Source organism: Nostoc mirabile CHAB5784 (assembly GCF_020829645.1).
GTDB lineage: Bacteria > Cyanobacteriota > Cyanobacteriia > Cyanobacteriales > Nostocaceae > Nostoc > Nostoc mirabile.
In genome coordinates this window covers 1-40,582 of sequence record NZ_JAIVFS010000074.1, presented here as the reverse complement: position 1 = coordinate 40,582, position 40,582 = coordinate 1, and the positions used below count along the sequence as shown (strand labels likewise).

Here is a 40,582-nt window from a genome sequence, read left to right as displayed (position 1 = left end):
TGAATTACCGCCGTTCCCCGTGCGGTCAAAACTTCTCCCTTATCTATTGGATTTTGACTACGCTGCTTTTAATTACAACCTCAAAAAAGATTTTCAGAAAATTAGCGACCAGAATTACTTTCAGTGGTCAAGACCAGGACATCCGGCTTACGAATATTTATTTGGACAACCAAAAGCACCTCAACATGAAGTACTTTTTTTGGGTGCTTTTCCCAACTCACAGCCCGATGACTATCAAGCACTTGCTCTCAAACATTCTCAATCTCATCCTGTTACTGCTGTGATTGGGCCACCGGGGAATGGCAAGACCACACTGTTGTTACATAAAATAGCGCAGCAAGTGGTACGTCGAGCCGTGGACTTGGCAACAACGGGTCAAGATAAAAGTAACCTAACTGTGGTGACAAGCACTAACAAATTTGCTGTAAATAACGTTGAGAAAATCTTAGCCAGCAACCTGACCTCTGACCGTTTCTACTTATCAGGAGGCTCAAGGGATTTAGTTGACACTCAGGTTTTACCTAGCTTGCAAGCTGCACTCGACTGGCTTGCCAAAGAAACGTTTAAATCAGATGAATGGGAGTCAGCTAGGCAACAATTGTTAGCTGGGGTTCAGCAAATAGAATCTCACTCTAAGCAAGACGAGCATGATCTTCAACAAAAAAAAGCTGATGAGCAGTTATTAGAGTCGCTATGCCACGATATACAATTGCTGTCAGTGGCGATAAAAACTTCTGCATTTGAGTCTTCGTCACCATTAGAATCTTCACGCGACTACTCTAGGTTTCCAGTAGAAGCCTATCAGCAGATAAAACAACATCTTGGCAGTGCAAGGCGTTCTTTGCCTAGAGTTGATTACTGGCAGCCTTCTGTTAGAGATAACAAATGGGTTGCCCAGCCTTTGCAGACGATTAAACGATTCTGGCACTGGATAACCAAAACCAGCCCACATCATATTCTCAAACGCTTGCACAAACAGATAGAGATGCCTGTGTTGGCGACGCTGGCCACCCCATTTCAATTTCAAATCCCACTAACAACTGAATCTCTCATCGCCGCCCAACAAAGCGTTGACCAGCTACTGGACGAAGCATTGAATTGGCAGCAACAACAGAATGGTATTGACAGCACACAACAGCAGCTTGAGTCAAGAAAGCAGCAACTCAAAGACCTGATTACTCGCCGTTCTCAAATCGAAAACCGACTCGCTACTTATCCCACCAAAGATTTCTACAGTCGCTTCTACACCGAATTGCACTCGCTGCAAGTAGAGTTATTTGAGTGGTCTTGGGAATTTCAGCAACAAGAAGCTCTGCGACGGAAAGATGAGGTGATAGCTTCCATTAGAACTTACATTGCTGTCATGAATGGCGAATGGGATGCTTACCGTCAGTTAAGTCATAATTGGAGAAACATTTATCAGGATATCAGTCTGTTATTTCCGGTGTTTCTTTGCACTTTGCACTCCATCCGCAATTTGTTACCCTATCCCGATAGTGGCTGTATTGATCAAGTAATTGTAGATGAAGCGGGTCAGATTCCACCGCATCAAGTTTTTCCAGTTTTAGTAAGGTCTAATCAAGCTTTGATTGTAGGCGATCCATTGCAATTGGAGCCGGTTGTTAATTTAAGCGACCAGAAGAAAGAGGAATATCGTAGCAAATCTTTTCTGGAACAGGGGCTTACGGATGCAGATTATGACCGCTACAGCCCTACTGCATCCACAGCTTATCACCGAGCGGCTGGAGCATCGGGACAACCCGGAGACATTGGTAATGGCATTATCCTTAAATATCATTACCGTTGCATTCCAGTGATTGCTGATTTTTGCGATCGCTTGTGCAATTACGGTATGGTCATCAAAACTGAACCGAAAGCTTCTCGGTTGGGTGCTAACCTGATTGGTTGCCACGTTGAAGGAAAACTGGAGAATAACGTAAATTGGGCAGAAGTTGATGCAGTAGAAGCGTTGATTGAGGAGTTGTTAGCGGCAGGTTATTGCTTCAATTATCCTGACTCTGACAATACAATTGGCGTGATTTCACCTTACCGCCGTCAAGTAGATGCGCTGACTCAACGCTTAAAATCTCGTTGGTCAGATTTTTCCCCCAAGAGCATTGGCACAGTTCACACGTTCCAAGGTGGTCAGAAATCAGTGATAATTTTCTCGACTCGCCAATGTCAAGCAACTGATAGTCTCTGGTTTATCAATCGGCGACCTAATTTACTGAATGTTGCTGTCAGCCGAGCGCGAGAACTGTTTATCCTGGTGGGGAATTTGGATCGAATTTGTGAAGGGGGTTATACCAGAGAGCTAGTAGAATATATTAGGGAATTTGGAGAGATGCGAGAATTTAAATCAAGTGCAAATGCCAAAATCTAACACCTTTGAATAAAAATACCCGTATCGGTCATATTTTGGTTTATTCTCATGAATATAACAAGAAATTTGAGCAAAATTAGAAACTTCTTTCTGTTTTGTTCTGGTGGTAACGTAAATATCCTTTTGAGAGATGAGTTTATTAGAGAACGCAGTAAATATGAAGCAATTGGTGCAAATGTTTTTCTAACAGGTATTCTTGCTTCCCTATCAGGAGGATATTTACTTTTCACTGTATTCCCATCAAATATTTTGGCTTCTGGGCTTGGTTTGTTATGGGGATTGACCATTTTTAACTTAAATCGTTTCTTTGTTTTAAATATTAGAGGAAGCAGAAGTATTTATAGCCAACTGCCAAATATAATCTTTAGGATAATTTTGGCAGCGATGATAGGAATAATTATTGCAAAATCTCTCGAATTAAAACTTTTTGAAACAGAAATTAAAACTCATATTGAAAATAGTATGAGTGGAAGTTATGAACAAAAAGAAATTTATTCTAATAGCCTTATCTTGAAGCTTTCCACTCTAGAAAAATTGTCTAAGGAAAATTTATTGATATCAAAAATTCGTTTCTCAATTACTTTACTATTCATTCTAATAGAAATAAATCCTATTTTGATCGTTATTTTATCTTCAAGAGGAGCATATGACGAATTAATCTATCAGTTGGAGAGACGTGCGCTCTCATCAGTTGAGAGTATTTCCAATAAAAGCAATGACAACACTGATCTCGAAGAATCTAGTCTATCAGCAATTGATAAGGTAGAAATAGAGCGTCTTTTGACTGATAATTATCAACAAATTCGACAAGAGATAGAATTGCAATATCGTTTAGAATTAGAAGCTAAAGAAAGAGAATTAGATATACGCAAAAAATATTCAGATGAGCTTCAACAAATATCTGAAAAGCTTGCAAAGCAACCTATTTCTATTAATATAGTTAAACAAAATTTAGAGAAGTAAACTTTCGATTTTCAAGTCATGGAAGATGCAGAAAATTACTTTAAGCTGATTAAAACCTATCAAATTCGTCTAAGACTATTGGAGGAAAGATTAAATTCAGAAATTAAAGTTAGAGACAATGAAATTTTAATACATAAAGATACTATTAAGCTTTTAAAGGAACTTATTGTAAATCTTTCAGAAAGACGAATTATTATTAATAATAACCTTGAGGCAAGAGTAATGTCAGATAATCAATCTAACTTAGATACATTTAGAAATGACTTACGTGGGGCTAATATTGCTAACTTTGCTAATCAAATTCGGGAAAGTGCTTTTCAAAATGCTTCTGACTTTTCACAGAATATTTCTCAGAACGCCGATGAGATTGTTAAGTTATTACAATCCTTAAATAAAAAGGCACAGGATTTTCCAAACTCAGATGAACGTGGAGAAATTCTGCTAATTCTAGGGGACTTGCAAGAGGACATCAGCATACCTGAAAAACAGAAGCTAGAAAGAATCAAGCCACGCCTAAAGCGATTATTAGCAATTGCCACTAGTGCTGCTATTCTTGTTGCAGGAGGGGTAGATTTCAGCAATAATATTCTGGAACTTGGTGAAAAACTGGGAATTCCAAAAACTGAGCTAAATCAATCCTCATCACAACAATTGCCGTTCTCAAATTGACACAGCCTAACAACGCTGTTAGAGGGGACTGAAACTGTGCTTTTACCCATTGCATGACCAAATTGTGAACCATACTGTGACCAAAAGTTGCCAAGAACCGATATGTTGTCCTAGTCGATAGTGAAGTATGTCCTGTCCGTTTGGTCAAAATATAGTTCAAATCACAAGTGTCAGTGTAGCTAAACTAAAATTTAAACTAAATAGTTTAGTTTAATCACTAAGACTGTAAATTAGGCAAGCTCGTCTTTAATAGGTCAAATTTAAACCTTAATCTTACTTTTGATTTTCTCCAACAACTCAATCATTTCATTATCAGTAAATTGCATTCCTTGAGAATACTTCATTAGTTCATTCTCGGTTTGCCTAACAATTTCATCAATAACTCTGTGTTGAACATCAGAAAATTCAGGTTTAGTTATAACGTTATTCAATACTTCTAGAAAGATATCTTTCATCAGAGATTGAAAGCGTACTCGCATTTCTTGATAGCTGTTCAATTGCTGACTTATGTCATGCTTTCGCATAGTTTCTCGTAAATCACGATAATCATCTAACTCTTTTTTCAGCGTTTTTTTATAAACTTCAAGTTCCTGTTGTATTACAAATTTTATCTCTGAAGTTTTACTGTCGTAGCGATAAGCAATGGTTTCTTCTTCATTCTCCAAAATGGCATCATACACACCATATCTTGATAGAATTTTTACTATAACTGGAGAAACCTCTACTAAAACAAATAACAAAGTAAAAAATAGATTGATATAGCGGATTATGGGATCTGACGACGATAATCTCTCCAAGGTCGCAAGTTGGCTCAAGAGGCTTTTAGAATCTTGTTGAGCATTTTTAATGCGTCCAAGCGAATTTTGAGTTTGCTGCTCTAAATTACTAATCTGATTGTTGATATCATTAAGGGATTTGTTTTTGTTATTGATTAAATCTTTCAATCTATTAACTTCGTCTTTGTTTGGAGTAGCTCTAGTAAGCCAGTAAGCTAACTTTCCTTCTGCCTCTTTAATTTGAGTACTGAGTTTATCCCTATCATCCCGAAGCCTTTTAAATTGCAGATTTTGAGATAGCCTTTCAGCAGATAAGCTCCTTGCTTCATTAATTGTATTTTCATTTTGCTTGACAATTTCTGCTTCAATCTCCTTTGAAAAAAGCCTTAATTCAAGTGGTTTTGCAATAACAATAGCAATAAAACCTGCTAAGATTAAACGTGGAAATGAAACTCGAATTTGTTCAAAGAAATTATTTTTACCTTTTTTAATATTTGCAACGATGAATCGGTCAAGATTTAGTATATTTGCTCCCCATAATACTCCAAAAAAAAAGATAAAGCTAAATCTTGAAAAACTATAAAGAAAGCGTAAGCACCCGACAGGGAAGCAAATATTGCAGTGAAAATGATTGTCAAACCAATCATTTCATATTTATTATGTTCCATTTCACAATCCTTTCTGGAAAGGACTGAAAGTTTGGCTCCAGAGCAAAATAGAATAATTCTTCTGAGTATAGGTATTCGTAATTCCGATTCTACTTTGGGGTTCAAATTAGAACTAGATTGTGGCGATGGATTAGTTCTGTTTTTTATATTTATACCAGGAAAGGACGAGTTAGCTGAAGAGAAATGAGTAGACGAAGAAAATTTTTGGTCAAAAGGTTTTTTATCTGGAGTTTGTGAATTTATAGAGTCTAATAAGTCCTTAACACCTCGATTCTTTATCTCATCAGCTATCCGCTCTGCTTCATTCTTATCCTTTGTTTCACGAAGGAGTTTTTCTAAAATCTCTTGAGAATACTGGGAATAATCTATTTCTGACATAATCTATATTATTGCACTTAATTAAAGTCCAAGAAGGCGACGAACTCTGTCAGGTGATAAAGAAACTAACTTCATAGTTTCAAGTCTTGTCACTGCTGTTTTTAATGCCATTAAATTACTTTTCAAAACTCTAACTATAGTTAAAACTTCTAAAACTGCTATCTGATTTTTTGCATCATCTCTGATGAGTTCTAAATTTGGTATCCACTGTTTAATAAAGCCAGTAGATTCATCAGAAATACTTTTAACCTCTCCAAGATACTCATCCCAAGCATTCACCATTACTACAACTGCCTGCTCTCTCTCTGAAATATTAGAGAGTATATTTTGTTTTAACTCAGGGAATATTTCACTCTTATTAGCCTTGTTTTTCAGTTCTTGTATTTCTGTTTGAATCCTTTGAATTTTTCGATCTATCTCACTTTTGACAGAATTAATACCTACAATCCCTTCTATTTTAAAAGCTTGTAAATACTTAATAACAAAGTCGGTTAGCTCATACACTAAAACAGCATTTCCTAGAATTAAACGCGATTCTTCAGTGGTATCTGAACAATTTTCAATCTCTTGCAAAATATATTCATTAAGAGCAGTAAAAAAATCAACAGCTACTTTGAGTGATTGACATGATATATGAAATGTTTTATCAGCGTTAACCAACTGCTGCATAATTACTTTTTGTGCAACTGCAATTTGTTCCTGGCTCTGCCTATCTGAGATCACTTGTTCAAAGGATTCATACTTTTTTTCTTCGATATGAAGAGCAATTGCATTGATAATCTTTCCGAATTTCGTTTGCAACTCAGAAATCTGTTTCCTAACCTCAAGAGGAACGCTCGAAACTCTATTGATGTTGGTACTTAATAAAGCTTCATCACTGCCAACTTGAAACTCTGCCCTAATTCGCATAAAGAGATCTACATGGCTCTTGGCAATCTGAATCCCAGCCTCTTTAGCGGAATCTTTGTTTGCTTTTTCAAGCAATTCTTCACGAGTAAGAACGTCTCCTTGATTTCGTAGGTACTCCTTGTTGACTGAGTTTTGTTCATTTTGAATTTTACTCAAAGAGTCACGTATGGCTTCTACAGTTGGCTCAATTGCTTTCTCAAACAAGTATGTAGCAATACTTTCAGTCAAGCCACTTGCTAATGGTTGCGGGATACCTAATTGAACCGTTAGTACTTTTGATACAATCAGAACAATTTCTTCTTTAGAAATAGCCATTAATTTTATTTAAAGAAATAATTTATTAATTGGCACTGTATAATGAGATTGTAACATATAGTGCAGAGACAACATTTACTAAAGTTCTTATAAAAATAATTTTTAGTAATCACACAGCAAATATCAAGTCTTTATTAACTTATTTTGATGTAGATATAGTGAAAAGCAAATATCTCTAGGACAGAGAAGCAAGAATACTTGTTAGAAAAAAATTGCAATAATTGCTTTATATTTACTGCATTTTAAACAGAAAAATTCTGATTACCGTTAACTTTATAGCGCCTCATTTCCAAGAAAAAAGAACTGTTGCGAATCATGCGGCAACGCGGAGTGGTAGGGGCGGGCTTGCCGGACTTGTCGACCCCACTAGTGATCATTCTGCCCGTCCCTACCACCGCATGAGTCGAGCGAACGCGGCAACGAGTTCGTCGGTTCAACATGAGATTACCGACTAAAACCCCTAGAGCGTTGCTTTTGCTCCAGTTCCTCTTGCTGCTGTTGTTCAATAAGAATCTCATTCCAAGTCCGCCCCGGTGGTGCAATTCTTTGAGCCTGGGGTAGCATTTTCTGAATGACAAGAGATGTTTCATTTCCCTGCGAATCGTTATTAAACGCCACCCCAATCCTGTTGATGTTTCTGAGAAGTTCAAAGGGCAAGTTATTCGGGTCATCCACTGCCATGTACATTGTTCTCACTGGTGGTTGTCTGGAGTGTCCTTTTCTGTCAATCTCTGCCATTGACAACGCATCAATGGGGGAGTCACACAAGAATACTCTCTCGATTTTGTCGTCTGCCTCTCCACCTAATTTCAGGTGAAACCACCCAGGAGAGCGATCGCTGTTTTTGGGGTACTCCGTACAACGATTGTCAATTCGTGCAGTATCCCAAACCAGTGCGCCTGACTTTTCACCGTCTAAATCTCGCTTGATAAACACAACCTGAGCCTGTTGATCTATATAAGCCAACCCCTGGCGTTGTAATGGTTGCACAAGGAAATTGGTTATACCGCGTTGCTGAGTCAGGTAATAGTGTAATACTCGCCGTAGACTCTCATCCTCTTCTGGGAGCGTAAACTGGGGTTGTTCTTGTAAGTGTGCCAGTTGATTCTTAGCGATTAGAACTAATGCTTTAGCTTCATCAGTAGTCCATCCGGCTGGACTGGCAAAGATAATTTCTTCAACCTCCTCAGATGGCTTATTATCTAATAGCGCCAAGATAGCAATTTCTTTGTCTCGGTCAGTTACTAATAAGTTTTGCAAGTCGGCACTGTAATAGTTATATAACTCAGCTGAAAGATTATCTTTTAGCTTTGGTTTATCTGTGGTTAGAGGTTGAGCAAAATTTTCAGCGATGGCGTTCCGCCCACCGTAGGTGATCGCATTTATGAGTTGTTGGCTCTCTACTGCTCGTTCGACAGGATTGTTTAATAGATGCTCAATCCGGGCATCATCACGTTGTGGCTGGTAGTCAACTCCTCGATGTTTTTGCAAACCAGGGAAAGTGTAAGCTGCACCTAGTTGTGTGCCACTAAAAGCCTGCCCATCTTTCTCATAAGAAATGCCTTTAGACTTACCGTTCCTAGTGAATCCTGTTCTCACACTAATGCCAGCTTGCTGCAACCGCATAATCAGCATTGGCATTTGGGGATTATCAACTCTAGCCCTATCAATTGTCTGCTGAAGTTCCTCTTTAATAGTGCGTCCTGGTGGCTGCTCAAGTTTACCTAGTTCATATTCTTCTTGCTCTCGCCTTATGCGCCTGATTTGTCCGGTGCTGGGTGTGCGATTCAGTTTCTCTCTACTGCCCTGGACTTGCACTAACTGATAGTCCTGTTCAATTTGTCGCAGGACTTTCTCAGAGCGTAAATAATCCCAGGAATCATGGACTAACAGCCCCGTGTCCATCCTGATTCTACTGGCTGCAATGTGGATGTGGTCGTCGTCGGTGTTATGGTGACGGAAGATGACAAACTGATTGGCATCAAACCCCATTTCCTTCATGTAGCGATCGCCAATCTCGCTCCACTTCTCATCATCTAAAAAATCACCCTTAGCTGCTGACAGTGAGACATGATAAACAACTCTGTCTGCATCAGAATTTAGTTGTCTCGACAGCTTAAATTCCCGCGCCAATTCTCGCGCATTTCTCCCACTCATATTGCCGCCGATTAGTTTGGCATCTTCGCGTGATTCTAAATAATCTAGCAGCTTGCGAAAACCTCTGCCCTTAGTCTGCTTCCCAATCATCGTCTTCTTCCTCGTCTTCCGAGTCATCATCATCAACATCATCCGAGGCAATATCTCGTCTGCACTGATGCAGCAGTTCTAAAAGTTCTCGTAACAGTTCTGGGTTAGTCGGTGGAGTACACCCCATTTTTATCGCTGTGTTGGTGGCTTTGACAAGCTGGTTGAGGTTGTTCCCAATTTGTCCTAATTCCCAATATGTTTGCAAGCTAATTTTACTTAGTCGTTTTGGTAATGGACGCATCAACGCATTGCGTCTCATTAGTTCACTCGCTGACATCCCCGCATCAAGTGATTTTATTCGCAGCAAGTCCAGTTCGATGTCGCTCAATCTCACCGGGAAAATGTGTTTTCTGACGAGGGCTTTTGACTGCTTGCGATTAGCCATAACTTAGGGGGAATGAGAACATCACGCGAGGGGGGTTTTTAGGGGGGTGGAACCCCACTAAACCAGCTTTGCCGTCCGAGCAGAGCGAGGTAAAGCGTAAGCTTTAAGGCATGGGTGGCTTCAAGCCCAAATACGGGGAAGATGAGGTGTCGAGTGCTACGTATGTACGGAGGCACAGCGATAGACTGGGGGCGAGGGGACGACAGCGTAGCTGGGGGGACGGGTTAGGGTGATTCCAGGTGGGATGAAGTCTGATAAGAGCGTAGCTGAAACCTCATAATTATATCAGTGTTTGCTGAATCACTGCGACGGCGTAGCTGGAGTGTCTTGGCTAAAGTCAGCAACAGTCAACATCGGGGGAACATAGCAACAGCGTAGCTAGAACAGGAGAAATATATCAGCATCTAATAAATGATGGTTAGGCGTAGCAGCAACAAAAATTCTAATCAGCGTAGCTGAAACCATCTAAGAATCTGGACTTATACTTTTTTGAAAAATAGTGGAAAATAAGGGAATTATAATCTCAATTTAATTTCATAGCAATGGTTGAGCCAAAAGATTCTGGTCAGATTACTAAAGGCAAGATTGATGAGGCTATCAAAGCACTTAAGGAGCAGAAGCCAAAAGAGCGAGAGGATATATCGGATAGAGAAGCTATTCGGAAAATGAGGAGGTATATCGAGAAACTGACCTCTGATAAGTATGGCTATAGTTATGATGAAGTGTCAGAGATGCTGAAAGGACTGGGCATCAATTTGAGTGGCAGCAGAATCAAATATTTATTGGGCGAGTTGAAGAAAAGCAGCCGTCGCCAGAAAAAAACATCTTCAAGCGACGACAAGAATCGGTCATCAAATCCGGCTACTGAAACTCAGCTAACAGTTGTAAGTACTGCGTCAGATCAAGCTAGTAGTGAACCGGATAAATCAACAGTAAATAGTGCAAAGGGCAAGAGACAAAGTAAAGAGCCTTTCTCGCAGCAGCAACAGCCTGAATCAAACCTGTAATTAGAAAAATCCTATGAATATAGAATTATTAATTGGAACATGGCTGTTAACGGGAAGCATTTCTCTAAACGCCCAAATTAAATTTATCGGTGATGAACCAGATCCGAATGGTGTCGAAAATTGGTTGAATAGTAACAGCAACAATTTAATTGCTCAGGTAGAAGCAACCGATGGACTTACTCTAACTATCTCATCAGATGGTAAATTCTTTGAAGAAAGAACAGGCGAACCAAAAGTTTATTGGTTTGACAGAGAAGGGGTATTGGAGTCTGAAGTTATAACGTTTAACGGTCATCTAAGTTTCTATGACTCTAAAGCCTTCTTATTGGTTGATGATCTGGTATCGTGGGCTATACCTAGCGATGAAGTTAATAAAAAAAAGCTCAGATACGATGATGGTGACACGAAAATAGCTGATAGCGTTGAAGTTCAAGGCGAACAGCTTATACGAACCATCTCAGTAGTAACGGATGAACTTTACTTAGATAGAGTGATTATCGTATACAAAAAGCAAATAAGTGAAGGTATGCGCTAGCCACTTTTCATCGTCGTCTAAATCAGCCAAATTTTTATTACTACCGCTATTAAGACTATCTAATAGCAGGAGTAATAATTTTTTCGCATTGCTGCCAGCCCCCCCACGCTTGGTAAATCGGCTCACGCATTCCTGACAAATATCAGCAAGGGAGGCGGTTACAGTTTGGTTAAGCTTTCGTACTGCTATTCGCATTACAATTCTCAAAGCTTTAGTTTAATTAAACTGATGACGTTCACCTATTCTCTATACCCAGATAATTGGTCAGAAATTGCCACTTCAGTTAAGCAACTTGCCCAGTGGCGTTGTCAAAAATGCGGGTTACACTGCATACCGCCTGGTGAAAAAACATCACATCTAACACGCTCAAAACGCAGAGTGTACACCCTACAGGTTCATCATTGGGACAGAAATCCAGCAAATAACCACAGAGGCAACCTTATAGCTCTTTGCAGTGCTTGTCACCTTTTATACCATAGAGGTGGAAAATCAAATGTTTCACCGGGGCAACTATCTTTGTGGTAAATAAGTATGGATGATGATACTCAAGAACTAATCGCAATTCAGCAAGAACTTTCAGGAATCAGCTCACGCCTGAGAAAGATTTTTCCGTCAACTCATCCCCAATTTGACAGCGTGTTTGAAGACGTGGGTGCAGCTGGATATTACATCCGGGAAGCTGGTTATCGTCTAGAATCAGTTCTTATGACTGTTCAAGGTGATAGCGCAGGTTCTACGAGTGATGCAGAGAGTGGAGAAACTGAAATTGAGTAAACTTCAGTAGGCAAACAACTCATGAAAGTCATCAGTAAGTCAGCCCTAACAGCCGGGCTACATCTGTGTAAAACTCGCCGCATCGCCCTAGTACTAAAAACTTCGGCAACTTCCGCCACACCCTCTAACAGGTGATCTGGTAATGACTCCGATTCAGCAATCAACATCGGGAAGTATGTACGGGCTAGCCACTTTTCATCATCGTCTAAGTCAGCCAAATTTTTATTACTACCGCTATTAAGACTATCTAATAGCAGGAGTAATAATTTTTTAAAGTGCTGCCAGCCCCCCCATCTCTGGGTAAATCGGCTCACCCAGGCTTGGGAGATTTCAGCAATGTTGGCGATCGCCGGTTGAGTAATTTTCTGTTTTGACTGCCAAAGCGACTTTAGGGCATTGACTATAGCGTGACCTGTCTGCTCACTGGCGTTACCAGCTTCGGGACAGAGTTGGAAAGCATCAACGCTTTCTAATTTCACTCCTGGTAATTCACGATCGAGGAAACCCAAATCATAGTCAGCGCAGAAGTAGAATGTTAGCTCCACATTGGAGCGACGATGAGCGCGTAATCGCCCAATCTCTTGGATGATTTCTGCACGGATCAGGTCTGTGAGATACTTTTGGAAAGTGCTGTTTTTATCTTCCAGGTTGACTGGTTCACCAGTCATCACCTGATATTGTGCTGCTAAAACACCGATGTTTTGGTAGGGAATGCCAAAAGAAGCGATCGCATCACACTCACTAAACCTATTAACACCACGCCCATCGACAAAGTGACCGTATTCTGTGCGGCCCTCGGCAAGGGTTGCAATCTGTTTCCAATCGATAATGCCAAGGGTGGGGCAGAGTTTTTTCAAGGTTTCTTTGAGGGCATTAACACGAGCGCTTAGTGGAAGAGAGCGATTTTTGGGCAGCTTACCCAGCCCAGTAACGTTGACCACTTTTAAATTGCCGTAGTCTGGGCGTTGTTGCTCAATTATTAACACAGGCTCATCGATGCCCAGTTTCAATTTCAACTGCTGGGATTTGAAAGTGGCATCAAGGTAAATATTAAATTTGGCAGAGTGGGCCAATTCAGTGTGCTTGGGGTTTCGGCGGTAAATGCTGAGTACACCCCATTGAGATTGGAAACTACCATCACCCTTCCAAGCTTCGAGAAAGTCAGGCAACCAGTAATTAGGCAAGTCAAGGAACTCCCTGCCTGCCGTTCGTGCGCTGTCTTTAACTACCTTTTTGGCAGCATAACGAGCCGCAGCACTTTTTTTGAGTTGTTTATCTCCGGTAATATCAATAGAGTCCAAGTCTTCTAAGAAAGTTAAATCAGGTTCTGAGGCTTGCCGAAAGGCTTCGATATCTAAGCCTGTGGGGAAAGCCGGCAGCAGCGCACGGATGCTGGCATCATCAAACCCGTAGCGGGAATCAGACTTGAGTTGTTGAGTAAACAGTTGGTGTAAAACTAAGAGTGCAGGTTGCATCTGTGATAGAAGATTTGGTTCTAACAGTAGCAGTTTGCCGACAGTAGTTTCAAAATCGCCTCGGTTCACATCAACGCTCCGCACGGGCTTGATGAGCGTACCTGCTTCTTCCCATAACCGCCCAACGGTGAAAGTTTGGTCAGCAGCATTAGTTAAGGTAACTGGTGTAGAGTCTGGGTGCGCTCTGAGTTCAGAGAACTGCTGAATTGCAGTGCGTTTTTGAAAGCGGAAGCCAAAACCGTCACCACTGGAGAAACGGCACTGATTTTTAAGGGAACAACCGCCACAGATGGGGCTGATGCCGCTCTCTTCAAAATCAAGGCTGCTAAAATTCTTGTTACGAAATGCGTTAAATAAGTAAGTTCTGTGACAATTCCCATCAGTGTCGGCAGTCTCACCCGCTTTAGTCCACAGTTTAAAGTCCTCACCAGTAGGAGTTTTGCGGGTGGGGTCTAGTTTAAAGCCGTTGTGACGCACTGGTAAGTCAACAAAATTCGTCTCAATGGGCAGTGTAGATGGGTTTCTGTGGTTGGCATCCTGGTAAATTAGTTTATCAACGCCGAATAGCCCCGCCGTCAGTTGCCCCGCGTTGTAAGACTTACCTAGTCCTGGGTGGGAATTATCTAAAATTTGTGTCCAGCCCTTAGAAACAGCTTCCACCCAAGCAGCAATATGTTCCTCTGGCTGGCAGGAGATAGAGATATTGCCTGTAACTTCAGTTCTTAAAGGAATATTGCCGGGCTTGTAAATAATTACATTGGGCGAAGGCGTGTCAATTTCGGGTAAGGGCTTGCGCGTTGGTGGGGCTTTAAATCCTTTAAATATCGAAGAAAATGGAGCGATCGCTTGCCTTAATAAATTTTGGAAGCTGCTCAAGTCTTTTCTGACTCGCCCAAGCTCCCACTGTTCACGGCTAATTACTCCTTGGTCGCGTTCGTTATATTCATACTGCCGTTTAGGGAACCGAAAACCATACTGTTTGGCAATGTGAAACAGTGTGCCGATTGAGATTCCCCCACGTCTAAAACTGCGAATCTTGGCGTGGATGTTCCAAGTTGAACCCTTGATGCTGGGCGACCACTGTTCGGCTATAATTTCCGCATCTGTTGCCCCATAATGGTTAACCAGTGCCATCAACACTTGACGGCATTCGTCGTAGTTACCGCTTCCTGGGGTACGTGGTGGGATGAATGAAAGCGCGTTCTGGATTAGCTGGTCAATATCCCAGCCTTCAGCGAGGGAAATCTCACGCCACTCTTTACGCCGTGACTCAATTTCTTGGATTCTTAGCTGATACTCCTCCCGTTCATGCAGCGCGATCGCGATCGCTTCACTTATCCATTCTGCTGGTAAAGTGGCTTCAGGGTTGACTAGCGGGAATTCGGCCTCTGTGCTGCCGTAGAATACACGGGAAGCATCCTTACAGGCTGGGTCATGGGGCAACTGTTGCATGAGGAAGCGCGTACAAGCTTCTACAGTATCAGCACCCTGAACATATTCGGGGAGAAGGAAAACCAACCGGAATTTATGCCACTCTGGTTTATGGCTGGCGGTGGTGTAAATTAAAGCACAGTGTTTTTTAATGAAGGGATGGGCTAGGGCTTCTGAGATCGTTAACTGGTGCTTGTAAACTTTGATAGAATTTCCGTTTTCGTCTTTAATCGGCTTGTCATAAGCATCACGGGCGACATCGGAATTATCAATGTCGAGTAGTAGCCATTGAGAACCGATCACATTGGCCTTACTGCGCCATTTCCCGCCTAACAATCCGGCACAGATGGCATGGCCTGCTTTAATATGTTCCTGGACATCGGCTAGAGTGCCGAATACATCAATGAAGTTAGCGGCCAGCTTTTTAAAGTCCCAGTCTTTGTTTGTGCCAGTGGCGTTAAACGCAAACTTGATTATCCGACTCTCAATCAACTCAAGTTTTGTCAAAGCAACAGAAAAAGTTTCTGATTCAGCTGCTGACTGGGCTGATACTGAGTTATGAGATTGTTGTAATGGTGACATGAGAGCTATTCCTCCAGTTTGTGTGTTGGAGGAATTGGAGCTATCCCGAAAGTAATCTTTTAGTACAAACGTTCAAAAATATAATTTGATAAAATTTCTGAAACGCTGTTTACATCTGGTGAGCCAGTGTTACATTGGCTTTACACCGAATCATGTACGATAAAATTACTGTTAGGGATATTAATTAGGCTTGCGACCCGATAACCCCAATTCCGTTTGAAAACCCTGCTGTCCTACCGGGACGCGGGGTTTTCGTTGTTTTGCCTATGAGTACTTGGCTAAAGTCGCCTTGACAAACTCGATTACTTCCTCCTGTTGAATAATAAATGCAGTGCCTTTTCTTCTAAGAGCCAGAATTTTCATACTTCCAACTTCAGAATAAAGGTGTGAATTGTGATCAATAGCCGCCTTGGTGGGAGGCCATAAGACCAAAACTTTTGCTGAGGGCGTTTTTGTAGCTTCACGGGAAGACATTGCAAACAAGTCTCTGTTCTTGCTTAACCACTTCTCGTAATCTGCTAACTCAAGCAGTGGGCAAGGGTTCCACACTTTTAGTCCATGTTTGTCTTTCCTCTTGATCTGCAAAACCTCTCTGGCTTCGTTGTAGACAATCTCCTTATCTCCTATTGAGCGAATGGAGATAAACAGGTGAATTTTTCGCTCAAATCTCACAAACAAGTCGATAGGGTTCTTATCTTCTATCTTCAGCACTGGAAAGACTTGTATTCCCTCACTTTTAAACTCATCCAAAAGTAGGGCTGTTAATTTTTCCAACCGCGCAAGTTTTTGAGTTACCACCAACGGCTTGTAAGCCAATCCAAAAAGTAACCAGCCAAATGGATGAACTATGCCTCCTGTAGCCAGCGCAGCACCACCAGCCGCTAGAGCTTGAGTGGAAGCATAGTCTTTCGCCTCCCTAATCATCTCTAATGCCGCTTCGTTGTGCGGCGGGAGTTGAAAATCGCTTGGTGGGTCTTTCAGGGTCAACATTATACGCGATCGCCTTTTGTTTGCTCTGAGTCGATAATTTTATTTGTTCTCTTTTTTTTGTTCTTTATATTGAGCTATCCAATCCGCAAGTGCGATGCTAGCAAGATTGGAAACTGATCGTTGTTGCTCATCGGCAATTGCTTGTAGGTCGTCTAATAATTCCTGTGATGCCATATAAATTGTTAATCGTGGTTTTTTTGTAGCCATTACGCATAGAAAGTATGCTTTATGGAGATATTAAATACCACTTCTAAGCTATTTGCAATTATTGTAAGAGAAGTGTTGACACTTTGCTTAACTTCACTTACTATATTAGTGTCAAGGTTATCGATACGTCAATAACTTAAGGCAGACGCAAGTAATACCCAAGCGCAAAACGCGCTTGGCGATTTCCTTTCGAGGGTTGTAAGGCTTGCAAGCGCTGTTTTGAGAGTATTCAACTATTCACAGCAATATCTGCATTGCGTCCGTTCATTTTCAACGGTCGCGGTAATTGTGCGTGTCTGCATTAGGACAGAGGATTCATGCATATCAATTTACGCAACTTAGAAGCAATCAACGAACTACCTCTTGAGAGAACAATGCTTAATCAAAATCAATTACGAAGGTTAGAAGCAATAGATCGCTGGCTTAGAGAAATTAGAGATTCAGAAGAATTCAGACAACTAGAATACTCCCCAGATGTGATGCTAGGAGATGCAATTCAAGCAGTAGGCGAACTACTTGATTTTCACGTTCCTTATGATTCCAAGCCCTTGAATTTTACTAATGAAGAGTGGCATTCATATCTAGAACAAAAGCCAGTAATGCACATTCGCCGTGTGAAAACTTGGCGTGAAAAGATTAACTCATTCATACTTAATGGAGCGTCATCAGTAGCAATTGTGAGCTTGGTAACTACTAGTTTTATGGTAGTTGGTTCTATCTTTTGTCACGGCTTTGACCGGATTGAGGAAAGTAGAGGTGAGCAATATCAACCTACATGGATTTACAACGCCAAAATTTTTGAAGGAAGTGCTATTGCCTCTATAGCGGTCTTCTTGGGTGCAAGCTTAACGGGCGCGTGTGTCGCTCTCGACAAGAAAGATGCATAACTTAATTCCTGTCTACGAACCTTCTACCCTGTCACAGCGCAAAGTGTATCAAATAAAGGGTACGCTGTATCGCTTTACGGGTAAATGCCCTTGGGCAAGGATTGACCATCCACAGTGGATATTCGAGCCACTAGACGGACAGAGAAAGACAGCCACTCTCAAGCTAAATCAGAACAAGGTCAGACATGGGATTTATGAAGTCCCTGGTATGGTGGCCAACCGTCAATCTGAAGTAATAGGACAGGGGATACAGCAAAGCTTGTTCTAACGTGTTTGATTTGCGACCGCGTTGAATGCCCTCGTTGAGCGGCGTGATCGCAAAACTAGGCTCAAAAGGGCGTATACGCGGGGGTAAACGAGAAAGTGTCAGTATGTCATCAAAGCTGACAAACCTTGTTATTACGTGGTTATAGCCGATAAAACCAAGGCTAAAACATTTGTCTAAAGTCCAAGATCCAAGGTTATTGATAGTGCCTAGCTAATTTGGCGTATCAGGATAACTGTTTCTAGCTAATTTAGCCTATCAAATAACTGGAATTTACGGATAGTCGGTCAATTTTATACACACTCAAGTAATAAAACAGAGTTAATGTGGCAACAAAAAAATATGTAGCTAAGTATCGCTTGCTCAAAGAAACTTACGAGGGCATCACGGGAAAAGGCATTTCAGATATCACTTGGTATCGCACAGTCGCATCCTTGAAGCAATATTTCTCGCTCTCCATTGAATCTGAAAAAGCCATAAGCATTGTTGAAACCTATGCAGGCATGAAGCGTAAGTGTCCAGCCTTTTCTTTTAGAACCTCTGATTTTAACTCTCGATGGCAAGCCTTTAAACACTTCTATGATGCCCAAGAAGTTCAATACACAGGTCAACAATTCCTAGTAGCGCTGGCAGACTATCTAAAAATCAACCTTGACGACGTACCCCGCAGCACTCGTTATTACTGGTTTAGCCAGGCAACTCTAAGTTATAACGCCCTTCATACTTACCACAGCAAAGATTTAGCCCTTGTTGCGTTTGTTGCTGCTAAATGGGCAATCAACAGACGAACGCAGCCCATGAAATCCGCAACCATCGAAGTTTTAACACTAGCCCTTTAAGGAGCAATCATCATGTCTGACAAATTTACTAACAATGTCCGCGCTCGTTTGTACAAACAGGGTTATCAAGGATTTACTAAAGATGATTACACAACAGCAGCGCTTGCTGTCGAGTGCGATGACCTTGACAATCCCACCAAAGATCAATTGAGCCAAGCCGTTGATTATCTCAAAGTCAAATCGACAAGCCAATTATCTGTAGTTGATGAACTCGTTGAAGAAACCTTTCTAGTAGGCCCAGAAGATGCACAGCCTGACCCTGAGACTGATAACAGTCAGCTTACAATCGCCTCACCAGAGATTAACAGCATCACTGTAACTAGCGATGACAAACGTCAGATTGTAACAGCCCAATCATCGGCGCTGGGGTTTGAATTAACCGAACAAGAAACATTAAGTATCGCTCTTAACGTTGACGACACCTTTACCGACTACAGCCAATTCATCAGTACTGTAACGGCTGCAATCAAGAACTACGTTGATCAGAAATTTGATGTCATTGAGCAATCATTTGAAACTAACGCTCAAGACTTGCGAGAACACGTAAGCAACAGGGCTTCTAGATTAAACCAAAAGGTTAACAACTTCTCAGGAGACATGAAAGCGGATATGGGAGTCATCCGCCAAAACATTAAAAGCACCCAATTCTCAATCCTTGCAAGGCTCAAAGCGGCTCAATAGCAATGACTTGACGCTGCTTGAGTGCTTGGGTATTCGGTGGGTGAGAATGAGCTACTTCTCAAGAATTGCTGTTAGTTTAACTGCACTCGCTGCTGTGATTTTACCCTTGTATAGCTGCTTATATCTGCCAATGCTAGAGCAATCAAGCTATCAGCAATATCTCAAACGAAAGTCAGCTATTGAGCAATATGTAAGACGAATGGAGTATCACTGCAATCAAATATTTACCCCAGAGAAGGAATATCGCTGTGAAAAGTTCAATTCAGCTAAAGAATCTGGTAACTTCCAAATCACGCCACCTAGAGCGCCAATTAAAAACTAAATTTAACGCATCTACCAACTTAGTAGTCAGAGCGCTAACAGGTGATAAATCAGCCCTGAAGCTGATAGGACAAATGGGTAATGACGGGGCAAAGATTAGCGAATTCGCCCCACAGGTTAGAGAGCAGATGCTAGCTGCTATCAAGGGGACTGAGGACTTAAACATAGTCCTTAGCGACATCTACAAACAAGCTGGTGTTAGTGGTGAGAAGATTGAAAGATCAGTGCAATCAGCAATTTTAGCTGACACTCATTTAGCAAATATCCTAGAAGAAATGAAGCTTGATTTCGCTTCATCCCAGGATAAAGAAGCGTTGCGTCATCAACAAGCTTTCATCCACATCAAGCTGAAATCATGGGTAGATAAGCACATGATGCAAGTTGATGGTGAATATAAAATGTTGCAGACCGAATTACAGACCGATATTAGACAACAAACAATTGACCTGCAACATGATAGAGAACTGGGCAAGTATTACTTAGAAATGGGTGATAACGCTCGTGATGACTTTAAACCTAAAAAGCAATATGCAGAGCGCTCAATTGTACAAAAAATCAAGGATGCTCTGCTAGGTTTCTGACAGTTCAATCCCGACAGTTACCACCTGAATAAACTGTCGGGCAAATAAATATCATGACAGTTATATGACATACGACCTTGAAGAGGATCAAGAGGAAGTAGCAAGCGAAATCGCCCCAGATACGCCGTTACCAAGAGACTTAATAGGACATTTGGAGTCACGCAAGCAGCACCGCAAAGATGTTATCCATACAACTGAAAAATTGACGAGATTCTTTGTTGGTTGGTCGCTAAATTCTACGGGATTCTTTATAGCTAAATATCTCTTAATAACTGGCGGTGGCGTTAATCTCTGGCTGGCAATTTCGCTCTCATTTTCTATATGCAGCGTTGGCTCTCTCGCTGGGCTAACGGGCTTGAGAGTTAATTACAACAGTGACGGACTAGAGGTAGATAATATGCAAAATGTTTTAAAAACAGCAGGTGGTTTGGTGTTTGCAGGTATCACAACTTGGTTAGCAGTCAAAGACCATCAATATTTTGAGAATTTGACTAAAGAAACAGTGTCCCAGATTAGCCAAGACATCCAAACCATTGAAAAACAGAATCCGCAATCAGACCCTTGGTTAAGTATTGCAGTCGCGTTGGCTTTATTCATTGGCTCTATTGCAATTATTTTTAAGGGGCGGGAATGAAACAGGGTGTTTTCGAGTTAGCGCTGGCTGGTGTGTGTGGTGTAGCCGCAGTCATCGGGCTAGCAACATCGCAAACACGCCAGCCTTACGACCTAACACAAATTCAGTTCTGCCCAAGGTCAATTAACGACGTAGAGGGTCAAATAGCGCTGGATAAGCGTTTTTGTAACCAGCCGCGTTTTGTCCTGACTGAAGAATGGCAACGCTACGGGCTGTATGGCAGTATCATTCCTTATAAGGGTGATGCAATTCAATGGGTGCGTGACTTGCCCACAGATAACCCTAATCAGTTGTTAGGATATGGGGTTGCAGTTACTGGGCTATGGGGTATTGTGGGTTGCTTAGTCGTGCGTGGGCAACGCCTCAAGCGCACGGATTATGAATTGGGCGAACTTGAAAAGACTGGCGATTATGCAACTTGGCAGCACAATAAGCATAAACGTGAAGTTAAGCAGCATTCGACCCAGCTTTATACTGAACGCCTGAAAGATGGGCTGTCAGGACTGGACACAGAAGAACGCAAAGCGCTGGGATTGACTGATGAGGAAAACGAACGCGCTAAGGCTCGAATTCAGCTTGAGGATTTCATGAAAGCCCGTGCTGTTAATCATTCTGTGATGGATAAAACCATTGCGGAGAATCTGCGGGATAAAGCCAAAGCTGACCAGGAACGCGGCAAGATTGAGGGCAAAACCAAGGGCGCGATCGCAAATGACAATCATCCTTTGACTGACCAGCGCCTCATCAGTGATTTAATCGAAGCACTCAAGAATCATGAGGATGGTTGGCTGTGGAAGGTTATCGACAATCAAAAACCCGTTTGGGTGTTAGGAGAAGCTGGAAGCGGTAAATCAACTCTAGCAGCGTCGATTGTCATGCTCAGAGAATATCTGTTTGATATGCCCTTGTATCAGCTTCTAGATGCACACGCCGGAGAGAACCTTAGAAACGCATGGAAATATCTAAGCCCTCAGTTGATAGCTAAAACAGAAGAAGAGATAGGACAAGCTTTTGATGATGCTCGTGAGCGATGGCTAGACAGGATTAATAATCAATCTGATAAGCGACCGCAACAATTACTAGTTGATGAATTCACTAACTATTCTGAGTCAGACATCACAAAGGAGCCTGCCAAAAAGTTTGTTAAAGCATCTCTTAGTGACCCTAGAAAAGCTGAAGAAAGATTAGTTTGTATTGCCCACTTCTTCACTAATACCGCTACTGGTGGCAGTGATGGAACTGCTAAAGGTAGAAGTAGAGGCACTATTCAAATTGACCGTAAAACAGCAGATGGCAAGACACCTTTAAAAGTGGCAATAATTAACGGTTTAAATAATTCAGAGGGAGACGCAGAAATAGATAAAAAGGTGACAATTCCTAGTTGGTTGACTCCTGAAAGCATTCACAAGCATTTGAACGGACAGCCAGTCGATTTTGATGATTAATCGTTAGATAACCAATTCCTTAACGAGCGCTGGATGGGACAAATCAGCCAAAAGGGATAATAATGTGCTTGGTTAAAAGAGAATTGGAATAATTAAAATGAGCCATAGACAAAAGCACTTTGTGACAAAGGAAGAACTAATGGTAGAGCGTACACCTCAAGAACTTGTAGAGTGGTTTGAGCGCAAAATTCAAGAAATAACTCAACAAGAGGGTGGTAAGAGCGCTATACGAATGAGAGAAGGTTATTGTAAGCAGTTAATGGAAGAGATTTATCCACTCAGTATCTTTGCGTTCTGGCAATTTGGTGACAAAAGTGATGTCACGCTCCAGCCTGTAATTGGAAGTCAAAACTATGATGTGTTAATAATTGACCGTGCATCTGTTCCTCCTTACGAAAGTAAGCTTGAAATTACGCTGGCTTTGGGTGATGAATATCTGAAGCGTTTAATGCTTCAGGAAAAAGGCTGGTCGCCTATATCTGGATACATTGAGAAAACGGGTACGAAAAATAAAGACAGACATCTAACACCTCACTTAGGTGTTAGAGGTTTGGAAGATTACCTAGATAAGCAGATAAATCTGATTGGTCAAGCCTTGGCAGTAAAGCTTCAAAAGGAATACGAGACAAACACATCGCTTCTGATAATGTTTGAGGATGCGATTGCATTTGATGAAACAGATATAAAGGAGACACTTTACTGCTTTATTAAAAATAAGTTAGAGACGGAGCAAACACAATTTTTGCATTTGTACTTGGTAAGTTCGCCTAAGCGTATCTTTATCAAATGGACACCGAATAATACATCTCACTCTCATTAAAGAAATATTTAGCAAGCGCCCCCACTATCAGTCAAACTATATCAAAAACTTAATCAGGTTTTTGATTTTTTAGATTTTGGGTGTACTCGAAAATCTAAAAAACTATGCGTTCTCTTAAAGAATTTTGAGCTTTTTGTAAGTTAGACCAGGATCAAGAACTGGGAGTAGAGCGGGTGGCGACAGCGGAGTGTGGGGGGCGGGCTGCTGAGTCGGGGACTACTCTACGAGAAATTTCTTGCCCGTCCCCCACACCACCCGCTCTAAACGAAGTGTCTCCCAGTTCGCCGACGCATTACGAGGTTACGTGATGGGAGATCGCCTGATGCTCGTTTTACTGTCTTACACAGTCTTATGCTGTTCCCCAATTGTGGAATGAAATATAGCGATTAGGTCAAAAGTAAGAAACGCCTATGGTGTCAAAGTTAGAAATGCTTGTAGTCAAGCATTTTGAGCGCAAAAGCTGACTACTCCTGTTGCCTGGTCGCGGTTTGAAGAAATTCTTGAGTAATAAGTTAGTTAAAATTTTTTAATAACTAAAAATATCCCTGTCTTCATCTCAGTCATCATTACTGTTTGATGTAATTATGCTGAATTAAATCACCAGAGGAGCTATACAAACAGACCAACTCAAGTATGTACCTCGATAAGTTTAATTAGGCCTACCTGTTGATCAAACATTAGAGCAAACTGAGTTATGAAACGAAACATTATTTTTAGTACAGATGCAGAAAAAGTAGAGAAAAACAAAGAACATCATGATGAGCCAGTATCTGGGCTAGGAACACCTCTGCAAACAGACCGTTGGATTTATCGAATCGTAGTGAGTGCATTAGCATTAACTTTAATCTCCTCTATTGGTGGTGCAGTATGGTTGCAAGCCAATGACAAGGATATTCCTGAAATCCTTATTGGTTTGGGAACAGGAGCGTTAGGCGGTCTGGCAGGATTGTTAGCGCCTACTCCATCTAAAGAATAGTTGAGGTACGAGATAACGCTTTAGTGCAGAAAAATGCAATCATAATTCAATCATAGATTTAATGTTCACTCCGCTTCGCCAATCAGTATAAACGGTGCCCAATCTTTGGGATTAGGATGTTCTTTCATCATAGTTAGCATTGCTTGGCGTAAAGCTTGGGCTTTATCCTGATTATGTTTTAACTGGCGATAAAACTCAATCATCAGCTCGGCTGTGGGAGCATCTGGAACCGACCATAAAGACACAATTACACTTGGTACACCAGCAGCAAACAAAGAGCGAGATAGTCCAATCACACCATCACCAGTAATTTGACCTCGACCTGTGTCGCAGGCGCTGAGGACAACTAATTCGGCATTCAACTTTAATTTAAGGATTTCTTCAGCCGTGAGTAGACCGTTGTCATTACCAGAAGGAGCAAGAGCAATTGCACCTGGTATACCTGAAGCAACATTATAATCCTGTAACCCGTGGGTGGCTAGATGAATAATTCGTGCTGTGGGCATTTTCTGAATGATAGCCGCTTTGGTTGCTGCATTACCAATAAAAGTAAAGGCTTTAGCATTCAACAAATGAGCAATTGCAATAGCTTCCTGTTCTGAGCCAGGCAATGGCGATAACTGTATTGGTTTTTCCCCTATTTGAAATGAAAGCTTGGGCATGGTTGGATTACCTACAATCAGCACATCCTTGTATACTGCTCCAGAAACTCGTTTTCGCAACTGATGAGTTAAATTTAGTGCTTGAATGGAGGGGACTGTCAAAATGGTATGTTTTTCAATGAGATATTTATTATTGGCATCTTGTAGAACTGCAAAGGGAACTAAAAACAAGGTGTCTTGAGGAATGAAGATGACACGGGCATTTGGATCAGTGGGTAGAAGATTCGCAATAGGTTTGATTAGCAGTTCATACAGTTTCTTTTGGGTCTGTTTTGTAGTTATTATATGACTAGGTAATACTTCTATTTCTATGCTGGCGCGGGAACGTCCCCGTACACCAATAGATTCACGGCTATTTATCACATGGTCTTTGAGAGAGGTATTTTGTAGCTGCCACAGAGGAGAGAGGTCAACCCGACGGAAAGATACCTCACCAGTTGGCTTGATTACCCAGATAAATAGTTCTGATTCGCGGATTTGTTGTTTGCCTTTTATGTTGAAATCATCATTAATGATAGAATATTCAACGAGAGTTGCATTTTGCTCTTTAGCAATTTGCTTAATTTGGTTAATTTTGGGTGATTTAGAAGTAGCAAATTGCTTTGCTGATTGAGAAGTAAGGTGTTTTGTCAATAACTCCGCAAATATCTGTGCCCTACCCCGCTCAGCAACTTCTAAAGCAGCATCGGTTTGATTGCTGGCTAATAAAGTCTTTTGCAGAAAGCGATAAGTCCGGTCTTGCTCTTGAAAAATGGACACCTTATATGAATCATTGCTGCCTAATTTAGCTCGCAGTGATTCCCAAATCTGAATACTATCAAACAATGTATTTTTTGCTTCTATTAGCTTGCCATTGCGAAGAAGAACACGTCCTAAATCATTTAGAGCTTGTCCCTCTCCTTGGGGGTCTTTAATCTCTCTTGCAATGACTAAATGTCGCTTATAGTAATCAATAGCTTTGCTATAGTCTCTCATAGCAAAGTAAATGTTACCAACATCACCCAGCGCTTGTCCTTCCCTATAAGAGTCTTTAGTGTCCCGTGCCAGGGCCAGACTTTGCTGCTGATATTCCATAGCTTTGGCATAATTTCCTAAAGCTCTGTAAACATTACCCAGATTTCCTAGCGCTTGACCCTCTCCTTGGGGATCTTTAACCTGTTGTGCGAAGATCAAACTTTGGTGTTGGAAGTCCACAGATTTGGGATATTCTCCCAAAAAGTAATAAATAACTCCTATATTCCCTAACAACCGTCCCTGAAATAAGCTGTCTTTAGTTTCCTTTGCGATACTTAGGCTTTGCTGCCAGTATTCTATAGCTTTGGGATAATTTCCTATAACGCGGTAAGCATTGCCCAGATTGCTTAATGCAATCATCTGTCCGGAGAGGTCTTGGATTTGCTTCGCTAGAGCTAGATGCTGTTGATAAAACTCAATCCCCTTAACATAGTATCCTTGGGATAAGTAAACATTGCCCAGATTGGCTAGAGCATTCCCCTCTCCTCGGTGGTCTCTGATTTCTCGCGCAGTTATCAGACTTTGTTGTAAGTACTTAATGGCTTTGCCATAATCTCCTACTAGCGTATAGTAATCGATTCCTGACCTAGCAATTCCCAGCCTTCCTAGAGTAGCCCCAAGAGCTGCCTCTGCTTGGTTAAGTTTATTTTGGGCCTGTTGAGCTTGAAATTCTGCTTGTTGACGCACTTGTTCGGCTTTAGCCGCTTCTTGCTGTGCTTGAGATGCTTGTTCCTTTGCAGATTTTACTTTTTGAATTGCTACTTGAAGCTTCTGTTCAGAATTTTTTAGTTCTACTGTTTTCTGCTGCGCTTGTTGAGTGACATTATATAGTTGTCTTGTTTTTTGCTGTGCCTCTTGATTGAGCGTCTCTAGTTCCGCCTTCGCAACTACTAATCCTTGCTCTGCCTTTTGAGTTTCCTGTTGAGCTACTTTCAATTGTTCATTGGCAGTTTTTGATTTCTCCTGAGCAGACTTAAGCTTTTGCTCAGCAGACTGAACTTTTTGAAGATTGGCTTGAATTATTTTCTCAGATTTTTGATTAACCCTTGCTATTTCTGTATTGGCAGAAGCTACTTTATTGTCTGCCTCTTTGACTTTCTGCTGTGCCAGAATTACTGTAGTTGTTGCGAAGAGCGAGGTCAAAAACAAAATGGCAGATCCAATGCGAACTATTTGCTGGGCTTTCTGTTTAGCTTCAGCTAATATCTGATTAGCTTGCTTTTCTGCCTGTAAAGCCTTTTGGATGTCTTGTTGTTCCAATTCTCGGCTAGCATCTAAGAAACGATAATCTTGCTCACTCAAGCTTTTATCTGTTGCCCATGCCTGAGCATCTCGTAATGCCTGTCCACGCAATAGCCATGATTGCTCTTGACAATTAGAGGCTAACCAGAGTGTGATTGCATCAGCATATAGTCGTAAATTTGCTAAAGCCTTTGTAACCCAATCAAGGTTAAAGACAGAACCATAAATACGATTGTAAATCTTCAACTTTCCTTGCTGCTGGACTACCAATCCTGTTAACCGCAATTCCATTTGTTCTGAAGTGTCATCGGCTGCTATTTCCCCTTGCAGTAAAATTTGCTGATACAATCCCAGCAACCTACCAGCACGCTGCTCATTCCGCAAAATGCGGTCTCTAATCGTCCGCAGATGTTCTGGCTCATCATTGCTTTCCCAACTGTCAATAATTTGCTGTTGCACAACTCTTTTTACCCACTTACCCTCTAAATATTTTGGATTTTCATCAAAATTTTTTGAGTCAAAAAGGAGGAGTTGGCATAGTTTTTGGGTAAGAAAAGGTTGCCCACCAGTCCAACTTAATACCTCTTTTAATACAGCTTGTGAATGATTTACTTTAAACGCCAAACCTTGCATTAAAGGAGTTGCTTCTGGTAACTGAAAACCAGCCAGTTCAATCGCTCGGCCGATATTAAATGGTGTGCGGTTTTTGTCTTGAATCAAATCTGAAGGAGCCGCCACCCCTAATAGTACAAAAGTCAAACGTTTGTATTCTCTTTTTTCTGTACGTTTGTTGTAGCAAGCACGAATAGCAGCGAAAAAATCATCTTTAAATTTTAAGCTAAGTAGACTATCAATTTCATCAATAAAAATTACTATTTTGTTAGTGATTCTTTGTAGAAGTACTTCTTCTAAAAATTCTGCCCAGCATTGTACTGGAGAAAGTAACTCACGCTCTTTCCACCAAGAGCGTAAGTTAAACTCTTGTGATAACTCAAAACTATTAACAATACTTCTAATTAAGCCGCCATACCACTGCTGTGGAGTAACAGCCTGAGTGCCAATAACTGTAATATCAATCGCTGCACAAGCAATTCCCTCTTGTTGCAGCCTTTGCATAGTTTGCACCCGCAAACTGGACTTTCCCATCTGACGGGAGTTCAATACATAACAAAACTCCCCTACCTTCAAAGCATCATAAAGCTCGTTGTCTGCCTTTCGTTTGACATAGGTAGGGTTATCTAAGGATAAGCTGCCTCCAACTTGATAAATTAAACTGGGTTCACTGCTCATCAGCTCACTCCGAAAATATCGCAGAAATACTGATGATATAAATTGCAACTAATTTTTACTTCATTACCCATTAGATGCACTAACCCCATGCTGTGCAACTTATATCCCTGCATTGGTTCAAGACGCACTTTGTCTGTTTCTGTTACCACTTTTTTCAGTGCTTCTGCCAATTCTGAATCTTGCTGAATAATGTTCCAATATCGGCGTACATGATTGCCATAAATTCCCGATTCTGTAGCCGCAGTTTGCAGAATTTGCTTTAAGGTAGTACTGGTATTAACCTTGAGATAAGAAAATGCCTGCCCTACCAAATAGGGATGTCCTCCCACTAAATTCATCAACTCTTGTATCTGCTCATAATCCCAAGAAAGTCCATATTGTTTGGCTAAATTCTTGACCTGTTCTGGCGTAAATTTTGGTAACTCTATTGGCACGCCAACATTAAAAGGTGACTCATTCACCTTCAGCGGTACATAAACTTCTGTAGAGTGGACAACTACTAGCCGCAGTTTTTTCCAAATGTTACGAGTTTTCGCTTGTTCATGCCAAGCTCGTAGCAGTCCCAAAAATTCAGCACCTACTTCACGATAGGGGAAAATCCGCTCAACTTCATCCAAACACAAAACCAAAGGACTGTCAGCTTCTGCCAATAAATACTCTTCAAAATAGGCTGTGCAGTTCATCTTACTAGTAGAAAATTGTTCATCCCAGTAATCTGCCAGTCTGTTCGGCATTCCTAAAATTTGACCAACACTAACACATAACCATTTCAAAAATTTATCCAGGTTAGTAAAATGAGTTATTTCTGCATAATGCAGGTTCAAGGATACTGTACGATAACCTTCACGGGCTAGCTGATGGAGAATCTTAGCTATTAAAGAGGTTTTACCCATTAAACTCGGAGCTTTAATCCTTAGCAGCCCGCCGGATTGGCATAGTATTTGATAACAAATAGATTCAATGGGAGGACGTTCTACATAAATAAAGTCCTCTACCTCTGGCTCTTCTGGAAATACCTCAACACTTACCTCTTGAACTTGCTCATGTTCTGTTACCATCGCATTTTTACTACCGTTATGGTCAGAGGCTGCGATTGCTTTCCAATCCAAATCTAACTTGTCACAAATTTCTTGAAAATTTAGACAGTCTACAGGTTTACCGTTCAGAAAGTTACTTACGGTGGCAAGAGAAAGACCTAATTCTTCAGCCAAATCTTTTTGGCGTGGATAACCCTGACGTTGTACGGCTGCTTTCATTTTGTAAATGAACTTCTTATCAACTTTTACTGAGCGTGACATAACTGGACTTTTCTCAGCAAGATGGTCAAATTATAGAACTAGTTCCGTCTACGAAACGGTAACTCAGTAATAAGTCAGTTTTAAGTCATGAATCACTGCAAAATGACCAATGTAGACAGCCGATTCCAAATCCTCATCTAGCACCTCTAAGTATTTTTGCTCCGCCGACAAGGTTCTGTTGCCAGAAATTTCCAGAATCGCCTTCAGTGGCATCCCTGACCTGTACATTTCCGTTAAGCAAGTGCGGCTGAAGCTGTAGCCCACAGTTGATATCACGCATTGATAGCAACGATTTATCAACCAGGGGTATAGAAGCGAGTATAGACAAGTCAGGCAAGCCACTCATCAATATATATAAGCCAGGATTATCAATTGCCCTGTGTAGAGAAATTTTCGGTGCTTGAAAGATAAGTTTGACTTAACTGAGGTAATTTTCGGTGCGGCTATTCACGAAAGCATCAGGGTTTGGGAGAATAGGAAGTGTTCGTAATTAACCGTATAATACGAACAGTTGCAAATAGCCAAAATGCTGGTACGTCGTAAGAATGAGGATTACAGGTCACGGGAATATCTTACAGTACGTGAGGTAAACAGCATACTGCGAGCGGCAAAAGTTTACGGACGGTACAAGGTGAGGAATTATGCGTTGATACTGTTAATATTTCGCCACGGGCTGCGGGTGTCGGAAGCTTGCGATTTGCGATGGGATGCGATTTCGTTTTTAGATGAGGAGATTTTTATCACGCGCAAAAAAGGCAGTGATAGCGGGGTGCATCCGTTGCCTGTGGATGAAATCGAGGCATTGAAAGAATTAAAGGAATTAAATATTGGTGGTAATTACGTTTTTATTGGGGAAAGGGGAGAGAGGTTAACGTCGGCGGCAGTACAAAGATTGTTGACCAGGTTGGGGGAAGTAGCTCTGTTAAACATCAAAATCCATCCGCACCAGTTACGCCATGCTTGCGGTTACTACCTTGTGAATGAGGGTCATAGTACGAGGTTTATTCAGGAATTTTTGGGGCACAGGGACATCCGCCACACGGAAAAATATACCAAAGTAAATTCCAAACGCTTTTCTGGCATCAAGTGGAACACGATTGATGAGTAATGAAATTAACTGATAATCGCGTCGAATACCTGTGTGCGGCTGGGCATTGAAGGCGTGGTCTGAGCCATTTTAATTGGGGTAGTGTGAAGGCAGCTGCGGTGCGGGAAGCATTAGATGCTTTCTGCCGTGCTGAGTAGGGCTATCCGGTGAAGCGCTAGTCTGATTAATTTTCTCAATCTTTACAGAGGCTTTGGGTTATCTCCAAAGCCGCTTTGTATTTTGATTGCAGGCTTGTGTCCTGCCAGGGTAGCTTGATTTTGGATCACAAAATATGCTAGGCTGGGTGAACTAGTGCAAAATGCCTCCAATGAAAAAACCGTTTTAACCGTTCCCCTTGCAGACAGAAAACGATTGAGAAACACGGGAGAAATTTGGCAGGCTTATATTTAAGTCTCTCTATAGGTTTAGCGGATAAGGGAGCGTAACTCTTATCAGTTAAGCAATACAGGAGGCATTAGGTTTTAAGTGTTGAACACGTATAAATGATTGCCTATTCACGCAGCGTCGGTTACTACAGTTCATGTACAATACAGTAACTGCTTGATACGTTCTTCTACGAGTGACCGATTCCCTTTTTCCTGAACTGAGCAACTATGATGCTTTTCTAAGCATCCTTAAACAGCGCATTCGTACCGCGCAGGTGCGGGCGGCACTTGCTGTTAACCAGGAATTAGTGCTGCTTTATTGGCAGATCGGCAGGGAGATTCTACAACGCCAGCAGGATGAAGGGTGGGGAACTAAAGTAATTGAGCGCATAGCTAAGGATTTAAAACGGGAGTTCCCGGAGATAAAGGGGTTCTCCCGTACAAACCTGCTTTATATGCGGGCTTTCGCGTCAGCCTATCCTGACGAGCAATTTGTCCAGCAGGCTGCTGGACAAATTCCCTGGTTTCATAACTGCGTTTTGCTGGATCGCGTAAAAGCACCGGAGCAGAGGGTTTGGTACATCCAGCAAACTATCCAAAACGGCTGGAGCCGCGCCATCCTGGAGATGCAGATTGAGAGCCGTCTGTATTCACGCCAGGGGAGTGCAGTCACCAACTTTAGCCAGACCTTGCCTAAACCCCAATCCGATTTGGCGCAGCAACTTATTAAAGACCCGTATCATTTTGACTTCCTGACATTAAGCAAAGAAGCGCAGGAAAGGGATTTGGAGCGGGCGCTTGTGGATCGCATTCGTGACTTTCTCCTGGAACTGGGAGCAGGTTTCTCGTTCGTGGGAAGCCAGTATCCTATTGAGGTCAGCGGACAGGAATACCGACTTGACCTCCTGTTTTATCACCTCAAGCTTCGCTGCTTTGTCATCATCGACCTTAAAATGGTGGAATTTCAGCCGGAATTTTCTGGAAAAATGAACTTCTATGTGTCCGCAGTGAACGCTATTCTGCGGCATCCTGATGATCAGCCCACCATCGGCATCATTCTTTGCAAGTCTAAAAACAAGACTATTGCCGAACTTGCACTCCAAGGAATGACACAGCCTATCGGCGTTTCTACACATAAGATAGGAAAAGACGTTCCCGAACAGCTAAAAGGTATTATGCCTATGGTGGAACAACTGGAGATGGAGCTAGATACGGCTGCTGCTGAACTTGAAAAGCAGAAGCAGGGGAGACTAGAGACTTAATCACGAAAAATACGTGGTATTCTCTTTTGAATTGTGCTTTTATTTGTCAGTAAATACCGAGCATATACTCTGCACCAATCAACTGAGGGTAAACAGCCGCTCACGGGTGCTGTCGAAAAGCGAGTGGCTAAGATGCTTGTTACATACGTGCAAACTGTTCAAAAATAGCAACTATATCTGCAAAAGGATATGGAGAATGGTTATCTGCTTCTCGTAAATAAAGTGTTTTGAGGCGACCTGTATCAATCTTTGTCTCAGATGCAAATCTATTAAACAACTGTTTGCCAGGTATAGTACTTTTCCAATCGTCAGTGTCATTTTCTAGACTCTGTTGCAGATTTTCGACAGTTCTCATCACTGAAGCTTTTATATCATCATCATTTATAATTTCAACAATCCTTTTTCTTTCTGCTTGAGTGCGCTCTTGAATCAATACTGCAAGCTCACTAGAAGACTTGTCATGACAACCTTTAGGCATAATATCCAAATTACCGACTAGACTTCGATATTTTGCTGATTCAATAAGCGCAGCAGTATAAGGAATCATTTTTTTTGCAATTTCTCTTAACCTTAGCCGAATTTTGTCAGGATTACAAAGCCATGAATCTTCTCGCTCCATCATAGAGAAAACTCCAGCTAACACCTTTTCATCTAAAAAATAATTCTCTAAGTGATAACATTTCAAAATCTTGAATCGCCCCTTTCCAGCATCTTCGAGAGAGCTTGTAGATACTGATAATGGTACAGCATCACGATCACACAACATAAAGAACTCTACACCCCAGATAGTACGCTCCAAAATAGAAGTTATTATTGATGAGAATGAAGTGATAACCTCTTTACCACCACTAGGAACTAAAACAAGATTAGGAAACTTATTTTTCAGAATTGCACCATACACCTGCTTATCAAGACTAGAATCACTGCCCTCAACCAGCACAAGCTTTTTACCCAAAGCAACAATTCCGATTGATTGACCGATTTTTTGAAGTGCTTCGTGTGTTTCGTCATCTTCTCTAACGAGAATTGCTTGGTTTGATGTTGTTCCTATTGGAGGGGCTATAAATATTACAGAATTTTCCAAAGATGCAGTGATAATATCAGGAGAGTGTGTGCAATAAATAAATTGATTATTATTACCTATCGTTTGTATAGTTTGTAGCAACTTATAGCTAAGTTCCGGGTGTAAATGTAGTTCTGGCTCATCGAAAATAATGATCGAATGGGAAGGATTACGAAGTAAAAAATCAAATATAATGTTTACAACTTCTCGTTCACCTGAGCTAAGGCTACTGAGGGGAAACTGCTGACCCTCATAAGAATAGAAAAGTTCTTGTTGCCTTGCTTCAGGTTCAAGAAGCTCTTTTGGAGCAAGCAACTGACTGAATGCATTTTTGAAAGGCAGGAGAGGATCTGGAAAATCCAGACTCATTGTTCGTTCTCCTTGCTTGATCAGAATCTCTGCCTTTCTAGCTATTTCATTACGCCTACTTTGCACTTTGCGGAATAATGAATGTAGTGTATCTTGAAATCTATTCTTCAATTCATAAAAACTGTAATTCCAGCCTATTAACTCCTCCCAAGGATCTATAATATCCCAAGTAAAGCTATATGGCTGAATCTGTTGAATTGTTCGATTACTCTCAAATTGAATAACACTGCTTACCCATCTAGTTCGGCTGCGATTTTGTTGTAAGGTTATTGCCAGTTTTTGACTATCCTCTGCAATAGATGTGTCAAGAAAATCCTTACCCCACTGTTCAGATTCAGACTTTGCAGTTGCCTCAATAATCAAACGAATATTAAGGTAACTACCATTTGATTGAAATGCTTGTAGTAACCCTTGAATTAGACGTGTTTTACCAACACCATTAGGGCCTGCTATCACTACAACATTAGATAGTTTATCAACAAAAAATTGCTTTACAGGTGGAATATCTTTTGCATAAATTAGATTTAGCTTCATTCTCTACTCTCTGCCATTCTCTGAAACTAATATTGGCTTATCTCTAAATAAATTTCAAACATCGCCTTGAGCTATAACCTAAGCAGCAATGGCTATCGCTTCCAACAAAACCTTTGAGGGAATTTCAAACTCTGTAAGTTTTCAGCTCAAATCAACACATCTTTAACAGTTGCAGGTAAAGTCATTTCTGACGACTTAATCCCTATTTGTTTTGCTCTCTCCAGATTCACTCGGATAATCGGCATTGCAGAGCGGGTCATGAATATACCTTAATCAACTGGATGAGTGCAGTTTTGATCAGAAGCACAAATCAACGTAACCGTGTTTTTGCGGTATTTATCAATTGGACATACGAGATAATCAGTGCAATTACGGTCATGTATCTCAAGCAAAGATTATTCCACTTTATAAGGTGCAAGCACAGTTCTCAGGTGTGGCCAAGTGCAATCACGTCAAATATAGCCACTGTTTCAAATACCGTAATATACTCTACGCTACTGGCGAGGTTTACCCTGTCGTAATTTGGCGAGAATCAAAACAGCTTGTCAACGTACTCTTGTAGGTCACTGCGTTTAACTCGCCAGCCCTTGCCAATTACTTTGGCTTTTAACTCGCCTTTAGTAATTGCGTCTCGCAGGAATTCTCTGGACAGCCCAGTTAGCGCTTGTGCCTCTGCAATAGTCAGTAGCAGCTTATCGGCAATCGGCACTACTAGCTGATTGTCGCCTCTACCCAACAACGCTTCAATGATTGAGGATAACTTATCAATTACCCCAACCTCGCCAAATTCCGTAATCTCGCCAGATTGATGCACTAATTTACCTGTCTGTTGCTCTTGCTCTGTCGCTATTTGGCGAGATTCAAAGGCAGGTTTTACGGTCGGTTGGTTCAGTTCTTCCTTAAATGCTTCTAGCTCGGTTTGGTCAAAGTTGGCAGTGGGGCGAGTTTTCCCTTTCTCGTACTTAACACTGATACGCCCTTGCTGCACATAACGCTCAAGGGCGCGGACACTCACGCCAAGAAAGTCTGCTGCATCCTGTTTATTCATGGAATTACCGCCAAAACTCGCCGTCATCCTAGCATATACTGTGGCGACATTTGACGATGTTAGTCAGGGTGGGTGAGAGCGATCGCCTACGGCGGGCGGTTACGCCATCGCGCTCTGTTCGGCGTGTGCCTCTATGCTGCTTGCCGAATCAACGAGGCTTGCACGTTGGCGGTGAAAGATGTGTTTGGCAGCAATGGTGTCAGAGGTGTGTTAGTACTACGCAGTGTCAACACCAAAGGCAAGCGAGACACCAGGGAAATCCAAGTGCATCCCAAGCTCAAGCAGTATTTAGAAGAGTACAATCCCAATCGCCGCAAAGAGTTCTTGTTTCCCGGTCGGCATGGACTCTTACATATCCATAAGGTCAGTGCTGACAAAATCCTCAGAGATACCTGTGTGCGGCTGGGGATTGAGGGCGTTAGTACCCACAGCTTTCGGAGAACTGCGTTAACCAGGATGAGCGATGCCGGGATACCGTTGCGCCACATTCAGGAGATATCGGGACATCGGACTTTGGCAGCTTTGGAGCGATATCTGGGTGTAACTGAGAAGCAGAAGCAGAACGCTATCTCTGCTTTGGATTTTTGAATAATGTATGGAAAAAAATCAACGCAAAATCAAGCTTGGGCAGGGGCTTATATTAAATATCGATAGCACTACTTTCACTGCTAAATATTTATTTGACATAGGGATGGCGGTAGAGGGGATTTATGCTACCTAATCTCTCATAAACAATTTCTTAACTCGATTCCATACTTTCTGAACAATTACTTGAGCTGATATCCATAGCTTCTTTAATTGCTCCATAGATAATGTCATCTAAAGCCTTGAAACGCAATTCATCCTCATTGGCTAAGTCAGCCCGCATAAGGTTGCTAAGTTCGAGTTGTAGCCCCTTCCCTGTACAGTTTCTATTGACGATGTTGAACTTGTTAATACCGCTTAAAGGTGGCTTTGGCTCAATGCAGAAGCCGTCATCATCGTCTTTTGGTTCAGCAGCATTAATTGGTTGCAGTTCATAACCACCTGCGTCAGTAAAGATTGAACTGTTGACTTTGACATAGTTAATGAAAGCTTCAACTTGGCTTTCGTTTTTACCGCCAACGCAAATGACTCCTTTAGGGTACTTTCTCCGTTTTGGATTATAGCCGTGAATAGCGACGGACTGGGGATGAGAGCTAACTAAGTCAAGAGCTTTTTGATGATTGAAGCGAGTTGAGGTAATATGTAACCGCTTAAAATTTCTTTCTTCAGGTGAACCTTCACGGCCTTTCAAACATTGTTCGCGTCCATGTCCTGAAAAAATATAATAATTCCATTTGTAACGATCTGCTAATTCCCGACTAATGAAGCTAGTGTCGGGTTCAATCAGTCCGCCATGTATGGCTAAAACCGTGACATCACTATTTCTATTTTTAGAAGAAATATCATAATCTTTGTCATCTCCCTCACAACATCTAAATTCAGAATTAGAGCCAGAACATGAATTAGCTAATATAGGCTTTCCTCCCTTACATTGTTCTGAGTTAGCTCCTTTTTCAAAACATCCAAAATCATCAGCCTGTACTGGACTAGATAGAGCAAGGGAAGTAAAAATAATAAGAATCGTCCCTAGCAGAATACATAAAAGTCGTTTGAAGTATTGATTTTCCATCCTTAAATTCCTTGAAAGTTGTCATGCGGGCAATATAAATTATTGATGCTCTCAAAGGAACTAATTTTTAAGAAACTTTAATTCTTGGGGTATGAGTATCATCAGAACAGAAAACCGGGTTAAGCTTAAAAGCCTTATTAGGTAAGGATTCTCCCGACAACGAAGATCATTGACTTTTAGCGATCATCGAGTCACTACTTAACGAGAAAATAAGGGTTTCCGCTTCTAAAAATGCTTGTCTTACTCATGAAATGCTTGTCTTACTCATGTAATATCTCTTAACCCCGTTTTCTGCGCGAATGCTACTCATACCCCAACCATACCTGTTGCTTCTATTGGAGAGATCCAGAAAATAAAATCGCCACCTTGTGCTGATCAGTACGGGTGGCCGGAATTGAACCGACTCAACGCCTCTAATCTGGAGGACAGAGTTTATAAGACTCCGCTGACTACCAAGTCTCACCCGCGTAGAATTGTTACTACGGGAGAAGGTAGTTTTACCAGCTTTGCTTTAGTAAAATACTAAAATCCTTAGCCTACACTTACTCCCGTCTATTCTGGGGAGCTACATATTCGCAAGTGTAGAAGATAGCAGTTCATAAATAAATGCTTCTATACTGTGCGACTATCTTATCTTGCTTTGATAGCTATCGTCAACTAACCGATCTTGAGAACTATTCAATAAATTTCTGGCCACAGCGACCTGGGGACGTTGCAGCGTTATCTGGAGGTCACACCGGAGCAGAAGAGGAAAGCTGTTTCGGTGATTGGGTTCTAGATTATGCACCACAACTTGCATACTGGTTTACATTTCGTAATGTGTAAAGGGAGTTAGCACACATTCGTTTAGGAGAACTGCCCTCACACAGAATTTCTGGAATTTACTTATCTCAAAATGAATATTCATAGTAAGAGGATGTTTTCAAAGTCAGGATAAATTGTAAAAAATTTTACAGTATTTATACTGAAATTTGTAGACATCAGCACCTGATGAGCGTTTGACTTTTGGAGAAAAAAGGTTTTGTCCAAGAGTCAAACGCCCTTGTTGTCGAACGCACTTTTGGTTGGCTTAATTGGTGTAGGAGATTAAGTTAGGAGATTAAGTAAGGACTATGCAACAAGAAAAAATATTATCCACTAAGGTGTTTTACGATATCGCTGTGCGACAACTTGAAAGAGAACTAAGCCTAATCAATAACCGAATCTCCTGGATGCTTACATTTCAAGGCTTTCTTTTTGCCACAATTGCTCTAGTTGCCAATAAGAATACGGAGCAGGCGATACGTATAGTGTTTAGAAATGTGATACCGACTATCGGAATTGTTGTAGCGTTTTTAGCTTTGATTGGAGTTCATGCTGCTCATCTATCGATTAAAAGTATCAAAACAAGATGGAAACAGAATTTGGACTATTTGGAGTATTCGCAAGCTTTTGGCACTTCTACATCAAGTATTTTGGGAAGAATTCCAAGCTATGGGATTCCTATCTCGATTATTATCGCTTGGTTCCTTTTCTTCATCGGATTAATCAACGCAGGCTAACCTTTCGCTGCACCGGAACGCTTCAACAGGGCGTAGATATAGCGTGATTCCAAAGCGCCAAAGAAAGCGGAGTTTTCCGCTAGGGAATTATCTAATTTTCTACAGTCATTCGTGTTCTACATGGGGTAAGAGACATCCAAAGCTTTTTGAAGATGATGATGAGTAAGGAGCAACCTGAGCTTACTCAACAGTCAGCGTCTCCAGTTGTGCAAGTAGTTTTTCAAGAAGCTTGCGCTTCTTGGGGTCTGACCAAATACGCGACTTTCTTAGTTTGGTAGTCGCAGCAGTAAAGCGCTCTTTGTAATTGTTCGACTCGGTGTTTGGGGTAGAGGCTGCGGCTTTCTTTTCACTAATACGCTGTCTGATTTCGCTTAAAGACCAGTTTTGAGCAATAGCTTGTTCTAAAAAGTCAACGCGCTTATTCAACTTGGGAATTTGGGCGATGGCTTTGGCTTTGGTATACTCAATTGAACCATCCAAGAGTGCATCAAGGATATCTTCTGGCAAATTAGACAATGTAGGCTAGAACGTATGAAAATAAACCGGTTCGGCAGGGCAGAAATCCTCACACCCGACCAAATTAATGTCCTATTTACCGAGGGCTTTGTCAACCCACGCATTAGATGAAGGTGTTCCAGTGCATTTGGTACAGGCTACTTTGGGGCATACAAGTTTGGATACCACGAGTAAATATCTGCACGTTAGCCCTGATAGGAGTTCTGGGGAGGTTTTAGTTAAGCGATGGTCTGAGCCGTTTTGAATTTTCAATTTTGAATTGGGTCATCTGGTGGTGGATGCCGCCCAATTTCTCTATCAGCAGCGCGAATATTAATTATTCTGGCTCGGTTGAATGCTAATGCTACGACTGTGGCGCGTCCTGTTGGTGTCAAGCCGATAATCAAGAGTGTATCTGTTGACCAAATAAAGTGTTCTGGCCAACTATCAGTGCGAGGATTGAATAAAGGTACTTCAGATAACGACTTTTCATCAAAGGATTTAAGTTTATCTGATTTTTGGCGATTGCAATGAAAACAAGCCAAAGCTAAATTATCAATTGAATTAGCACCACCTTTGGTAAGAGGAATTACATGGTCTACAGTGAAGGAAACATATTGCCATTGTTCCGATGCGTGACAATATTCGCACAGAAACTTGGCTCGTTGTCGTACTTGATTTTGAGTAGCTTCACTAATGTAACGATTCGCAGACAAATCTCTAATTCCCTATGATTCACTTTGGTTTTGAGTTAGCGATGAATTTCTGAGTATCCGATTCACCAAACTCAGATAATCGTCTAATTCTTCATATTCATCTAATTCTTTTTCTTCCTCTAAAGTAAGTGCAGATTCTTTTTGTTTAATTAATAATGCTTCAATTCGCCCCTGTACTAAGCTGGAAGCTCGAAATATCGGCACTCCTTCTACTAGCTCGATGCGGACAGCACCATCTAATGGCAAACTGCTGGGCAAGTGTGACAATTTCATAGGTAAATTGGTTGTCATGGCATCTATCTCAAAATATACAGTCTTCATTTTAGTAGAGTAAATCTCACCAATTACTTTCTCCAAACTGTCGGTGAGATAATTTTGGCTGATTGATCATCTAAATAGAAATTGTAAACAGGTTCTCCTGATAATTCACAGCGTAGCGGCTCAATAATTTTAGTGAACGGATTCCAAACTGCTGTTACAGTCCGTTTTACTTTCTTTCGTTGCAACTCACACTGAATATGTACCGTAGGGAGATGGATAATCATTGCACTGTGCAACCAAGCTTCTACACTCATTGCATAACGCTCTTGGATATCTAATAATTTTCTCTCTAACTCTCTATTAGTGGCTTCAATTCGTGCTAATTCCAAATCTAGTTCATCACCAATCAATTTTTTTAACTCAATCTTGTTGCGAATCGAGTCGCTAATCGTGTTGTAATAATCCTTGAGCCTTTCTTCATCCCTAGCTCTAGCTCTTATTAATTTAGCCTGCCAAT

39 protein-coding genes and 1 pseudogene are annotated in these 40,582 nt (G+C 41.4%); 22 read left to right on the top strand and 18 right to left on the bottom strand.

Going from position 1 to position 40,582, the window contains the following annotated elements:
- The 3 genes from LC653_RS31800 to LC653_RS31790 form a co-directional block, all read left to right on the top strand.
- Window positions 1-2,383 (top strand): DEAD/DEAH box helicase (locus tag LC653_RS31800; protein WP_229498604.1); only part of this gene is annotated, 2,383 nt, incomplete at its 5' end.
- A 48-nt stretch (window positions 2,384-2,431) separates the two neighbouring features.
- The gene (locus tag LC653_RS31795; RefSeq protein WP_229498603.1) at window positions 2,432-3,346 is read left to right on the top strand and encodes a DUF4407 domain-containing protein; all 915 of its coding nucleotides are present in this window, start codon (window positions 2,432-2,434) and stop codon (window positions 3,344-3,346) included.
- 18 nt (window positions 3,347-3,364) lie between these two features.
- The gene (locus tag LC653_RS31790; protein ID WP_229498602.1) at window positions 3,365-4,015 is read left to right on the top strand and encodes a hypothetical protein; all 651 of its coding nucleotides are present in this window, start codon (window positions 3,365-3,367) and stop codon (window positions 4,013-4,015) included.
- A 260-nt stretch (window positions 4,016-4,275) separates the two neighbouring features.
- On the opposite strand, the gene LC653_RS31785 is transcribed toward LC653_RS31790, so the two are convergent.
- The 5 genes from LC653_RS31785 to LC653_RS31765 form a co-directional block, all read right to left on the bottom strand.
- Window positions 4,276-5,316 (bottom strand): DUF4407 domain-containing protein, encoded by a 1,041-nt coding sequence (locus LC653_RS31785; protein WP_229498605.1) that lies wholly within the window; start codon window positions 5,314-5,316, stop codon window positions 4,276-4,278.
- A complete protein-coding gene (locus LC653_RS31780; RefSeq protein ID WP_229498601.1) occupies window positions 5,310-5,837 on the bottom strand; it encodes a DUF4407 domain-containing protein in 528 nt (175 codons plus the stop codon). Before LC653_RS31780 ends, LC653_RS31785 begins: the two co-directional genes overlap by 7 nt.
- Window positions 5,838-5,858: 21 nt before the next feature.
- The gene (locus LC653_RS31775) at window positions 5,859-7,061 is read right to left on the bottom strand and encodes a hypothetical protein (protein WP_229498600.1); all 1,203 of its coding nucleotides are present in this window, start codon (window positions 7,059-7,061) and stop codon (window positions 5,859-5,861) included.
- A 444-nt stretch (window positions 7,062-7,505) separates the two neighbouring features.
- Entirely contained in the window at window positions 7,506-9,308 is a 1,803-nt protein-coding gene (locus LC653_RS31770) for a relaxase/mobilization nuclease domain-containing protein (RefSeq protein ID WP_229498599.1), read from the bottom strand.
- Window positions 9,289-9,693 (bottom strand): plasmid mobilization protein, encoded by a 405-nt coding sequence (locus LC653_RS31765; protein WP_229498598.1) that lies wholly within the window; start codon window positions 9,691-9,693, stop codon window positions 9,289-9,291. Before LC653_RS31765 ends, LC653_RS31770 begins: the two co-directional genes overlap by 20 nt.
- Window positions 9,694-10,235: 542 nt before the next feature.
- On the opposite strand from LC653_RS31765, the gene LC653_RS31760 reads away from it, so the two are divergent.
- From LC653_RS31760 to LC653_RS31745, 3 genes are all read left to right on the top strand, one after another.
- Window positions 10,236-10,700, top strand: a complete 465-nt coding sequence (locus LC653_RS31760; RefSeq protein WP_229498597.1) for an RNA polymerase sigma factor — start codon at window positions 10,236-10,238, stop codon at window positions 10,698-10,700.
- Between the two features lie 13 nt (window positions 10,701-10,713).
- Window positions 10,714-11,235 carry a hypothetical protein gene (locus tag LC653_RS31755; RefSeq protein ID WP_229498596.1) on the top strand — a complete coding sequence of 174 codons (522 nt, stop codon included), beginning with the start codon at window positions 10,714-10,716 and terminating at the stop codon, window positions 11,233-11,235.
- 531 nt (window positions 11,236-11,766) lie between these two features.
- The gene (locus tag LC653_RS31745) at window positions 11,767-12,009 is read left to right on the top strand and encodes a hypothetical protein (protein WP_229498594.1); all 243 of its coding nucleotides are present in this window, start codon (window positions 11,767-11,769) and stop codon (window positions 12,007-12,009) included.
- On the opposite strand, the gene LC653_RS31740 is transcribed toward LC653_RS31745, so the two are convergent.
- The 3 genes from LC653_RS31740 to LC653_RS31730 form a co-directional block, all read right to left on the bottom strand.
- Entirely contained in the window at window positions 11,949-15,497 is a 3,549-nt protein-coding gene (locus tag LC653_RS31740) for a PriCT-2 domain-containing protein (protein ID WP_229498593.1), read from the bottom strand. The two genes, LC653_RS31745 and LC653_RS31740, sit on opposite strands and share 61 nt — an antisense overlap.
- A gap of 264 nt (window positions 15,498-15,761) precedes the next feature.
- Complete coding sequence (locus tag LC653_RS31735; protein ID WP_229498592.1) at window positions 15,762-16,487, bottom strand: hypothetical protein; 726 nt, start codon at window positions 16,485-16,487, stop codon at window positions 15,762-15,764.
- Between the two features lie 39 nt (window positions 16,488-16,526).
- Complete coding sequence (locus tag LC653_RS31730) at window positions 16,527-16,694, bottom strand: ribbon-helix-helix domain-containing protein (RefSeq protein ID WP_158680648.1); 168 nt, start codon at window positions 16,692-16,694, stop codon at window positions 16,527-16,529.
- A gap of 317 nt (window positions 16,695-17,011) precedes the next feature.
- Here LC653_RS31730 and LC653_RS31725 point away from each other — a divergent pair, with 317 nt between their 5' ends.
- The 10 genes from LC653_RS31725 (at window position 17,012) to LC653_RS31680 (ending at window position 24,143) form a co-directional block, all read left to right on the top strand.
- Window positions 17,012-17,581, top strand: coding sequence for a hypothetical protein (locus tag LC653_RS31725; RefSeq protein ID WP_229498591.1), 570 nt, complete (start codon window positions 17,012-17,014; stop codon window positions 17,579-17,581).
- Window positions 17,574-17,849, top strand: coding sequence for a hypothetical protein (locus LC653_RS31720; RefSeq protein ID WP_229498590.1), 276 nt, complete (start codon window positions 17,574-17,576; stop codon window positions 17,847-17,849). Before LC653_RS31725 ends, LC653_RS31720 begins: the two co-directional genes overlap by 8 nt.
- Window positions 17,850-18,172: 323 nt before the next feature.
- Window positions 18,173-18,685: a hypothetical protein gene (locus tag LC653_RS31715; RefSeq protein ID WP_229498589.1), complete on the top strand. Its 513-nt coding sequence runs from the start codon at window positions 18,173-18,175 to the stop codon at window positions 18,683-18,685.
- 12 nt (window positions 18,686-18,697) lie between these two features.
- Window positions 18,698-19,366 carry a hypothetical protein gene (locus LC653_RS31710; protein ID WP_229498588.1) on the top strand — a complete coding sequence of 223 codons (669 nt, stop codon included), beginning with the start codon at window positions 18,698-18,700 and terminating at the stop codon, window positions 19,364-19,366.
- 46 nt (window positions 19,367-19,412) lie between these two features.
- A complete protein-coding gene (locus LC653_RS31705; protein ID WP_229498587.1) occupies window positions 19,413-19,688 on the top strand; it encodes a hypothetical protein in 276 nt (91 codons plus the stop codon).
- Window positions 19,615-20,268: a hypothetical protein gene (locus tag LC653_RS31700; protein ID WP_229498586.1), complete on the top strand. Its 654-nt coding sequence runs from the start codon at window positions 19,615-19,617 to the stop codon at window positions 20,266-20,268. Before LC653_RS31705 ends, LC653_RS31700 begins: the two co-directional genes overlap by 74 nt.
- 64 nt (window positions 20,269-20,332) lie before the next feature.
- On the top strand, window positions 20,333-20,902 hold the full coding sequence (locus LC653_RS31695) for a hypothetical protein (RefSeq protein WP_229498585.1): 570 nt from the start codon (window positions 20,333-20,335) through the stop codon (window positions 20,900-20,902).
- On the top strand, window positions 20,899-22,347 hold the full coding sequence (locus LC653_RS31690) for a hypothetical protein (protein WP_229498584.1): 1,449 nt from the start codon (window positions 20,899-20,901) through the stop codon (window positions 22,345-22,347). The genes LC653_RS31695 and LC653_RS31690 overlap by 4 nt, the downstream gene beginning before the upstream one ends.
- A 97-nt stretch (window positions 22,348-22,444) precedes the next feature.
- Entirely contained in the window at window positions 22,445-23,167 is a 723-nt protein-coding gene (locus LC653_RS31685; RefSeq protein ID WP_229498583.1) for a hypothetical protein, read from the top strand.
- A 694-nt stretch (window positions 23,168-23,861) separates the two neighbouring features.
- The gene (locus LC653_RS31680; protein ID WP_229498582.1) at window positions 23,862-24,143 is read left to right on the top strand and encodes a hypothetical protein; all 282 of its coding nucleotides are present in this window, start codon (window positions 23,862-23,864) and stop codon (window positions 24,141-24,143) included.
- A 65-nt stretch (window positions 24,144-24,208) separates the two neighbouring features.
- Here the strand turns inward: LC653_RS31680 and LC653_RS31675 are convergent, their stop codons facing one another.
- The 3 genes from LC653_RS31675 to LC653_RS31665 form a co-directional block, all read right to left on the bottom strand.
- Window positions 24,209-28,351: a CHAT domain-containing protein gene (locus LC653_RS31675; RefSeq protein ID WP_229498581.1), complete on the bottom strand. Its 4,143-nt coding sequence runs from the start codon at window positions 28,349-28,351 to the stop codon at window positions 24,209-24,211.
- The gene (locus LC653_RS31670; protein WP_229498580.1) at window positions 28,351-29,649 is read right to left on the bottom strand and encodes an AAA-like domain-containing protein; all 1,299 of its coding nucleotides are present in this window, start codon (window positions 29,647-29,649) and stop codon (window positions 28,351-28,353) included. Before LC653_RS31670 ends, LC653_RS31675 begins: the two co-directional genes overlap by 1 nt.
- 63 nt (window positions 29,650-29,712) lie before the next feature.
- Window positions 29,713-29,925, bottom strand: a complete 213-nt coding sequence (locus LC653_RS31665; RefSeq protein ID WP_229498579.1) for a hypothetical protein — start codon at window positions 29,923-29,925, stop codon at window positions 29,713-29,715.
- A 250-nt stretch (window positions 29,926-30,175) separates the two neighbouring features.
- On the opposite strand from LC653_RS31665, the gene LC653_RS31660 reads away from it, so the two are divergent.
- Window positions 30,176-30,757, top strand: coding sequence for a tyrosine-type recombinase/integrase (locus LC653_RS31660; protein WP_190733844.1), 582 nt, complete (start codon window positions 30,176-30,178; stop codon window positions 30,755-30,757).
- A gap of 559 nt (window positions 30,758-31,316) precedes the next feature.
- Window positions 31,317-32,384, top strand: a complete 1,068-nt coding sequence (locus tag LC653_RS31655; protein ID WP_229498578.1) for a PDDEXK nuclease domain-containing protein — start codon at window positions 31,317-31,319, stop codon at window positions 32,382-32,384.
- A 139-nt stretch (window positions 32,385-32,523) separates the two neighbouring features.
- Here the strand turns inward: LC653_RS31655 and LC653_RS31650 are convergent, their stop codons facing one another.
- Window positions 32,524-34,350, bottom strand: a complete 1,827-nt coding sequence (locus LC653_RS31650; RefSeq protein ID WP_229498577.1) for an AAA family ATPase — start codon at window positions 34,348-34,350, stop codon at window positions 32,524-32,526.
- 532 nt (window positions 34,351-34,882) lie between these two features.
- A complete protein-coding gene (locus LC653_RS31645) occupies window positions 34,883-35,398 on the bottom strand; it encodes a helix-turn-helix domain-containing protein (RefSeq protein ID WP_229498576.1) in 516 nt (171 codons plus the stop codon).
- Between the two features lie 72 nt (window positions 35,399-35,470).
- Between LC653_RS31645 and LC653_RS31640 the strand changes: the two genes are divergently transcribed.
- Window positions 35,471-35,986, top strand: coding sequence for a tyrosine-type recombinase/integrase (locus LC653_RS31640; RefSeq protein WP_229498575.1), 516 nt, complete (start codon window positions 35,471-35,473; stop codon window positions 35,984-35,986).
- A 7-nt stretch (window positions 35,987-35,993) separates the two neighbouring features.
- Window positions 35,994-36,119, top strand: coding sequence for a hypothetical protein (locus tag LC653_RS46470; RefSeq protein ID WP_267923250.1), 126 nt, complete (start codon window positions 35,994-35,996; stop codon window positions 36,117-36,119).
- 18 nt (window positions 36,120-36,137) lie between these two features.
- Here the strand turns inward: LC653_RS46470 and LC653_RS31635 are convergent, their stop codons facing one another.
- On the bottom strand, window positions 36,138-37,052 hold the full coding sequence (locus tag LC653_RS31635) for a poly-gamma-glutamate hydrolase family protein (protein WP_229498574.1): 915 nt from the start codon (window positions 37,050-37,052) through the stop codon (window positions 36,138-36,140).
- Window positions 37,053-38,164: 1,112 nt separating this feature from the next.
- On the opposite strand from LC653_RS31635, the gene LC653_RS31630 reads away from it, so the two are divergent.
- Window positions 38,165-38,593, top strand: coding sequence for a hypothetical protein (locus LC653_RS31630; protein ID WP_229498573.1), 429 nt, complete (start codon window positions 38,165-38,167; stop codon window positions 38,591-38,593).
- Window positions 38,594-38,773: 180 nt separating this feature from the next.
- Here the strand turns inward: LC653_RS31630 and LC653_RS31625 are convergent, their stop codons facing one another.
- Window positions 38,774-39,109 carry a ParB-like helix-turn-helix domain-containing protein gene (locus LC653_RS31625; RefSeq protein WP_229498572.1) on the bottom strand — a complete coding sequence of 112 codons (336 nt, stop codon included), beginning with the start codon at window positions 39,107-39,109 and terminating at the stop codon, window positions 38,774-38,776.
- A gap of 67 nt (window positions 39,110-39,176) precedes the next feature.
- On the opposite strand from LC653_RS31625, the gene LC653_RS31620 reads away from it, so the two are divergent.
- On the top strand, window positions 39,177-39,353 hold the full coding sequence (locus tag LC653_RS31620) for a tyrosine-type recombinase/integrase (protein ID WP_229498571.1): 177 nt from the start codon (window positions 39,177-39,179) through the stop codon (window positions 39,351-39,353).
- A 4-nt stretch (window positions 39,354-39,357) separates the two neighbouring features.
- Here the strand turns inward: LC653_RS31620 and LC653_RS31615 are convergent, their stop codons facing one another.
- The 3 genes and pseudogenes from LC653_RS31615 to LC653_RS31605 all read right to left on the bottom strand — a co-directional run.
- On the bottom strand, window positions 39,358-39,804 hold the full coding sequence (locus tag LC653_RS31615) for an HNH endonuclease (protein WP_229498570.1): 447 nt from the start codon (window positions 39,802-39,804) through the stop codon (window positions 39,358-39,360).
- A gap of 12 nt (window positions 39,805-39,816) precedes the next feature.
- A complete protein-coding gene (locus LC653_RS31610; RefSeq protein ID WP_229498569.1) occupies window positions 39,817-40,095 on the bottom strand; it encodes a hypothetical protein in 279 nt (92 codons plus the stop codon).
- A gap of 53 nt (window positions 40,096-40,148) precedes the next feature.
- Window positions 40,149-40,582, bottom strand: a pseudogene (locus tag LC653_RS31605) (hypothetical protein); the annotation flags it as partial.

What these genes read in the sequence shown, in the direction of transcription:
- LC653_RS31770 (WP_229498599.1), bottom strand. Translation starts at nt 9,308, where the DNA reads ATGATTGGGAAGCAGACTAAGGGCAGAGGTTTTCGCAAGCTGCTAGAT.
- LC653_RS31635 (WP_229498574.1), bottom strand. Translation starts at nt 37,052, where the DNA reads ATGGAAAATCAATACTTCAAACGACTTTTATGTATTCTGCTAGGGACG.
- LC653_RS46470 (WP_267923250.1), top strand. Translation starts at nt 35,994, where the DNA reads ATGGAAAAAAATCAACGCAAAATCAAGCTTGGGCAGGGGCTTATATTA.
- LC653_RS31705 (WP_229498587.1), top strand. Translation starts at nt 19,413, where the DNA reads ATGAGCTACTTCTCAAGAATTGCTGTTAGTTTAACTGCACTCGCTGCT.
- LC653_RS31735 (WP_229498592.1), bottom strand. Translation starts at nt 16,487, where the DNA reads ATGTTGACCCTGAAAGACCCACCAAGCGATTTTCAACTCCCGCCGCAC.
- LC653_RS31670 (WP_229498580.1), bottom strand. Translation starts at nt 29,649, where the DNA reads ATGTCACGCTCAGTAAAAGTTGATAAGAAGTTCATTTACAAAATGAAA.
- LC653_RS31645 (WP_229498576.1), bottom strand. Translation starts at nt 35,398, where the DNA reads ATGAATAAACAGGATGCAGCAGACTTTCTTGGCGTGAGTGTCCGCGCC.
- LC653_RS31630 (WP_229498573.1), top strand. Translation starts at nt 38,165, where the DNA reads ATGCAACAAGAAAAAATATTATCCACTAAGGTGTTTTACGATATCGCT.
- LC653_RS31765 (WP_229498598.1), bottom strand. Translation starts at nt 9,693, where the DNA reads ATGGCTAATCGCAAGCAGTCAAAAGCCCTCGTCAGAAAACACATTTTC.
- LC653_RS31695 (WP_229498585.1), top strand. Translation starts at nt 20,333, where the DNA reads ATGACATACGACCTTGAAGAGGATCAAGAGGAAGTAGCAAGCGAAATC.
- LC653_RS31760 (WP_229498597.1), top strand. Translation starts at nt 10,236, where the DNA reads ATGGTTGAGCCAAAAGATTCTGGTCAGATTACTAAAGGCAAGATTGAT.
- LC653_RS31685 (WP_229498583.1), top strand. Translation starts at nt 22,445, where the DNA reads ATGAGCCATAGACAAAAGCACTTTGTGACAAAGGAAGAACTAATGGTA.
- LC653_RS31710 (WP_229498588.1), top strand. Translation starts at nt 18,698, where the DNA reads ATGTCTGACAAATTTACTAACAATGTCCGCGCTCGTTTGTACAAACAG.
- LC653_RS31690 (WP_229498584.1), top strand. Translation starts at nt 20,899, where the DNA reads ATGAAACAGGGTGTTTTCGAGTTAGCGCTGGCTGGTGTGTGTGGTGTA.
- LC653_RS31755 (WP_229498596.1), top strand. Translation starts at nt 10,714, where the DNA reads ATGAATATAGAATTATTAATTGGAACATGGCTGTTAACGGGAAGCATT.
- LC653_RS31775 (WP_229498600.1), bottom strand. Translation starts at nt 7,061, where the DNA reads ATGGCTATTTCTAAAGAAGAAATTGTTCTGATTGTATCAAAAGTACTA.
- LC653_RS31740 (WP_229498593.1), bottom strand. Translation starts at nt 15,497, where the DNA reads ATGTCACCATTACAACAATCTCATAACTCAGTATCAGCCCAGTCAGCA.
- LC653_RS31790 (WP_229498602.1), top strand. Translation starts at nt 3,365, where the DNA reads ATGGAAGATGCAGAAAATTACTTTAAGCTGATTAAAACCTATCAAATT.
- LC653_RS31660 (WP_190733844.1), top strand. Translation starts at nt 30,176, where the DNA reads ATGCTGGTACGTCGTAAGAATGAGGATTACAGGTCACGGGAATATCTT.
- LC653_RS31650 (WP_229498577.1), bottom strand. Translation starts at nt 34,350, where the DNA reads ATGAAGCTAAATCTAATTTATGCAAAAGATATTCCACCTGTAAAGCAA.
- LC653_RS31725 (WP_229498591.1), top strand. Translation starts at nt 17,012, where the DNA reads ATGCATATCAATTTACGCAACTTAGAAGCAATCAACGAACTACCTCTT.
- LC653_RS31720 (WP_229498590.1), top strand. Translation starts at nt 17,574, where the DNA reads ATGCATAACTTAATTCCTGTCTACGAACCTTCTACCCTGTCACAGCGC.
- LC653_RS31795 (WP_229498603.1), top strand. Translation starts at nt 2,432, where the DNA reads ATGAATATAACAAGAAATTTGAGCAAAATTAGAAACTTCTTTCTGTTT.
- LC653_RS31730 (WP_158680648.1), bottom strand. Translation starts at nt 16,694, where the DNA reads ATGGCTACAAAAAAACCACGATTAACAATTTATATGGCATCACAGGAA.
- LC653_RS31745 (WP_229498594.1), top strand. Translation starts at nt 11,767, where the DNA reads ATGGATGATGATACTCAAGAACTAATCGCAATTCAGCAAGAACTTTCA.
- LC653_RS31675 (WP_229498581.1), bottom strand. Translation starts at nt 28,351, where the DNA reads ATGAGCAGTGAACCCAGTTTAATTTATCAAGTTGGAGGCAGCTTATCC.
- LC653_RS31610 (WP_229498569.1), bottom strand. Translation starts at nt 40,095, where the DNA reads ATGACAACCAATTTACCTATGAAATTGTCACACTTGCCCAGCAGTTTG.
- LC653_RS31680 (WP_229498582.1), top strand. Translation starts at nt 23,862, where the DNA reads ATGAAACGAAACATTATTTTTAGTACAGATGCAGAAAAAGTAGAGAAA.
- LC653_RS31780 (WP_229498601.1), bottom strand. Translation starts at nt 5,837, where the DNA reads ATGTCAGAAATAGATTATTCCCAGTATTCTCAAGAGATTTTAGAAAAA.
- LC653_RS31620 (WP_229498571.1), top strand. Translation starts at nt 39,177, where the DNA reads ATGTCCTATTTACCGAGGGCTTTGTCAACCCACGCATTAGATGAAGGT.